Raw genomic sequence first — 57671 nt, 5'->3', positions numbered from 1 at the left:
ATATAAGCGAAGAATGACCTTCGCTTAGTCTAGCTTTTTTAAACATTATAGGGTTTTTCGATGGCTGATTTAGAAAGACGTGCACAATATGGGCAGGCAACTGCTGCTAACGCTGATATTGATCAGGGTCTGCGTTCATACATGCTTTCTGTCTATAACTACATGGCTCTTGGCCTTGCGCTGACAGGTCTTGCGGCTTATTTCGTGTTCAATTTCGCGACAACGGGCGATGCAACACAAGGTGTGGCTCAGGTTCGTGAAGGTCTCTACCTTACACAATTTGGTGCAACAGTTTGGTCAGGTCCACTAAAATGGGTCTTTATGCTGGCGCCTCTCGGACTGGTCTTCTTCCTGTCCTTCCGCATTAATAAAATGAGTGTAAGTGCTGCACAGATCACTTTCTGGATTTACGCAACACTCGTTGGTGTATCGATTTCAACAGTCTTGTTGATCTACACATCTGAAAGCGTTGTTCGTACATTCTTCATTACGTCTGCTGCTTTCGCATCATTGAGCTTGTACGGTTACACAACCAAACGCAGCTTGTCTGGCATGGGTTCATTCCTAATGATGGGCCTCTTCGGCATCATCATCGCAATGGTCGTGAACATCTTCCTTCAATCATCTGCGCTACAGTTTGCAATCTCAGGCCTCGGCGTTTTGATCTTTGCTGGCCTCACAGCCTATGACACACAGCAAATCAAAGAGATGTATTACGAAGGTGACGATTCAACCACTCAAGGCCGCAAAGCCGTAATGGGTGCGCTGCGTCTCTACCTCGACTTCATCAACATGTTTATGTTCTTGCTTCAGTTCTTGGGTAACCGCGAATAGTTGAGCAATTGAACAGAATCTGAGCATTAAGGCGGCTTTCGAGCCGCCTTTTTCTTTGCTAGCATTTGATTATGACAGTAACGATCCGCGATACCTCATTAGATGATCTAGCGGCCATCGCCGCAATCTATGCAGACCATGTTAAACACGGTCTCGCCTCCTTCGAGTACGACCCTCCTAGTGAAGCCGAAATGACACGCCGCTTTCAAGCGCTTGCAGATGGCGGACATCCCTATCTTGTTGCAGAGAAAGACGGGGAAGCCGTTGGGTATGCCTATGCTGGCCCCTTCCACACCCGAAAAGCTTATGAATTGACAGTTGAAAACTCCGTCTATCTAGCACCCAAAGCCCAAGGGCAAGGGATTGGCACCCAATTGCTTGAACGGCTCATTTTGGAATGTCGTAGACGGGAATATCGCCAGATGATTGCCGTCATCACCAAACTTAATCCAGCATGGTCTGTAAGGCTGCATGAAAAAGCTGGCTTTGAATATGTCGGCACATTGAAAGAAGTTGGCTTCAAAAAAGATCAATGGCTGGACGTCATTTATATGCAGCTTGCGCTTTAACGGCTTAGTCCACCACCCGTAAGTGCTTGCGTGGTTCCAGCACTTTCAGTACTTGGCGCAATTCATGACCACGTTTTAAAATCATACCCGCCGCATTGATCACACTATAGGCCCCTTGCTTACGGGCAAGCTTTGGATTTTTCTCAACCTGATAGATCGGCATTTCGCTCGTGCGTTTGAAGATGGAGAAAACCGCGCGTTCCTTTTGGAAATCTAACGCATAATCACGCCATTCCCCCTCAGCAACACGGTAGCCATAAACTCGTAGAATCTCAGATAATTCACGGCGGTCAAACGCGATCTGCGTGGGTTGTTTTTGATGAGGCTTATGAACGGTTGTGGTATTTGATAACGTGACAATGTTTGAATCACGCTTGCTTTCACCCCGTTCAGGAAATTCGCTATTATCCAAGAACAACTCCTCCGCTAACCTTATGATCGACCGCTGAGACAAAAAGATCAAGCTGTGAATTTAGTGAGCTTTGTTGATAAACTTGCGTAAACGAATGAAATGATAACTATTTTCAAGTTATTTTTCATCAAAATTTCTCTTTTTAGCCGCAATTCAGTCAAATAACTGACACGAATGGTGTTCATCTTGTCATCACTACCCAAGGTGGCCTGGCTTTAACTGTACTGGTTTTTCAGCCCCCCAGCCCCCCAGGCAGATTTCGCCAGGCCTCTTTCTTGTGTAGCGAATACTCCTAGAGTAACTAACCAACTAAATTTCCTAAGTCAGCTTACGCTGACTTTTTTTTGCAAATTTTTCTCATTCAGCTTTGAATTTTTCTCTCAAAACTCCTATCTGTCGCACAACGACAATTTAGGATTGAGCAATGAGCACAGAAGATACATCCAACAAAGCAGAACACGCCTTTGAAGCGGAAGTCGCGCAGCTTTTGAAAATGATGGTTCACTCCGTCTATTCAAACAAAGACATCTTCTTGCGCGAACTCATTTCAAACGCGGCTGATGCCTGCGAAAAAATTCGCTTTCTTGCGATCGACAATCCTGATCTGACCAAGGATGACCCTGACTTCAAAATCATGTTGAACTTTGATGAGAAAGACAACGTGTTGATGATTGCAGACAATGGCGTCGGCATGAATAAAGACGAATTGATCGGCAACCTTGGAACAATCGCACGTTCTGGCACAAAAGCTTTCCTTGATGGTTTGTCTGAAAAATCTGATGGGAATGCGCTGATTGGTCAATTCGGTGTTGGTTTTTATTCAGCCTTCATGGTTGCGGACAAAGTGGATGTGATTTCGCGCAAAGCAGGCGAAGAACAAGCCCATATCTGGTCTTCAGATGGCGAAGGCACCTTTTCAGTAGAAGAGATCGATATCCCAGCTGATAAGCGCGGGACAATGGTGAAGCTTTATCTCTCAGAAGACGGCAAAGACTACGCCAGCAACGCGAAGATCGAAGAGATTGTTCGCTCCTATTCATCCCACGTGCCTGTGCCGATTCATATCTTCGGCACTGAGAGCGTTAATGGTGATGATGACAGCGAGACGATTGAGCCTTTTGATCGCATCATAAGCGATGGCAGTGCACTTTGGACCAAGTCTAAATTGGATATTTCTGATGAGGAATATAACGAGTTTTATAATCTGGTTTCAGGCAATTTTGATGAACCAGCGAAGACCCTCCACTACCGCGTAGAAGGCCGTCAAGAATACACCGTCCTTGCCTATTTGCCGAGCATGAAGCCGTTTGACCTGTTCAACCCAGATCGCAAAGGCCGCATGAAGCTTTATGTGCGCCGCGTGTTTATTTCCGATGAAGTAGAAATGCTGCCAGCATGGCTTCGTTTTGTTCGTGGTGTGATTGATTCTGAAGATCTTCCACTCAATATTTCGCGCGAACTTTTACAAGATAATCCGCTTTTGGAATCGATCAAAACGGGTGTCACCAAACGCATCTTGTCTGAGCTTTCAAAAATGTCTGAGAAAGACAGCGAAACTTTTGAAAAGGTCTGGGAGGCATTCGGTCCCGTCATCAAAGAAGGCCTTTATGAAGACATGGCCCGCCGTGATGACATCTACGGTTTTGCGCGGTTTAAAACCAGCACATCAGATGGCAAATGGCGCAGCCTTGCAAGCTACCTTGAAGACATGAAGGAAAACCAGACAACCATCTATTACGCGCTAGGCGATAGTGATGATGCGATAAAAGCAAGCCCGCACCTTGAAGGATACCGGGCACGCGGTGTGGAAGTTCTGTATCTTTCGGATCCAGTGGATGCCTTTTGGGTTCGCACAGCTCTCGGCTTCCAAGGCAAACCCTTTAAGTCGGTCACACAAGGATCTGATGATCTGGATAACTTGAAGTCTGCTGATGACGAGACCAAAGAAGATGAAAAAGAAAACAAGGCGGAACTCGCCAACCTCTATACCTTCTTGAAAGAGACACTGGGCGATGACGTCTCTGACGTGCGCGCATCCTCTCGCCTTGCTGAAAGTCCGGTATGTCTGGTGGCCTCTGACGGTGCAATGGATATGCAATTGCAAAAAATTTTGAAAGATCAACCAGATGCAGGTTTTAATCCGGCGCCTGTTTTAGAAATCAACGCATCGCACGCCATCATTGAAAAATTGGCCGCTCACCTAGATAGCGGGAAAGACAAAGCGCTTGCCGAGCAAATGGCAACGATACTTCATGGTCAGGCGAAAATTATGGATGGGGAACAGCCCAATGATCCAGCAAAATTTGCGTCAGCCCTTGGGGTGTTTATGGCAAAGGCGATAGATTAATCGCACCAAAAATAATAAGCGCCTTCACTGTCCGATAGGGATTGTGACGGCGCTTAAATTTAACTGGATTCATTCATCCAAGTAGCAGCGCCTAGAATTTTGGACGAGATTTTTCCCTGCTTCGTCTGAAGGATAATGGCAAGACCATTAATGTCACCCGTCATCAAGTCAGGTTTGGCGAATTTCATTGTCATTGCTTCGCCTTTCCACTCGCCCAGTGGGCGCATCTCTTTTACGATATTTGTATAGGTAATTTCCGTATTCCGGTTTTCACCACGTCCAATCGCAACAGTCCCGCTTCTTTGAAGCAGTGCCATCCAAACGGTGCCTGTGCTGATTGGCGATTTGCCTTCAACATCAATTTTAATGTCAACGCCGGCCTGTTCAATATTAATGTCGACCGGAAGCGATCCACGTGTAACAAGCTTGTTGATTCCATTAGGATCACTGCCCACTGCATGGTTTGACCCATTCACAACGACCTGCGGTGTATAAACAGATTGATCGCCGCGCAACGCCGCATAACCATATTGGCGATGTGTAAATTCTTTTTTCGCGAAGGTATCTTTCCAGCCAAGATAATCCCAGTAAGTCACCGGCAAAGTCAGCACAACTAAATCTGGATCTTTCGCATATTCCGCCGCCAATTCATCAGCTGGCGGGCATGAGGAACACCCTTGGCTCGTGAAGAGCTCAATAACGCCTTTTGTACCAGCCTGGGCATTATCGGCCCATGATACAAGACTGAACAAACCAGCCGCAAATATGCTGGCTGATAAAACAAGTTGCTTTTTAATCGAACGATTCATAATTTTCCAAAAAGATAGTCGTAGGGTTTGTGCGCACCTAAGCACGCATTAATTGTAACTAATATAAGCAAAACAACTTAATCAAGCGAGTAACGACTCCTTGAGGTTGTTCAACATACCGTTAGAACGCTGTGCCAGGTGTGTTAATGAAGGTTTTCTCTTCTGGTGAGGATACTCGATCAATGGCTTTATTTCTATGAGGAAAGCGGCCATATTTTTTGACAACATCGTGATGCTTATTGGCATAAGCAATGTTTGATGTGATCCCAAGCGCTGTGAATAGTGCAACAGATTGCTCTTGGTCTTCCAACGTTTCTGCATGCATGAACGGCATATAGACAAAGATGCGGTGATTATCTGGCATGGTTTTATCTGCGCCCGATGTAATGAGATCTTTCGCAATTAAAAGCGCTAACGGGTCCGTATCAAAAGCTTGGCCCGAACCGCGAAACATATTTCTGGAGAATTGATCGAACACCAAAATTGCAGCAAGAGCGCCTTTGGGCGTGCTGGTGAAGCTTGATGCATCTTTTTTCAAGCTTGCATGAAGCGGCCCAAAACGTCGTTTGATTTCGGCGTCAAATTGCTCATCTTTGACGAATTGCTGCTTTGGGCTGATTTCTTCAAACCAGAATGAAAGAACATCTTGTGCGCTTGGGGTATTCACTTGGCTAATTTCCTGCCGGATACATGCTTTGGTGCGTTATCTATTTTAAAGCATAGCGCAGTCATTTTCTGAAACAAAATTTAACTTGAGTATTTGACACAAGAAATAATTCATGCTTTTTAACATGAGTAATAATATCAAGTTAAATCAATAAACGCAAACAAGTTGAGGTTCAGCATGTCTATCAATGCGGCAGAAAGATACGTGAATAGGCCAGCAGAAATGCTCATCCTTCAAGGCTACAGACGTTGGACGCTTGGTTTTGCAACGAAGAATGTGCGGCTTTGGGATGAGGCATGGAACCTCTTCTGCCTTGAGCTCGGCGCAAAGAACGCGCGTGATTGCATGAGCCGTTTGATTACATTCGTCAAAACCCTTGGCACATGCGCCAACTGCCCTTTAAGAACGCTCCCGCTGGAAGATGATGCGCTATGCCGTGATGAATGTTTGGTGATGGGACTAATCGCTGCCATGCAACACGGTGATGACGCTGCCGCAGAAATATGTTTGCAGGCCCTAAGCTGCACCAAACGCTGCGATGAGGTAGCCTTTGCCGCACGCGACTTAGCTTTCGCCCTTCAACGCGCGCAGTCCGTTTTAAGCCCTGTGCCTGCCAACGTCTTAATGGATATCGCCCACCAAGATATGCCAAGCCGAGAAGTGCATTAGGCAAGCTAATCGCGATTCTCCATAAGCAATCAGCCATTCCTTTACTAACCGAGGTCTGCGCCCGCAAAACAATCCAAAGCTGGATAGTTCGGGATTTTGTTCTATAAATAGTTTTATGGAGACGGAAAATTTCACCAAACAAGTGCCTGATGGCGATACGCATGAGCGTGATGTTTGCACGACCTGCGGCTTTATTGATTATGTGAACCCGAAAATTGTGGTCGGTTCCGTGGTCCGCCATGAGGGCAAGATTTTGCTTTGCAAACGCGCGATTGAGCCGCGATCTGGCTATTGGACCCTGCCTGCTGGATATTTGGAGTTAAATGAGACGCCAGAAAATGGTGCAATACGTGAAGCGCAAGAAGAAGCCTGCGCCGACCTCATTATAGACAGTCTGCTTGCTGTTTATGCCGTCCCGCATATCTCGCAAGTGCAATTAATGTATCGCGCACGCTTGCAGACGCCCCATTTTGCAGCAGGGCCAGAAAGTCTCGATGTGCAACTGTTTGATTGGGACGACATACCGTGGGAAGACCTTGCTTTTCCATCCGTCCATTGGGCATTAAAACAAGATTTGATGGTGGAAATGGGCGAGGCTATCGGGCCATTTAAAAACCCAGAATAAGGCGCTTATTCCGCGCCCTCATCCTCTTCTTCCGGCAGGGCATAACGGGTGACAACCGTCATTTGAAACATAGCAAAAACCATCGTGATTGGCATGGTGCCCCACACCTTAAATGATACCCAAAAATCCGTTGAAGAATTACGCCAAACCACTTCGTTTAAGACCGCAAGAAAGATAAAAAACAGGCCCCAACGCAGGGTTAATATACGCCACCCTTCTTCTGTAATTTTAAAAGCAGATTCAAATACATAAGCAAGAAATGATTTGCCAAAATAAAGCCCAATCAACAAAACAGAAGCAAAGAGCATGTTCACAATAGTCGGCTTCATCTTGATGAACGTGTCATCCTGCAAATAAAGCGTCAAACCGCCAAATACCAAAACCACAGCGAGGGTCACGAGCGGCATCATGGGCACGGTGCGGGTTAGCAACAGTGAAAGACCGAGCGAAATCACCATCGCAATCATAAATAATCCGGTTGCGATAAAGATCGGTCCACCAAAGGAGGCGAGGATCGGAAATTGCTCCGCCAATTGCTCACCTTTGGAATTTGCAAAGAAGAAAACCAGCAGCGGTCCTAACTCAAGTGCAAACTTCAAAATTGGGTTGATCTCGTTTTTTTTAGCAACTGTGATTTGTCTATCCACGGCAAAATCCTAAATTACAATGATGTGATCTGGATATGGGCCTATCTAGTGCTATTGTCCAGAGCATTGACGTTTGATGCGTTGTAAACACGTATCGGTTTTGAATAGTGATAAGTTGTTAACCTTTTACCGTTCTACTTTAGGAAGTGTAAAGTACGAGTACAGGGAGGATAACGGCAAACTTGTGAGGTTCACATGGCTAATCTTCTATGGACTACCAAGACCAAACGTCGCATTCCCGTCTTCCTATCGCTTTTTCTGGGTGCCGCTCTTCTAAGCTTCAGCCCACTTTCCCAAACACCTGCCCATGCCTGCCAGTTCATCATTCCTGATGCAAATGGCAATGAAGCGCGTGGTCCTTCTTTTGAAATGATGTCGACTGGCTTCTTACAAGGGGCGATTGAATGCGGTGACGAAATTCACCAGCTTCATGTCATGACCATTGATGTCGATGCCAAGCAGGCTCATTTGGGCGTGCGCGATGATCCACTTTTCACGCAAGATGTGACGGGTGAATTAAAACCAATTTCTGCGGTACCCGTGTCATCAAACACCAATGTTCACATTATGGGTCGGGTCAATCAATTCCCGCGCATTGGCGTGCGCCGTGGGTTTGTCCGCTTTGCAACGCTGTGTGATGCAGATGATGCATTGGCGCCGTTAGACTGTTCATGGCGCGCCGCGCGCATTAAATTTCGCACGACCATCATTGATACCAATGCAGATGAAGAAGTCGATCGCTCTTACCATGAGATGAGCATTTATGACGGCAAAGGCCGTTTGCATATGGTGACCTTCTGGACGCCGCATCGTCCGCAATTAAACACAACTGCGAACGATTGGATTAGTGCGCTAAAGGCCTTCGGCCTGGATTTCGCGCAAGCAGGCTAAGGCTTGTACCTAGATGAACCCGACGGCTAAGCTGTCGGGATTTCACCCATAACTTTCGGCACATGATAGCCCTTTTGAACGGCAGGCCGCTCTAAAAGACGATTGTACCACGCCTGTACATTCGGAAATTTGGTAATATCCACTTTGTGCCATTCATAGCGTGATGCCCACGGCCAGCAAGCCATATCAGCAATGCTGTACTCACCACAGATATAGTCTTGTCCTTCAAGCTGCTTATCTAGCACCCCATAAAGACGGTTGGCTTCAGTGCGGAACCGGTCAGCGGCATATTCTGATTTTCCAGGGTTGAAATGCGAGAAGTGGTGACCTTGACCAAGCATTGGGCCGAAGCCTGCTTTTTGCCACATCAACCATTCAATCACCCGCCACCGTGCTTCGCCCTCTTTAGGAAGAAACTGACCGTATTTATCAGCCAGATACATCATGATCGCGCCTGATTCCATAAGCTTCATGCCGTTATCTTGGTCGACAATTGCCGGAATTTTATTGTTTGGGCTGATTTCAAGAAATTCAGGTTTGAACTGATCATCTTCACCAATGTTAATTGGATGAGCTGTATAAGGCACGCCCAACTCTTCAAGCAGAATAGAGACCTTACGGCCATTCGGTGTCGTCCAAGTGTATAGATCAATCATAGTAAGCTCCGGATTATTCAGTTCGCCAACTTGTAACCCACCTTGGCTTTTTTTCATAGGACAACAAAGGCCTTCTCATTGCTAAACCGATAGCCCAAACGGAATGCCTTTATAAGCCAGTTCATCCGCCGTCATATTCGACAATTGCTCGTTGAGCTGCGCGACACCTGCCTCGCCCTCCGGTTTTTGTCGAAGCGCGCTCACGCGGTCTAAGTAAATGCGGACGGTAAAAAGGATATCGCCAGAGCGAGGCATCTTGCGCAATGTCTGCCGCTCAACTCGCACATAGGGGTCGTGGGTTAGATTACGGTTTTCAAACTTTTCAGGCCGCATCATGGAAGCAGAAGGGTGATAAAGCGCATCATCTTCATGCAGGCTCCAGTTTTGTCGCCAAACGGGAAGTTCCACCTGCAACTTATCGAAAATACGATCAATCATCATGGCATTGCGCGTGTTCGGCCCAAAGGCTGGCACGGGCGCGTGGATTTGATCCATCGGTTTGCCAAACTTCTCAACCAAAGACCACGAAGACGGAAATGACAAAGACGCCGCCACCAAGCGCCATCCTTCTGGACCATGACGCATTAAAATCAAATCATCTTGGCAAATACGGGCAGCCGTTAAAAGCGGTGGTTGGTCATCTAATGAAACCTGACGCTTGCCAATACTCATAACATCACCCTGCTTTTGATAAAGCGACGGGTATTGAGCAATCAGACATTCGATAATCGACTGCAAAATTTCGTCTTGTGAAGTCTGCGTCCCCTCTTCTGCCTGAAAAACCAAATCAGGGTGCGCGTCATAAAGCCGATCTTTTTCTTCCAGATAGAATTCCAACTGGCCGTCCACATCCAACCATTCACTAAGGTTAAGTGGCAAAAGCCCGATTGCAAAAGGTTTGTGAAAGACCGTCATGAAACGCCTGAAATAAGAGGTTACAGCGGCAAACCTAGCAGCGACTTTCCAGCTCTCCAAGTCTTTCGCTTGACTCTTTTTAAACAGTTTGGAATCTATAAGAACAAAATAAGAACATTGAGAATCGATGACCCAGATACGCAGCGACCTTTTGCGTCGCCTAAAAACACAAATCGCAAGTCTTGAGAACCAACTGGCACCGGATAAAACCCTGCCAGATGCACAGCTTATGGAGAATTCTATCAAGCACGATCAATTTTGTTTCGGAATCGAATCGATTGATCAAACTTTCACCCACAAGGCCATGCCGCTTTTTTGCTTGAATGAGATTAGCACGTCAAACCGTGAGGCAGGTGCTGGTTCTGGGTTTTTGCTTGGTGTGTTGTCACAATTGTCCGCACAGCGCCAAGGGCCGCTTATCTGGATTGCGACCCATAAAGCTCTTATCGAAACTGGTTTTCTTTATGGACCGGGCCTTCATGGCTTTGGCCTGCCCCCTGATCGATTGCTGATTGTACAAACGGCAAGGGAAAAAGACGCGTTATGGGCTGCCGAAGAAGCGCTCAGTTTGGGGGGCGCTCTAAGCGTGGTCTTGAACCTGCAAAGCAGCACTAAAGGCCTTAGCCTTGCCGCAACCCGCCGTCTTCATTTGCGGGCAGAAACCAACCACACGCCTTGCTTTATACTGCTTGCAGGAAGCGACCCACCAGCCCCTTCCATTGCGCTCACCCGCTGGCAAATTGAGACGGCAAGTGCTGGCACCTTAAGCGGTTTTCAAGACGGCATTGGCCATCCCGCTTTCATCGCAAATCTCACCAGAAACAGGCAAGGCCAAACCGGCACTTTCACGCTTCAATGGAACACCCATCATGCAAAATTTGAAACAGCCAATAAGAGAACCATCGCCCGCACCGGCACCTCTCAAGAAAGCAGCAAGACGGTATCTGGCGCTGTGGCTTCCTTATCTCGCCACCGACCGACTGGCACGGCTTGAAAAGGGTAAACACTGGCGCAAAAAAGGCGACGACGATCAGCCCCTCATCTTAATTGCCTCGATTAAGTCAGCCCAACGCATTGTCGCCGTCAATCATGCCGCGGAAGCACTCTCTTTACGGGTAGGGCAAACGCTGGCTGATGCTCGCGCTCAATATCCAAATTTGGATGTGGCAGAAGACGACCCACGCGCAAACGCGGCCCTTTTAGAAACCATTGCCGATTGGGCCAATCGCTACACACCACTGGTCGCGCTCGATCGTGAAGCAAGCACCTTTGATAAATCCCCCCTTTCCTCCAGTCTTTTTAAATATGGTTTGCTCTTTGACATTACAGGCTGCGCCCATCTTTTCACGTCTCTATCTAATCCTACCCAAGACGCTGAAACCATCATGGTGGCGGACATCAAAGAGAAGCTCAACGCACAAGGCTTCATGGTGCAAACCGGGCTTGCAAGCACCGTTGGCACCGCATGGGCTGTTAGTCGGTTTTCAAATGGAAAAATCATAAAAGCAGGACAAGAAAAACCCACCCTCAACGCCATGCCCATCGCCGCCCTTCGCTTAGACCCAGCCATTGAAGAGACCATGATCCGCGTCGGTCTAAAACGAATTGAGCAAATCATCGACCTCCCCCGTGCCCCTCTCGCCAATCGGTTCGGGCTTCACCTCATCCGCAATATCAATCGGGCGTTGGGCGATGAAGAAGAAAGCATTTCGCCCCGCCTTCCTGTTCCTGCTCTCATGGTTGAACGGCGTTTTCATGAACCTATAAGCCATTCAACTGACATAGACACCATTCTGCGCAAACTGGCTGAAACTCTTGTCGTGACGTTGGAGACAAGAGGCGAAGGCGCGCGGGTCGTGGAGGCTCACTTGTTTCAAAGTGACGGCGGCATGACACAAGCACAAATTTCGACAGCAAAGAGCCTCACCAATGCAGATGCCATCGTCACTTTGTTTCGCGACCGATTAGACGAAAGCCTCGAGCGCTTTTCTGCCCGCCGCCAAACAGAAGCGGATGGTTTTGATGTGATCCGATTATCAATCCTTTTAAGCGAGCCACACAAAGCAGAACAAACAAGCTTTCACCAAGATGAAACCAACACATTAAATGCCGATCTTGCCCATTTGATTGACAAGCTTGGGGTTCGCCTTGGCGTTGAAAACATCATTCGCCTTTCATCGGGTGACAGCCACCAACCGGAAGAAGCTATCATTCGCCAACGCGCCGTTGATGGCGCACCCAACACCCAAGCGTGGCCTTCGCCCCACAAAGATCAGCCCATCACACGACCCATTCGCCTGTTTGACCAGCCAGAAGAAATTGAGACAATTGCCGCCGTCCCAGAAGGCCCACCACGCAGCTTTCGTTGGCGGCACCTGCTTTATACAGTGAGCCGCGTAGAAGGCCCTGAACGCATCAGCGCGCCTTGGTGGCGTGACAAAGGCATCAAGCCCCGCTTCACCCGTGATTACTACCGCATTGAAGATGAAGAAGGGCGCCGCTTCTGGCTCTATCGTGACGGTCTTTATGAAGAAGAACGCACCAACCCGAAATGGTATGTGCACGGGCTGTTTGCTTGATGGCCCCAGACTTACCCACAAACCTACCTTTTGCAGAGCTCGGCATCACTAGCAATTTCACCTTCTTAAAAGGTGCATCCCACCCCGAAGAAGTTGCAGCGCAATCAACTATGTTGGGCCTTGCTGGTTTTTCAATCTGCGACGAAAACACGCTGGCCGGATCAGTGCGCGGCCATATCGCTGCCAAAGAAGCGGGCATTGAATACCGTGTTGGGTGTCGTCTTGTTTTTGCCGATGGTACGCCCGACCTTTTAATCTGGCCAGAAGACCGCGCCGCCTATGCCCGCCTTTGTCGCCTGCTTTCAACTGGCAGACTTCGCGCACCACAATCAAATGATGAAACACGCAAGAATTGCCATCTCATTTTAACTGACTGTCTTGAGTGGGCAGAGGGCTCAATCATTGCAGTGGTGCCAGAGGGTCATTCTATTGAGGTACTGACTGAGACAATCAATGCTCTTTCTTGTCTTAGTGAACCCATCCGCCTGATTTTATCCATGCCCTATGGGGCATCAGATAAGAGGAGGCTTTTTGAGCTGATAAAGCTTGCCCGCCAAACCAAAGCCAGAATGATGGCGAGCAACCTACCGCTTTATCACACGAAAGAACGGCGACCATTGCAAGACACCATCACCGCCATTCGTGAACATGTACCGCTCACAAAAGCTGGTTGCCTTCTTTCTCAAAACGCTGAGCGCCATTTAAAAACCACATACGATATGCCCTTCCTTGCCCGTGAAGTGCCTGAAGCTTTTCATGAGACAATAAAGGTGATGGAGGCGATCAACTTCACCCTTGATGAGTTGAGCTATAACTACCCGCAGGAAAGTTCTGGCAAAAGTGCTACCCCACAAGAAGAGCTTGAACGCCTTGCTTATAAAGGAGCAGAGGCGCGTTATCCTGATGGCGTACCCGACAAAGTGGAACGTGGATTAAAACACGAGCTCTCGCTCATTCATCGCCTTCGCTACGCCCCCTATTTTCTCACCGTCTACGACATTGTTCGCTTCGCTCGCTCCCAGAAAATTCTTTGCCAAGGGCGTGGGTCTGCCGCCAACTCTGTCACCTGTTATTGCATCGGCATTACAGAGGTGAACCCTGATAAAATCGATGTGCTGTTTGAACGCTTCATCTCAGAAGAACGCAAAGAGCCACCAGATATCGATGTTGATTTTGAACATGAGCGGCGCGAAGAAGTTATCCAATATATCTACCAAAAATATGGTCGGCACCGCGCAGGGCTTGCCGCCACCGTCACCACCTATCGCGCCCGCTCCGCTATTAGGGAAGTTGGCAAAGCCTTTGGTCTTTCTGAAGATTGCGTCGGCAGTTTAAGTGCCACTATATGGGGGCAGTCCTCTTCCACCATCAGCAAAGAAGAAGCCGCCCGCATTGGCTATAATCCTAATGACCCGATGATTAAAAAAGTTATCGAAATCACGGAGGAACTCATCGGTTTTCCTCGCCACCTTTCCCAGCACGTGGGCGGGTTCGTCATTACAGATGATCGACTTGATGAAGTGATCCCCCTTCAAAACGCCACCATGCAAGATCGTACCATTGTAGAATGGGATAAAGACGATCTCAATCACCTCAACATTTTGAAAATTGACGTGCTGGCGCTTGGGATGCTTTCGTGCTTACGCAAAGCTTTCAGCCTGCTGCATCAGCATTACGGCCTCGCCTATACATTGGCGACCCAGCCCAGCGAAGATCCGCGCGTTTACAATATGATTTCGCGCGCAGACACTTTGGGCGTTTTTCAAATTGAAAGCCGCGCCCAAATGTCCATGCTGCCGCGCCTCAAGCCGCGAGAGTTTTATGACTTGGTAATTGAAGTCGCCATCGTTCGCCCCGGCCCAATACAGGGCGATATGGTGCATCCCTATCTAAGACGGCGGCAGGGGTTGGAGAAAGTTATCTATCCCTCAAAAGAGCTAGAAGATGTTTTGGCCAAAACCCTCGGCGTACCGCTTTTTCAAGAGCAGGCCATGAAAATTGCAATTGTTGGCGCGGGCTTTTCACCGGGTGAGGCTGATCGTCTACGCCGCGCCATGGCCACCTTTCGTCGTGTGGGCACCATTGGTTCCTTCCAACAAAAAATGGTCAATGGCATGGTGGCAAAAGGATATGAAGCCGCTTTTGCCGAACGCTGTTTCAAACAGATTGAAGGCTTCGGCGAATATGGCTTTCCAGAAAGCCACGCGGCCAGTTTCGCGCTACTGGTTTATGCCTCTTGCTGGTTTAAATGCTTCTATCCCGATGTGTTCGCGGCCGCTCTTTTAAACTCACAACCCATGGGCTTTTATGCACCTGCCCAAATTGTACGCGATGCCCGCGAACATGGTGTGGAGGTTCGTCCCGTCGATGTGAATTATTCAACCTTTGATAATCAACTAGAGGCCATGTCAAAGGACTGGCAGATTAGCCATCATCTACACACAAAAAATCAAGCCATGAAAGATGACATTCAAACCCGTTACGCCATGCGCCTTGGCTTTCGCCAAATTAAAGGTTTGAGCGCGGCGATTGCTGACCAGCTGGTTGCAGCGCGAGGGGATGGTTATCGCAGCCTTCGTGATTTATGGCTGAGAGGCGGGCTTAGCCGCGCCATTATTGAGCGGCTTGCGGATGCGGATGCGTTTCGTTCAATCGGGCTGGACCGTCGCCGTGCTTTGTGGGATGCCCGCCATTTAGATAGCAGCCCTAAGCGCAAAGATGGCACCCAACACCTGCCGCTGTTTGATCGTGCGGACATGCCCGCCTTACAAAACGAGCCAGAGATTGACCTGCCGAAAATGCCATTGAGTGAACATGTCATCAACGACTACCGCTATTTAAGCCTATCCTTAAAAGCTCATCCAGTTTCCTTTGTGCGCGAACAACTCAACGAAGCAAGAGCACGGCCAACCGCTGACCTTGAGGTGATGCATAACAATCAATTTGTAAGCGTGGCAGGCTTAGTGCTGGTACGCCAACGCCCTGGGTCGGCCAAAGGCGTAATCTTCGCCACCATTGAAGATGAGACAGGTATTGCCAATATTATTGTCTGGCCCAAAACCTTCAAGAAATATCGGCCCATCGTGATGGGTGCTCGCTTCATCAAAGTATCCGGCAAACTGCAAAAAGCAGATGGGGTGACCCACGTCATTGCCAATCACATAGAAGACTGGACAGACCATTTAGCCCTTCTATCTGAGGACATCTATCAAGTTGATATTCTAGACCGCGCGGATGAGGTCAAGCGACCCGTCGATGACATCGGCACAAAAATCACAAGCCGCACTATACGAGGCCGTCGCAGTGTTACCGCACCTGTCACCAAAAATGATATTGAGGCCTATATCAACGCGCGGGTAGAAGGGTTGGCCGCTACGAGCGAAGAAAGTATTGAAGCCACGAAGAGAGTGATGCCAAAAGGGCGTAATTTTCACTGATTCAAAAGCCCAATAAAAAAGGGCCATAAGGCCCTTTTAAAGTCGTGATTTTACGCGAACTAGATCGCGAGATATTCGTGACGAAGTTCTTCGTTATCGAGAACCTCTTTCGCCGTACCCTCAAACACGATGTGACCCGTATCAAGAATAAGCGCACGGTCAGCGAGTTTAAGCGCTGCCACAGCATTTTGCTCAACGATGATTGTTGTGATGCCAAGCTCACGCACACCTTGAAGGATGCGTTCGATCTCTTGAACAATCACAGGCGCCAAACCTTCGTAAGGCTCATCGAGAAGAAGAAGCTTCAAGTCCCGCGACAAAGCACGTGCAACGGCAAGCATCTGCTGTTCACCACCTGACATGGTGATTGCTTCTTGGCTACGACGTTCTGCAAGACGTGGGAAGTGCTCATAAACTTTTTCAATTTCCCAGCCAATGTTGCCATCAACCTGAGATAGAATAAGATTTTCTTCAACTGTCAAACCGCCAATGATACGACGATCTTCTGGCACCAATTGAATACCTGCTTGCGACGCTTGATAAGACTTCATCTCATGGACAGCTTGTCCGTTGAGATAAATTTCACCTTTACGAAGCGCTGGGTCATCAAGGCGCGAAATTGTGCGAAGCGTAGATGTTTTGCCTGCACCGTTACGGCCAAGAAGGGCTAGAATTTCGCCCTCTTTAACGTCAAAGGAAACGCCTTGCACAATGTAGCTCTCACCGTAGTAAGAGTGCACATCACGCACGGAGAAGTAAGGCATATCGCTTGCAGAAGCGACTTCTTCTTTTGTTGGTTCTGCGTTCATTAGTGCGCCCCTCCAAGATATGCTTCTTGCACTTTAGGATTGCCGCGCACTTCTTCAGGCGTGCCTTCAGCAATAATTTGACCCTGTGCTAGTACCGAAATTTTATCGGCTAGTGAGAAAACAACGTGCATATCATGCTCGATGATTACCTTCGTCATGCCGCGCGCTTTTAGCTTTTGCAAAAGATCAATTGTGCGGTTTGTATCGTGACGCGCCATACCAGCGGTTGGCTCATCAAGAAGTAGAAGGCGTGGTTGTTGGATCAAACCCATCGCAAGTTCCAAGCGACGCTTGTTACCGCGCGATAGACTTGCTGCTTCATTGTTGCGTTCTTCAAACAGGTTCACGTCTTCAAGGATGTGTTCTGCTTGTTCGCGCAATTCAACTTCCTTGTCGAGGTTCTTCCACGCACTGAAGTTAAACGCACCATCGCGTTTTGCCATTGCTGGAATAATCACATTTTCCAGAAGGTTTAGTTCTGGGAAAATTTCCGGCGTTTGAAAAACACGCGCAACACCAAGCTGGTTGATCTCATGTGGCTGGTGATTATCGAGAATTTCTCCATCAAAAATCACGTGGCCAACATCCGGCTTAATCCGACCCACACACACATTAAGCAGCGTGGACTTACCAGCACCATTCGGGCCGATAATCGCGTGAACTGTGCCTTCTTCGATTTGTAGATCAACATCCTTCAAAGCATGTAGACCACCAAAACGCTTACTAACATCAGCAACGTTCAATACAATATTATCAGTCGACATAATACTTACTCCGCCGGTTGGACTTCGCCGGCAGACGGCTCGTCATTTGTTTGTTTTTTGCGGAACAAGGCGCCAATACGACGGAACCCTTCCATAATACCACCAGGCAAGAAGATCACGATCAACATGAACATCAAACCAAGTGTCAATTCCCAACCGCCGCCGAAGAAGAGGCTAGAGATTTCCACCATAATGTGTTGCAGCGTTTCTGGTAAGAATGACCAAAATGCTTCCAATGTCGGCACGTTCACGGATGAGAATATCTGTTCAAGATATTTAATCACACCAGCACCGATCAATGGGCCAACCAATGTACCAACACCACCAAGAATGGTCATCAAGACAACCTCACCTGACGCTGTCCACTGCATCCGCTCGGCACCAGCCAGCGGGTCAGTGATGGCAAGCATTGTGCCTGCAAGACCAGCATACATTGCAGAGATAACAAAAGCTGCAAGTGTGTATGGGCGTGTGTTCAAGCCAGTGTAGCTCATACGGTTCTGGTTCGATTTAACCGCACGCAACATCAAGCCAAACGGCGAACGGAAGATGCGAACAGAGATGTAGAACATAATGATCAAGATCACCGCACAAATGTAGAAGCCTTCCCAGCCACTCACTTTCATGCCGAACAGATTGGTCACCGGTGCACCAAATTCTTGCACACCGAACAATTGGTCAATGTAACGCACATCCGCATCAAGCAAGCTTGTGGTTTCACCTTCTTTCAAGAGTGCCCGAATTTGCAGTCCTGTCTCACCATTCGTGATCGGTGTCAAAACCGAATAGGCGAGATTGAAAGACATTTGCGCAAAAGCGAGTGTCAAGATTGAGAAGTAAATACCCGAGCGACGCAACGAGACGTAACCGATGATCAGTCCGAAGATACCCGCGATGATAACACCGAGGATAATGGCCGGTACAATGTTCATTGTGAACAGTTTGAATGACCATACGGCTGCATAAGAACCTATACCGAGAAAGGCTGCATGACCAAAGGATAGGTAACCAGTCAATCCGAATAGAATATTGAAACCAATCGCGAAGACGCCAAAGATTGCAAATTTTTGAAGCAAATCTGGATAACCAGCGCCGAGAGGGGCCATCCACCAAGGCATTGCAAGGATCGCAATGGCAAAGATGATGATGAGAGAAAGATCGTTTGATTTTTTCATAACTAGTCCTCCATCACGCCCTTGCGACCAAACAGACCACGAGGTCGTGTCAAAATCACAATAACAGCGATGAGATAAATGATGATCTGGTCAATACCAGGCAGGATTGATTTGACTTCGTTCATCGAGGCGAAAGATTGCAAAATGCCGAGTAGGAAGCCAGCCGCAACCGCGCCGCCAAGAGAACCCATACCACCAACAACAACAACGACGAAGGAAAGAACAAGGAAGTCCATACCCATTCGGTAATCAGGCGGAAGGATCGGCGTATACATAACACCAGCAAGACCTGCCACCACAGCAGCGATGCCGAAGACAACGGTGAAACGACGGTCAATATCAATACCCAAGATACCAACGGTTTCACGATCGTTCATGCCGGCACGAACCACCATTCCGTAGGTTGTAAATTGGAGGAAGGAGAAGACCGCTAAAATAATCGTTCCCGCGAAGCCGAAATAGATCAGCCTCCAATAGGGATAGATCACACCTTCAAGGCCAAAGATCGCCCCAACATTCAAACTGCCATTCACAATAGCAGGAGCGTTTTGTGGGATCGGGTTAGCGCCATAATAGTGTTTAACGATTTCTTGCAAGCAAATCGCAAGACCAAATGTCACGAGGATCTGCTCAGCATGGGGGCGCTTATAAAACATGGAGATCAATCCACGTTCCATAATCACACCAACAAGGAGCATGAAGGGTATGGCAACAATAATGGAGAACGGAACGGAGTAGTCGATCAGGAATGTACCAAAATCGCCAAAATAAAGCTCAGCGTAGGAGGTTCTAATCTCAGCAGGCGTGCCCCATGGTGTGAGGCTCGTCTCATCGAGAACCACCTTTTCCCAAGACAAAAGCTTATTGAAAGTTACCGCGCAAAAGGCGCCAAGCATAAACAATACACCATGCGCGAAGTTCACCACGCCGAGTGTACCGAAAACGAGCGTCAGCCCTAGCGCAATCAACGCATAAGCCCCGCCCTTATCTAACCCGTTTAAGAGTTGGAGAAGGATCACATCCATCTTATCATATACCTTAGTTGTTAAATGCCGGAATTACATTTTCTGTGTGCCGGAAATGAACCGCCGCGTAGAAACGCGGCGGTCCAATTTGTTAAATGTCAACCAAACGTTGCTTATGCACCGTCGTTGTATGGACCAAGTTCGCCACCAAGAAGGTCTGCAGCGTACTCAACATTTGCACGTGGAGTAACTTCAACAACTTCAAGAAGGTCGAATTTAGATGCTGGGTTAGCTTTACCCTGCACAACAAGAACGTCTTTAAAGCACTGGTGATCTTCAGCACGGTATTCAGTCGCGCCATTACCCATACCATCGAACTTGAAGCCTTCAAGTTGAGCACCAACTGCTGATGGTTTGAATGAACCAGCGCGCTGACATGCATCAGCGTAAAGAACAGTCTGTGAGTAGCATGTGTGTGCAGCCTGTGATGGCGGGAAGCCATACTTAGCACCAAACGCTTTAACGAATGCTTGTGAGCCTTCGTCCTGCAATGACCAGTTCCAGTTTGTTGAACCGTAGATACCTTTGATGTTGTCACCAGCACCTTGAGCCATCAAGCGAGAGAACAACGGAACAACGATTTGGAAATCTTTGCCGTTAACTTGCTTGTCACGAAGACCAAACTGAACAGCTTGTGTCAGTGAGTTCACCATGTCTTTGCCGTAGTGGTTCAACACGAGAACGTCAGCACCAGAATTTAGAACTGGAGTGATGTACTGTGAGAAGTCACCCGCACCTAGTGGTGTGCGAACAGCTGCAGTTGTATTCCAACCTAGGCCTTCAGTGTACTTCTGGATTGAACCTTCTTGAGACCAACCCCAAGTGTAGTCAGCTGTAAGGTGGTAAGCATTACGCTCAGAACCGAAAGCATTTTTAAGCACTGGAGCAAGAGCAGCACCTGTCATTTCTGTATTGAAGAAGTGACGGAAACCGTTTGCACGTTTGTCTTTACCAGTTGTGTCATTTGAGTGTGTCAAACCAGCCATAAAGATAACGCCAGCTTCTTGGCAGAGACCTTGAACAGCAATCGCAACACCTGAAGAAGAACCGCCTGTGATCATCACAGCGCCTTCTTTTTCGATCATGCGCTTCGCAGAAGCACGTGCCGCATCAGATTTTGTTTGTGTGTCACCAGTAACGAAAGCAACTTTCTTACCGTTAACGCCACCTGTCAGCGCTTTTGAGCTGAATGTGTCGAGCATACCGCCGCCACCAGCGTTGATGTGTTCAACAGCTAGTTGGTAAGCGCGAAGTTCATCCGCACCTTCATCAGCATATGCACCAGTTTGTGGTACGTTAAAGCCAAGCGTTACAGTGTCGCCTTTTGGCTCGTTTGTATAGGCATTTGCCGTGTTTGAGAAAAACATTGGTGTTGCAAGTGCTGTACCAGCAGCTGCACCTGTCTTCAAAACCGAACGACGGCTTACAGTAGAGCGATTTTCACTCATAGGGTATCCTCCCGAATACGTGGCGTTCCTCATGAACCCCACTAACGACCCGTAAAGAGAATTCAAGAGCGCATAAACAGCATTCCCATTGCCGTAAATGCACGCAATTCTCCCACGATTGCCATACGGTAGAATCCAAAACAGCTCACGGACAATACGACTTTTTGTGAATGTGCACTGCACCATAAAAATTACGCAATTAAAACAACACGTTAAATATTAAAAGAAGTAATAAAGATTCTTTGCACTGGGCAACAATCGAATAGCTCATGAAAAATTCAACCAATTTGCTATGTTTTTAACCGTGATAGTCTGTCAAAACAGCCTCATTATTATTTTTGTAATTTTCCGTTCCTACACGAATGAATATTTGCAAAACCCATTAAAAATCAAAGGATTCCTATATGTACAACGCAACCTTCCTTTATTCATTTCTTGCAATCTTGGCAGGGGTCGCGGTTCCTATCTTAGCCTCAATTAATTCAGCCTATGGCCAAACAATTGGAAACGTACATTGGGCATCCCTCACTCTTTGTGTGGTGGCTTTCATCACTATTTTGATTGTTACGATCGCAAGTGGTGTCTCCATGCCAAGTCTTGCCACTTTTCAGCAAGCAAGTTGGTGGCACCTATTGGGCGGCGGCTTTTTCGCGGTTTATGTCGTGCTGATCACTTTTGTCGCGCCCAAAATTGGTCTTGGCAATGCAATTATTTTTGTGGTGGTTGCCCAGATGTTTACTGCCATCACCATTGACCATTTTGGCCTGTTGGGAGCGGCTGTCCAACAACTCGATTGGAAACGCACACTCGGCATCGCCTTTTTAATAGCAGGTGTCGCTCTCGCGCGTTCTGTCCCATCAAGTGCTGGCAATTAACCCGTAATGTCAGGTCGTTTTCTATCCCAATCAAAAATTGATTGTAACGCAGGCCGTTTTGACCCATATAGCCACCAGCCTATTCTTTGATATGTGGGAGAGATTGGTAGCATTCACATGCTCACCAACGCCGAAGGAGCAACGCCCCGGAAACTCTCAGGCAAAAGGACCGCATATCGCATCAGGCATCTGGAGAGAGGTGAGTGAAATTCACTCCCCCACCGAAGGCGAAAGCGATTTGGCTGTGAAGCATACAGCTTAATACGAAACGCTCAGGTCCCGAGACAGAGGGGTTCGCTGGTCAGCACATGTTGGCCATACGGATCAACTATGTGAGGAAGGACCTAAAATGCCTCAAAAAATGCAAAAAATTGCCGTTATTGGCGCCGGAATTACGGGTATCACCACGGCTTACTCTCTTCTAAATCGCGGTTTTGATGTCACCGTTTTTGACAAGAACCGATATGCTGCCATGGAAACAAGCTTTGCCAATGGTGGTCAGCTGTCTGCTTCCAATGCAGAAGTTTGGACCAAATGGTCAACCATTCTCAAAGGCATGAAATGGATCTTTGAACCGGGTGCCCCTTTGTTGGTGAACCCAAAGCCAAGCTTTCACAAATATTCATGGATGGCCGAATTTATGGCCGCTATTCCGCAGTATGAAAAAAACACCATCGAAACCGTTCGCCTTGCGATTGCAGCACGCGAACATCTAATAAGCCATGCAGAACGCGAAGGTTTTGACTTTAACTGCGAAGATCGCGGCATCTTGCACGTCTATACAGACAAGAAAGAATTCAAAGCAGCTGAGAAGGTCAATGCACTTTTAAACGCCGGCGGCCTTGAGCGCCATTCTGTTTCGCCGTCTGAAATTCGCGATATTGAACCGACGATCAAAACTGATCTTCACGCGGGAATGTATACGAAAAGCGATTTCACGGGCGACATCCACCTCTACACCCGTGGTCTCTCCAAAGCTTGTGAAAAACGCGGCGTAGTCTTCCACTACAATGCAGAAGTAACCAACACGAAACCACAAAATCACGGCTTATCGATTGATTGGAAAAACGACGAGGGCGAAAGCCAATCTGAAGCGTTTGATGGTGTGGTGGTTTGTGCAGGCGTGCAAAGCCGTTCCATCGCCACTATGCTGGGTGACCGCGTCAATATTTATCCGGTTAAAGGCTATTCAATCACCGTCAATCTCAATGACAAGAAAAGCCAAGACGCTGCCCCTTGGGTGAGCTTGCTTGATGATGAAGCAAAGCTGGTTTTAAGCCGTCTTGGGGATGACCGTCTCAGAATTGCAGGCACGGCAGAGTTTAACGGCTATAATTACGACATTCGCGATGACCGCATCAAACCCATCACCAAGTGGTGCGAACGTTTCTTCCCAGATGTCTCAACAGAATATGCCGTGCCTTGGGCGGGCCTTCGACCGATGATGCCAACCATGATGCCAAAGGTTGAGCCGGGCAAACATAAGGGCGTGTTTTATAATACAGGCCATGGCCATCTTGGTTGGACACTATCTGCTGCAACCTCAGAACTAATTGCCGAACAAGTTTTGACAACGGCACGGTCAAACAACCCAAACGTAAGCTAAGTGTTGTTTGGAAAATGTAACGAAGCACAAAGGCTCAGCTAAATTGCTGGGCCTTTATCTTTGGTATTTTATAAAGGGTGTGAGTGTCGCCACGCGGTCATATAGATGCCGGGCTGTTTGGTTGAAATCTTGCGTCATCCAATAAACTGAAGGCGTGCCATTTTCATCCGCTGCTTTATAAACCGCTTCAATCAACGCACGCCCAGCACCCGTTCCACGAACAGTTGGATCGGTATAGAGGTCTTGCAAATAACAAACATCTTCCAGCCGCCAATTATGCGCGTGATAGATGTAATGAACCAACCCAATCGCTTTGCCATCCTTTACGGCAAGCAATCCTTGTTGGGTTTTATGATCAGGGTCGATCAACCGTGAAAAAGTTGTTTGATACACCTCTTCAGGCACACTCGTTTCGTAATATTCAAGATAACCGCGCCATAAAGAGCGCCAATCTTTTTCATCACCTTGAATGACTGGCCGAATTTCTAAACTCATCACAAGCAACCTTCAGATAAGGGGCGATGCCTTTAGGTCTTACCAACGGGGTATAAAAAAGCACCTTGATCATCTGGTGTATCATCAAAAACGCCATCTGAGAATTGGAACGAGGAGCTGAAGCAACAAAAGAAAATACCACTAGGAACTTGAGCACCCTATCCCCACCGCAGCTCCCATTTAATGCGAAAATGAAGACTTTCAATTTAGACGCAAATACTTACACTGATGATCGTCGAGCGCATTTCGCCATGCCCCTTTGACGCCAATTAGACGATCAAGAGCAGTATTTAGAGAAAATCATGAAAAATAATTCCATTCGCGTCGGCGTCGATATTGGCGGCACCTTTACAGATGTTGCCTTGGAACACGAAGGTGGATTATCGACCTGCAAAGTACTGACTGAATACAGCCAGCCAGAACGTGCAATCCTCAACGGTATCAAAATTTCTGCCGAACAAGCAGATGTAAAGTTAGAAGATATTGATCAAGTCATTCACGGCACCACTTTGGTAACCAATGCTCTGATTCAACGGCGTGGGGCAAAGCTTGCTTTCATCACGACCGAGGGATTTCGGGACGTTATTGAAATGCGTTCAGAAAACCGTTTTGAGCAGTATGATTTGAACTTGCAATTGCCCAAGCCATTGGTGCCGAGAAAACATCGCTTCACAGTGAATGAGCGTGTGGGACCAAACGGCGAAGTACTGCTTGCGCTTGATCAGGCCGAAGTTGAAAGCTTGGTGCGAGAAATTGCTGACGGTGAATTCGAAGCCGTCGCAATTGGCTTTATGCATTCTTACGCCAATGGCGCACATGAACGCCAGATGGCTGATGCGCTTCGCGAACGCCTGCCTGATTTATCAATTTCGCTATCATCCGTCATTGCGCCACAAATGCGCGAATTGCCGCGCTTTAATACAGTAATTGCAAACGCCTATGTGCAGCCTCAAGTGGCTGATTATTTGGGTCGTTTGTTAGACCAATTAAAACAAGTGGGCATTACAGCGCCTGTCTTCATGCTGCACTCAGGCGGGGGTCTAATCTCAACAGATACCGCCATTCAGCAACCTGTTAGATTGTTAGAATCTGGGCCAGCAGGCGGGGCAATTTTTGCAGCCGATTATGCAAGAAGCCACGCCTTTGAAAAAGTACTCTCATTCGATATGGGCGGAACCACAGCAAAAATCTGCCTTATCGAAAATGGCGCACCCAAAACAGCGAACATCTTCGAAGTTGCTCGCTCATATCGCTTCAAAAAAGGCTCAGGAATGATGATCTCAACACCCGTTGTTGAGATGGTTGAGATTGGCGCGGGCGGTGGATCAATCGCCTCAATTGATACGATGGGCCGCATTCAAGTCGGACCGCATTCAGCAGGGTCAGAACCTGGGCCTGCTTGCTATCAACAAGGCGGTGACAAGCCAACGGTGACCGACGCAAACTTACTTCTTGGGCGCCTTGACCCTGATAACTTTGCAGGCGGCAAAATTCCATTGTCACCCGACGCCGCATTAAGCGCTGTATCAAATGCTTTGACAACAAGCAGCGACTTTCAAAGTGAAGATGCAGCATTCGGCGTCACAGAAATGGTGGACGAGAACATGGCAAATGCCGCCCGTGTTCACACGGTAGAAAATGGGCGAGACATTGAGCACTTCACCATGATCGCCTTTGGTGGCGGCGCTCCTCTTCATGCCAGCCGGTTGTGCGAAAAATTGAAAATTACAGCGCTTCTCATTCCACCAGGTGCGGGTGTTGGGTCAGCAATCGGGTTTTTGAAAGCGCCCTTTAGTTATGAGGCCAATCGCAGTCTTTTCCAGCGCCTTTCTGATTTCGATATCAGCGCCGTTAATACAACACTTGAAGCCATGCGCGAGGAAGCAATGGCCTTCGTGATACAAGGCGCATCCGATAAAGATACGACGACCAAAATCACTGCGTTTATGCGTTATTCGGGGCAAGGTTGGGAAATTTCCGTCATCTTGGAAGATCGACCACTGACGGGCGATGATATAGAAAGCCTTCACGCAAAGTTTGAAGCTGCATACACAGAACTGTTTGGACGCGCGATTGATGGTCCTGGTATTGAAATCACAAATTGGGCCCTCAATATCTCGACGCAATTACCCGATGCAAAGCTTGTCGAGAAGCATATGACAGGTACTGAGATTACAGACGCCAAACCTCGAAATTTCTATGACGCCGCTTTACGCAAAACAGTGAGTGCTAAGGAAATTCATCGAACAACAATGACGGCAGGGGCTATTATTGAAGGCCCAGCAGTGATCGTTGAAGATGAAACATCGACAATCATTACCTCGTCGTTCCGTGCGATTGGGCAAGGGGATGGCAGCTTACTGCTTCTATCAAAGGAGGCACAATCATGAAGCTAACTTCGATTGATCTACAAATCATGTGGAACCGTTTGATTGCGGTTGTTGAAGAACAAGCAACAACCCTCATTCGAACAGCCTTTTCAACGTCAGTTCGTGAAGCAGGCGATCTTTCAGCAGGCTTATTTGATCGACAGGGGCGAATGATTGCTCAAGCTGTCACAGGTACGCCAGGTCACGTTAATGCGATGGCAGAGAGTGTTACGCATTTTGCCCGCGAGATCGGATTGCAAAACATATTCGAAGGCGATGTTTTCATCACCAATGATCCTTGGATGGGAACGGGCCACCTGCACGATATAACAATGGTAACCCCTGTCTTTCGAAAAGGAAGCCATATCGGTTATTTTGCCTGCACGGCGCACGTGGTGGACGTTGGTGGGCGTGGGTTTGGGCCAGATGCTAATGAGGTTTACGAAGAAGGCCTGTTGATCCCAATTACAAAATTTGCAGAACGGGGAACCGTCTCCGAGCTCTTGGTGCAAATGGTGAAAGCCAATGTTCGCACACCAGACCAAACCGTGGGCGACATGTATTCCCTTGCCGCATGCAATGAAGCAGGCGAACGCCGTCTTCAGTCTATGTTGGATGAATTCGACGTTGACGATATAGATGCCCTTTCTGACTTCATAATCGAAGCAAGCCGCAAGGCAACACATGCAGCGATTGCAGCAGTACCTGATGGGTCTTTCGAGCATGACATGCTGGTAGATGGATATGATATTCCCGTCCATATGAAGGTAAAACTGGATATTGCTGGAGACCGCCTCAAGGCCGATTTTGATGGAACATCTGGAATGAGCAATTTTGGCGTCAATGTTCCAGTGGTCTATACACGCGCCTATGCTTGTTATGGGTTGAAATGCGCAATTGCGCCTGATGTCCCAAACAATACCGGCTCCCTAGAACCGTTTGAAATTACCGCACCAGAAGGCTGTATTTTGGCAGCAAAACGCCCTGCACCCGTAAGTGTCCGCCATGTGTTAGGGCATTTGGTGCCCGATGTTGTTCTAGGTGCATTACACAAAGCTTTACCCAATACGGTTCCGGCAGAAGGCTCGAGTGCTTTGTGGAACATTCAAATTTCCACCCGCCCAATCGACAAGCAAAGTGACTTGCCAACCCATGAAGTTCTTATGTTCAATTCAGGTGGCACAGGCGCGCGACCAACTGTTGACGGACTGTCTGCAACGGCTTTCCCATCAGGTGTTTCAACCATGAGCGTTGAAGCAACAGAACATGTCGGCGCGATCACTGTATGGCGTAAAGATTTCAGAAAAGGATCCGGCGGCGCAGGTGCATTACGCGGTGGCTTGGGTCAAATCATCGAGATTGAACCGCGCGAAGGATATGATTTTTACTTCAATGCCATGTTTGACCGAGTAGATAATCCAGCACGTGGGCGCAATGGTGGTGCAAAGGGTGCTGCTGGCCGTGTGGAACTTGCTGATGGAACCACTTTGAAAAGCAAAGGCCGACAATTGGTCAAAAATGGTCAACGGCTCAAACTGAGCCTTCCTGGTGGCGGAGGCTATGGCAATCCAAATAACAGAGAACCTGAGCAAATTCTGGATGATGTAGCAGACGATATGATCAGTTTGGAACAAGCAAAAAATGATTACGGATACAACAAGTAGCCGGGACTAATAACATCATAAGCATTGCAACCCATCGCTGTTGGTGCAACACGGTTGATCCAACAGGCGTCATGGCCGGCACCTCAAACAATATCTTTGTGGGAATAGCCAAGATTTTGAGCGGCATTGCGTAAGGCGCCCACACATCCTGCATCGAAGGTAGCTAGATCAAATCCACCAACGCTTTTAAGGGATATATCCAAGCCCATTTCATCGCATATCTGTTTTGCATCTTCTTGCAGCTTGGCTTCCATCGCCCTTAGCACGGCTTCATCAGGACAACGAAAATCGACAGTGAAAACGGCCTGACCCAGAATGACATTGCGCGTGGGTGACAATACCAAAGTCTTTTTGCTCTGCTTCTAAAATTGGATCTTGCTCAATGTGCAATTCAAAGAAGGCCTGCATCTTGCGTGCGCCAACTTCTTCATCCCCGCACCAACCAACAAAGCATTAGGCAAACAATCGCGCATCATCTCCAATAGCCCGAGGTAACTTTGCTCTCTAATCGATAAAGACTTCGTTCCGTCTCGAGCGGCATTGGCACGCTTTGCACCTGATTTTTCATGCTTGTTATCGATTGCCTGATTGAGGCTTTGCGTTGTGTCTTTGGCATCGGCAACAAGCTTATCGGTCGCAAGAATGTTGCTAGCTCAGCGGGCTTATTGCAACCCAGTTGAATTACCATCAAATATCTCAAGGCATTGCTTCTGCGATAAGCTTGATTGTTCAGTGATCCAAGCCTCGAAGCTTCGAATTTTTTGTAAATCTTTGTGTGAAGATGGATAGACAATGTACCAGCCGCAACCAGATTTGAGGTCAACGCTATAAGGCGCTATCAGCCGTTTTGATGCGATATCGTCCATCATGTATGTGCGATTGGCAATTGCGAAACCCAGACCTGCGCAAGCTGCTTCATATGATAGTAAGCAACTACTAAAATAAGTACTCTGCGCAGTCTTCAAAACATCATGAGCACGCGTATGCTCAAGCCAATATTGCCAATTCATTGTGCAAGTGTCGGAATGCAATAGGGTGAAATTGGCAAGCTGATCAGGTTGAAATTCATCAATGTTCTTGACGTGATTTTTTTCCAATAAACTTGGGGCACATACGGGAGTTAATTCTTCGGAGAAGAGCAGTTTACTCTCATAGCCTGGGAAGTGACCATTCCCGTATAAGATGGCCAGATCAAAATCTTCCTTCGCAAAATTTGGCGGATTATAGGAATTTGCTAGGTTCAAACGGATATCAGGCTCGCGTTCTTCAAAACTACTCAATCGACGTAAGAGCCACCGCACAGTAAAAGTTGGCAACGCGCAGATTTTTAGCACAGATTTTCGATTCATCGACTTTGCTTCTAGCCCAGCGTGTAAAATAGTATCAAGCGCGTCGCGCACATGGGCAACGAAAGCGTCTCCCTCTGTTGTCAGAATGACTGAGTTATTTCTTCTATTGAAGATTTTAAATCGAAGCTGATCTTCTAAGTTTTTAACCCGCTGGGAAATGGCCGAAGGCGTTAGCATTTGCTCTTCTGCAGCGCGCACAAAACTACCGGTTCGAGCAGCACTTTCAACAATTCGAAGTGAATTTAAGTTAACGTCTCTCAAATTTCGCATCTGCTTAAATTTTCCTTACGCAAGCACTAGGATTTCTAATTTTACTTAAAGTGAGAGCTTTGCCAATTATAAATTTAACAAATCCAGTAAACTTAACAAATATGATCAAAATTCGCGCTTAGGAGGCAGTAATGCTAGCAAATAATCCATTGAAAGTACGTCAATCGATTACACGTGAGGCAATTATTGGCCACGATACATCGTGGAAAATATCAGACCTGGGCGCTGTGCAGTTCCAACACAATTATGATCAAGACCTTTTAAACGAGATCAAAAAGAAAGCTCTAGAGCTGAAAGACGAGCGGGCAGATCAAAAACATCTCGATCTCACCTTTATTACAGGTGCCGATCGCTACATCCCCGAGATCAATGAGCTCATTCACGATAAACGTCGATTAGAAAGATTAAGCGACTTTGCTGGGACACGGCTTGAGCCATACCCGCTATCAGTTGTTGGTTCGACCGTTACCTACATGGGACCTCAAGACGCAGACGGAACTGTTGATTGGCATTGTGATGGAGTGCCTGCAACTGAGCTCATTCCGCTTGATATTAGTGATCCAATAATCGGTGGTGAACTTGAAATTTATATGGGTAATTGTGAAGTTGGAAAATCACAAACTGATGCTGGTATATTGCCAGACCAGAAAGACATCCTCACAATTCCACACAAAATGGGTTACAGCACCTTAGGCCATTTCCTCGGTGTTCTGCATCGCACTGCACCCATTCAATTCGGACATCGCCTAACCCTTGTTTTAAATCTACGCTCTGTTGAGAAGCCATTTGTTGATGACAACCGCATGTTCTATTTGGCGGCTGATAGTGAGCAAAACGATAAATGGGTAAAAGAAATTGCTGATGATGTACGAAACCATCAATTGCCAGCTTATCGTCGCAGTGAAGCAATGCGGACTGGGCAATTAGAAACAGTTTTGGATTCTAATCCACCCGCAAAATCTGCATAAAATTTATGGTCTATTTGTTCGCAATTGGCGCTGTGGCACTTTGGTCGACTAACGCTTTAGTCGCCAGTTTAGTCCTCACAGCACTACCTGTTGAACAAATACAATTCTTACAATTCTTCGGTGCTTTTATTGTTTTTGCGGCAATTAGATATAGCGGCAAATCAAAAAGACGAGCTCAGAAAATTTCAAGAGCTTCGTGGGTGCTTGGCATCACTGGCCTTACCGGTACGATGATATTCCAATATATCGCTTTCTCCATTGGTCCCATCACCGAGGTCAACGTAATCGCTTATGCATGGCCACTTATAACCGCGCTTTTGATTGTAAAAACGGGTGCCACATCATATCCGCGATTATTGATTTTCCTTTCTTTCATTGGGTTTTTGGGTGCAGCCATGGTGATTGGAGGCAATATGCTTTTCAATTTGTCCGTTGAACTGAATGTTTATGGATTTTTATTCGCGAGCTTATCTGCACTATGCATGGCTTTTTACAGTTTCGGGATTGGCAGAGTTAAAGCTGATGCAAATAGTGTGCTTTTCACAGGCGCTTTCGTAGGCGTCATTATCACGGCAATTTGGAGTTTTTTCGGGGACCTTAATTGGACTTTACCCTGGGCAATAACCGCAGGTTTATACCTAGGCGTTGGGCCAATGGGGATCGGCTACCTTCTGTGGTCGTTTGCCATGCAACGAGACACAAGTGGCAACGCAGCGTTATTGGGTTTTTTAACGCCGATTACGTCAACTTTATTACTCGTATTCAACGGCAATGGAATGGATGTGACCAGTATATTCGGCGCGTTTTTAGTCATTTTAAGCTGTCTTGTCATCGGTTTACGGTCACAACAGCAAGCCCAGTTGTAAATAAATGAGCATCAGTCAAACTTTAACGCCCATGCAAATGGCAAATAAACTACGATGTCTATACCAATCTAAAGCTTTAAATCAGGCTGCCGTCGAAGCTCATGGGGCCGTGGAGAACAATGATATTCAGGATTGCCTTTATTGGCGCCAAGTCATTAAAATCCTAGAATATAAGGCATTGTAGGTATTTTTTAAAAAGCCGTGCATTAGATTTTCTAATCGCCCATCATTGACGTAGAATTTTTAACTCGAATATTTACAATAAATCAGCAAAATAAATCCACCAAAATCAAGATTTCAAAATGAATTGGTGTGCTTTTTATTTCCATGTTGGTTACTTACAATTTCACAAGTAATCAACTTCATCCATATCATATTGATGGATGTGGAAGAACGGGGTCCACCGTTGTAATATGTTGGACCAATACTTATGAATAATGACGCAAGCAAAACTAACACTGAGCAAAATAGAGCGCAAATTACAGCTCAACTATCAGCAGAGATCATCTGCGCTTATGTGTCAAACAACACCTTACCAGCATCAGAGTTGCCTGTTTTATTGACGAATATCAACACCGCGATGACAAATTTGGTGACGCAGGTGGGTGCTGAAAATGAAGTAGAAACAGAGCAAACACGAACACCTGCTGTTCCGATCAAAAAGTCTATCAAACCCGATATGCTTACATGCCTTGAGTGTGGTCTCGAATTTAAATCTCTGAAAAAACACTTACGTGCAAGTCATGACCTGTCACCCGAAGAGTATCGAAAAAGGTGGGGGTTGCCGTCTGATTATCCGATGGTGGCATCAGCCTACGCCGAACGACGTTCGGAGCTAGCAAAAAGAATAGGTCTAGGGCGTAAATCATAAAATTTACATTCCTATGTCGGCTTAAAATAAACCGATGCACCAATGGCAAGCGAATTCCTAGTTGCAATAACTAGAAATCATCCGAAATGAATTTGAAAAAGTCCCAAGGCAATGCGCTCAGTGGTGATACACGCTTGGAAATGCATCACGGACTCAGAAAATCTGAGCGCCTAATCATTGGCCCAGATTATTGCAATTTTATTGGAAAGCGTAACATCTGAAATAACTTAAATAGATCAGATGTTTAGTATGGAGCGGGCGATGAGATTCGAACTCACGACCTAAACCTTGGCAAGGTTTCGCTCTACCCCTGAGCTACGCCCGCGTCCATGTAGAAGCCGGCTGGGTATAACGCGACTTCTGAGACGCTTATATGACGAAAGAAGTTTGTAATTGCAACAGGTTTTTTCAAAATCTTGCTCCTGATTTTTTTTCGTCCTAAAAAGCGCTGGAGATATTTTAAAATTTGATCAGAAAAGAGCAGAGCCAGTGATTACCACACGCGACGCAATATTAGCCAAGTTAGACGAGCTTGGGATTGTCACCACGACCTATGATCACGAAGCTGTCTTCACCGTTGAAGAAAGTGAGAAGCTGCATGATCAAATCCCAGGTGGTCATACGAAGAACCTTTTTGTGAAAGACAAAAAGGGTAAATTGTTTCTGCTGGTTGTGGGCGCCCATGCTACCATCGACATGAAAACGCTTCATAAAAAACTAGAGTGCGCACGCCTCAGCTTTGGCAAACCAGACCTATTGCAGGAGAAACTCGGTATTACTCCAGGTTCGGTCAATGCTTTTTGCATCATCAATGATGAGAACGATGAAGTTTCGATCCTTTTTGATAAAACCTTAATGACCTACGACCAAATTGCTTGCCATCCCATGACAAACACGGCCACAACGGTTATTGGACGGGAGGATTTAGAGAGATTTGTAAAATCAACCAATCACGAAGTGACCATCATGGCGCTTGCAGAACCGGCTGGAGAATAAGATGAGCGATATGATGTCTACTGGAACAAGCTATTCAACTGGCGGCTCAAGTGGCAAAGCCAGCCAAGGTGAATTGATCAAGGACACCACCACGCAAGCTTTCCCAATCGATGTGATTGAGGAATCAAACAAACAACCAGTGCTTATCGACTTTTGGGCGCCTTGGTGCGGGCCTTGCAAACAATTGACCCCTGTTATCGAAAAAGCCGTCAATGATGCTGGTGGTGCTGTAAAACTTGTCAAAATGAATATTGATGAGCACCCAGAGATTTCCGGCCAGATGGGCGTTAAATCCATTCCTGCGGTTGTGGCTTTCAGCAATGGTAGACCCGTTGACGGATTTATGGGCATGCAAGGTGAAAAAGAAATCAAAGAATTCATCGCTCGGATTGCCGGCCCCGTTGCTCCAAACAATGAAGAAATGCTTGTTGAAGAAGCAGAGAAATTATTGGAAGCAGAAGATTTCCAAGGAGCAGCCGGATATTTCAGCGCAGCCCTACAAGCAGATCAAACCAACTTGGTAGCCATCGCTGGCCTCGCAAAATGTGCCATCGGTCTTGGCGACGCGGCGCAGGCTGCTGACATCTTAAAAATGACGCCAGAAGACAAATTAGAAGACCCAATCATCAAAGGTGTCGCTGCACAACTCGCGCTTTTGGAAAAAGCTGCTGATATGGGTGATCTTGAACCGCTTATGGCAAGAATTGAAGCCGATGAGAACGACCATCAAGCCCGCTTTGATTTAGCAATTGCACTTAATGCGGTTGGAAAAAGACAAGATGCAGCCAGTTCACTATTGGAAATAATTGCGCGCGACCGTGAATGGAATGACGATGGAGCTCGCAAAGAGCTTTTGACGTTTTTTGAAGCATGGGGGCCAACTGATGATGCCACCAAGTTTGCACGCAGAAAATTATCGTCTATCTTATTTTCTTAACCGCTCTCATTTTGAGACCTAAGAATCAGATTTTGGGGAGTTGAGTATTGGAATCTAATAATACCAAATACGAGACGGTTGATGATCTTCCAAAGTCATTACCTGTTTTCCCACTGACAGCCGCTCTTCTGCTACCCGGTGGCAACTTACCGCTCAATATTTTCGAACCCCGCTATCTCGCGATGATTGACGCAGCACTGGCGGGCGATCGGATGATTGGTATGGTTCAACCTGCAATCACTGGACAGTCATCAACTGAAAATGGCCTTTGCCAAATTGGATGTGCGGGGCGTCTTGTGTCGTTTAGCGAAACATCTGATGGTCGTTATGTAATTGGCCTGGTGGGTATTTCACGATTTTCAATTCATTCCGAACTGGAAACGACAACACCCTTCAGACAAGCAGTAACTGACTGGTCTGCCTTCGAAAATGATTTGAAACCTGATCTCAGCAATAGCCAGATTGATCGAGAATTATTGCTTGAAACATTCCGCGCTTATCTGGATCAAAACGATATGGAAGTTGATTGGGAAGGCATCGAAGAGGCGGATACTGGTGTATTGGTCAATGCACTTTCTATGATGAGCCCTTACGGGGCTGCAGAAAAACAAGCCTTTCTGGAAGCAAAAGATTTAAAACAACGGGCAGATACCCTGGTTGCGATCACAGAAATATTTCTTGCAAAACAAGCTTCAGATAGCGGCGTGACACTTCAGTAGTGCTTTGCTCGCAATAAAGGTCGACAATGCCAGACGATAATCCAGAACAAAATTCTCAACATGCCGCAGCAAGTTTAGACCGCAAACTGTTGGAGGTCCTCGTTTGTCCTCTAACGAAAGGCGTTCTGTCTTACGATAGTGCCGCGCAGGAATTAATCAGCAAAACGGCGAAACTTGCTTACCCTATTCGCGGCGGAATACCGATAATGCTGCCTGAAGAAGCGCGTGAATTAGATCTTTAAAACGCAGAATTTCACCCAAAAGTCTCGAACTCACTCAATTTCACATAATTGTGTATGGGAGTTTATTGCTGCAAGAAATAAACAGTATGGGAGTTATGATTTGCGTTTTGGATGGTCCCATTGCCTAGAAAGTCTAATAAGCGGGAAAAACTACTAGATGCGGCGGCGGAAGCCTTCTGGGTCAATGGCTATGGTTCAACGAGCCTTGCAGATATTGCAACGAGTTCAGACGTGCCTTTGGGTAACATCTATTATTACTTCAAAACCAAAGCAGCCATCGCTGAAGGTGTTAGCGAAATCTTTGTTGCTGAAACACGGCAATCACTAGAAGAAATCAATCAAAAACATAAAAGCCCAGTTGATCGGCTTATCGCTTTTATTGATCTTTTGCGTGAAAGCGCTGAAAGCCGCGCTAAACTTGGATGCCCGCTGGCTAGCGGAATTCGTGATTTCTCTGATTGTGTGCCAACAGCTCTTTCGCGAACCAATGAAGTTTTTGATACGTTGGTCGGTTGGTTGAGCCAAGTCCTTGAAGACGCACAAGACAAAAAAGCCAAACAACACGCCCGCGCAATTATTACCCGTTGGCAGGGATCGATTGTTCTGTCCCATGGATCAGGCAGCGAGCAATTTTTGACGGAAGCGCTCGATGATTTAGAACAAGACATCATCGCTTGGACAGAACAACGAGCTAACGCTTAAACGACCCGTTGTCTCGATTGCTAAAGTGGCTCTCCTACCAATAAACGTGGTTGATTGTTAGCAACGGTTCCAGCTGCTTGACCAATGAAGAACTGCTTTAATTGCGGAATACGATCCACCACGCCCAGCCCGACACTACGCGCTAATCTCAATGCATCACTGCGGTTAGAAAACAGCCGGTTTAAGACGTCCGTGGTAAAGCCCATCAACCACGTATCAAAGCGTCGCCATTGCTGGTAGCGCTCCAAGACATCCAGTGTTCCAAAATCTTGGCCCAAGCGATCTGCTTCAACAATCACTTCACTTAAGGCTGCAACATCGCGAAACCCAAGATTAAGCCCCTGCCCTGCAATGGGATGAATACCGTGGGCAGCATCTCCTACCAAAGCAAAGCGGTTTGAAACAAACTCTTTGGCAAGAGTGAGGCTGATTGGATAGGCCCGCTTTGAACCGACAACTTCAAGTTCGCCTAATTGATGGCCAAACCGACGCTCCAACTCTAGGTCAAAGACAAAATCATCACCTTGGACCAGTTTTTCCGCATCGCGGGTCTTCTCAGTCCAAACCAGTGACGAGCGGTTGTCTGTTAAAGGCAAAATTGCGAATGGACCTGACGGCAAGAAGTGCTCCACCGCGCGCCCATCATGTGCTTTTTCATGAGCAACGGTGGTGACAATGCCAGACTGACCGTAATCCCAATGAATGGTTTTGATGCCTGCAATTGAACGCAAACCAGATTTCACGCCGTCAGCTGCAACAAGTAGGCCAGCCTCAACTTCGCTGCCTGACTTTAAAGATATAGCCATGGATGCGGGCTGCTCTTCAAAATCAATCACACTTTCACTGTAACGAATATCAACACCTAAAGCCTGCGCCCGCTCTTCTATAGCGGCAACCATCGCCCCATTGGGCACCATATGCGCAAACGGCTGGCCGTCTTCGACCTTTTGATCAAATGTTAAATAGACCGGACGAACCGCATCACCCGTTTTTGAATCAGTGACAATCATGTCGTTGATCGGTTGGGCTTGCTCTTTCAATTTGTCCCAGACCCCGAGCTGATCGAGCATTTTTTGCGCGGCAAGTGCAATCGCCGATGCCCGTAAATCGCGAACCTTGCGCTCACTTAAAGGCGGGGCCGGATCAACAAGTAAGATGGAAAGATGGGGTGCTGCCAGTTTAATCGACAAAGCCGTCGACATACCGACATATCCGCCGCCTGCAATGAGGATATCGAATTTTTCCATCGCTTAAGTTCCAAATTGAATGATTTCCTGACCCTTTATATAGGTCTGTTATTCTCCTGCCAATCATCACATTTTATCGTGACGTGATTTTGAAATTTATTACGGTCTGTCTTGACGCAAACGTAAGAATACGGTTTGGCTAGGTTAGTTCAGGGCTTGAGCCATAAGAAGCAGGAGCAGATGCATGTCATACGGCGTTGAAGATCTTCTTGAAATTTTGAACTTGGAACAGCTTGAACACAATCTATTCCGAGGAAAGAGCCCGAATGTGGGTTGGCAACGCGTTTTCGGCGGGCAAGTCATTGGGCAAGCTTTGGTTGCGGCCTCTCGCACCGTGGAAGATAGAAACGCTCATTCGCTGCATTGCTATTTTATGCGGCCAGGCGATCCCAATATCCCGATTATCTATGACGTTGATAAAATTCGCGACGGCAAAAGTTTCACGACACGCCGTGTGGTGGCCATTCAACACGGCAAACCGATTTTCTCACTATCAGCCTCGTTTCAAATAGAAGAAGAAGGCTTCGATCACCAAATAGACATGCCAGATGTGCCTCAGCCTGAAGAGCTGTTAAGTGAAAAAGAGATGATCGAAACCTATATGGATCTCGCGCCCCAAAATGTAAAAGATTACTGGAGCAGGCCAAGGCCAATCGAAGTTCGGTTTACATCCTTGAAGCATTATATATCCAAAGAAAAACTAGAACCGAAACAGCATGTCTGGATTAAAGCAACCGCCCCTGTTCCAGAAGATCACCTGCGCTCATCATCTGTATTGGCTTATCTGTCAGATATGACACTGCTTGATACATCGTTATTCGCGCACGGGACCAGCATCTTCAATCGCAATCTACAAGTCGCAAGTCTTGACCACGCCATGTGGTTCCATCGCAAAGCTGATTTTTCCGATTGGATTTTGTACACCCAAGATAGCCCAAGTGCCACAGGTGGCAGAGGCTTCACACGCGGTTCCCTTTATACCCGTAATGGCACCTTAATAGCATCGGTCGCCCAAGAAGGGCTTATCCGCCAACGATAGAATAATTGTCGGGCTATAAGATCGTAACATCAATTTTTAGCCAAGATGATTATTTTTTAATCACAGCAAATATAGCTGCCTATTTTCTATACAGAAACTATCCTAAATTTCTTGAATATGTCAGAATGTTTAAATTTATTTAATATTTTCAAACACTTAAAAATTTTCTGAAAACTGGCACAATCCTTGTAATGCATATCCTAGCTCGGGATGAACCTGAGTATGTATCTACTCTCAAGCAAGGGGGTCGCAAAGGAAGTCTTATCTTCCGCGTTTGCGATTAAAGCAGGATAGGCAAATGAAAATTATCATGGCCATTGTCAAACCGTTTAAGCTGGATAGCGTGCGCGAAGCGCTCACTGATATCGGCGTTCAAGGGCTGACAGTAAGTGAAGTTAAAGGTTACGGCCGCCAAAAAGGGCACACTGAAATTTATCGGGGCACCGAATACGCTGTAAGTTTCCTACCAAAAATCAAGGTTGAAATTGCAGTAAACGACGAGCTTGCAGACCAAGTTGTCGAAACAATCTCAGCCGCTGCTCAAACTGGTCAAATCGGCGACGGAAAAATCTTCGTCTACGACCTAGAAGCAGCCGTTCGCATTCGTACCGGTGAAACCGGCGGCGACGCTCTTTAATCCAAACAAGTATCTCGTAAATCACGGTTAAACACCAAGGTAATTACAATGACATTTAAATCTCTCAGCGCAAGGTCTCTACCAATCGCGCTTGTTTTGTCGGCTTTATCAAGCCCAGTGCTTGCACAAGACGCAGCACCTGCAGTGACACCTGAAGTCGCTTATATCTTCAACACACTTCTCTTCTTGATTGGTGGCTTTCTTGTCATGTTTATGGCGGCAGGCTTTGCCATGCTTGAAGCGGGCCTCGTTCGTTCAAAGAACGTTTCCATGCAGTGTCTGAAAAACATTGGCCTTTATTCGATCGCTGGCATTATGTTCTGGCTGATCGGTTATGAGCTCCTCTATACAGACGTTGCAAAAACAGGCGGCTTCCTCGGTATTCCATCCTTCACCGGTTACAGCATTGATGCTGTTGGTGGTAATGATCTTGGAACCGGCTATTCAAAAGCATCTGATTGGTTCTTCCAAATGGTGTTTGTTGCAGCCACAGCCTCTATCGTTTCTGGTGCAGTTGCAGAACGCGTTAAAATTTGGCCGTTCCTAATCTTTACAGCAGTCCTTACAGGTATCCTCTACCCAATCACCGGCTCATGGCAGTGGGGCGGCGGCTGGTTGTCTGAAATGGGCTTCTCAGATTTTGCTGGTTCAACAATCGTTCACTCAGTCGGTGGCTGGGCAGCTCTTGCTGGTGTTCTCGTCATCGGGCCACGCCTTGGCAAATACGGCAAAGATGGTTCTGTTGGTGTAATGCCAGGTTCAAACATCCCACTTGCTACATTGGGTACATTCATCCTTTGGCTCGGCTGGTTCGGCTTTAACGGTGCATCACAATTGGCAATGGGTTCACTTGGCGATGTTTCTGATGTGTCACGCATCTTCGTCAACACAAACCTTGCTGCTGCTGGTGGTGTTGTCGCTGCGATGATCCTCACACAAGTTATGTTTGGTAAGATGGATGTCACAATGGCTCTTAACGGTGCACTTGCTGGTCTCGTATCAATTACAGCTGAACCACTCGCACCATCGCCAATTCTTGCGATTATCATTGGTGCCGTTGGCGGTGCAATTGTCGTATTTGCTGTACCATTCCTCGACAAACTCAAACTCGACGATGTTGTCGGCGCGATCCCAGTTCACCTACTTGCTGGTATCTGGGGCACTTTGATCGTTCCATTGTCAAACTCAGACGCAAGCTACGGTACACAAATCATTGGTATCGTTGCATATGGCGTGTTCACCTTTGTTGCTTCCTACATTATTTGGATGATTTTGAAAGTTGCGATCGGCGTTCGCGCTTCTGACGAAGATCAAATGATGGGTCTTGATAAAGCAGAAGTTGGTGTTGAAGCTTATCCAGAGTTCAACTCAGCTACATAAGTCCCTGCGCAGTAAATTGGGCACAAGTTCCTAATTTACTGCTCAACCTGAGTAACTTAAACCCGGTTTACGAACCGGGTTTTTTTTGTCTTGAATTCTGCGTGGTTAATGCGGGCTTAACCTGCTCGTTATAAACTGATTCTCTATAAGACGCGTTTAGTAGAGACATGAGCATGACAGACACGGCGGATTTTCACGGGATTGATGACGAAGATCGTGGTGAGGGACCTTTCTTAAACCGGACAAAAAATCGGTTAGTTGGACTTGGTATTATCGTAGCAAGCCTTGCTGCTTGCTTGGCGCTTGCAACATGGAATGTTGAAGATCCAAGTCTTACCAATGCGACAGACCGTGCCGTTTCAAACTGGCTTGGTTTCCCCGGAGCTGCGATTTCAGATCTCTTGGTGCAATTCTTCGGCTTCACCGCATCCATTCTTGTTCTGTTACCCGCAATTTGGGGATGGAAGATTTTCCGTTTTAAAACTGACTATGTAGGCGCTGCTCAAATCCTAGGGTTCCTCGGCATCGTCATTCTTTCTTGCGCCATCGCCGCTTGTATGCCGGTCCCATCGAGTTGGCCTCTTCCAACCGGTCTAGGCGGCCTTATAGGAAATGGCATCATCGCTTTTCCTATCTTTATATTGGGTGATAGCTTCGGCGGTGTTTTTGCGTTCTTGGTCGCACTCCTACTTGCAGCACCATTGCCATTTTTGGCGAAATTCGTTTTTGCGAATAATACAGCAGATATTGAAGATGAGATGTCTGCATCTGCGACCCGTCGTCCCCTTATTGGTGGAGAGGCAAAGCAAGACTCAGAAGAAGAAGCCCGCGAAGGTTGGTTATTGCCAACAGCGTTAGGCGCGGCGGCTCATTTGGGATATTCAACCAAAGCCAAGCTTAAAAACCTCACCTCTTCAAAGCGCGTCCAAATTTTGCGCGAACCAGTTCCACAGCATGATTTGACGATGGAAGGTGCTGTCGGTCGAAAAACAGGCTTTGCAAGTGCAGTGCAAACGCTGATCAACTTTAAAAAGAAGTTGATTGACGAGCCCACAGAAAATGATGGACTAGGGGAATATTTACAGCCAGAACCAGACCCTAGCATGTTGGAACAACACCCAGAACCCGTTGTTTCATTGCAGCCAGAACCTGCGCCTCAATTGGCGCCTCAGCAGGTACCGCAGCCACCCGCACAACCGACGCCTGAGTTTGTTGAAGCAGAGCAATATCCAACGGATATAACCGCGCCTCGCGCAACTGTTGAACGCCAACCAACACCAACAGTAGCGCCAGCTGCACCAACTAGTCTAAGGGTCGCACAACCAACACCTCCGGCAAAACCAAGCCGTCGTGCGATGACCGAAGCACAGCAGCCATTGCCGACATTCAAAGATCCGTCAGAATTTGAATTGCCGCCACTTCATCTCCTATCAGAAGCACCTGCTAACCGCGGCGAACACGCACTTTCAAATGATGCCTTGGCTGAAAATGCACAATTGCTCGAAGGTGTGCTCGAAGACTTCGGCATTAAAGGTGAAATTGTTCACGTTCGCCCAGGCCCTGTTGTAACTCTTTACGAACTAGAACCAGCACCAGGCATCAAATCTTCCCGTGTGATCGGCCTTGCGGATGATATTGCCCGTTCAATGAGTGCCATCGCCGCGCGGGTTGCAGTGATCCCAGGTAAAAACGCGATTGGTATCGAACTACCAAATGCCAAACGTGAAACCATTTATCTGCGTGAAAGCATTGCCTCTAAGACCTTTGAAACGAACAAGGGTAAACTTCCCATTTGCCTTGGTAAAACCATTGGCGGTGAAGGCGTAATCGCTGACCTTGCTAAAATGCCTCACTTACTTGTTGCTGGTACCACCGGTTCAGGTAAATCCGTCGCCATTAATACCATGATCCTCTCGCTCTTGTTCCGGATGACACCGGAACAATGCAAAATGATCATGATCGATCCAAAAATGCTGGAGCTATCCGTTTATGACGGCATCCCGCATCTTCTGACACCCGTGGTGACAGATCCGAAAAAAGCCGTGGTTGCCCTTAAATGGACCGTGCGGGAGATGGAAGATCGTTATCGCAAGATGTCTAAAGTTGGCGTTCGAAATATTGATGGTTTCAACACCCGCGTAAAACAAGCAGCCGAGAAAAACGAACCGATCGTTCGTACAATTCAAACAGGCTATGACCAAGAAACTGGTGAGGCAATTTATGAGCGCGAAGAGCTCGATCTTGCGCCATTACCATTCATCGTGGTGATTATCGATGAGATGGCTGACCTTATGATGGTTGCCGGTAAAGATATTGAAGGCGCCATCCAGCGCTTGGCCCAAATGGCACGTGCTGCTGGCATTCATGTTATCATGGCAACCCAGCGTCCATCTGTTGATGTGATCACAGGTACAATCAAAGCCAACTTCCCAACGCGGATTTCATTCCAAGTTACATCGAAAATTGACAGCCGTACGATTCTCGGCGAACAAGGCGCGGAACAACTGCTTGGCATGGGTGACATGCTCTACATGGCAGCCGGCGGACGCACACAGCGTGTGCATGGACCGTTTGTGGATGATTCAGAAGTTGAAGATGTTGTTATGCATCTTAAAGATCAAGGCATTCCGCAATATGTGGGTGCTGTAACAGAAGAAGTCGATGAAGAAGAAGGCGATGCGAGTGCTGGTGGAGAAACTGGCGGCAACGTTGACAGCGATGACCCTTACGATAAAGCGGTTGCTGTTGTTCTTCGAGACAAGAAAGCATCAACCAGTTACATCCAACGCCGTCTCGGTATCGGGTATAACCGGGCTGCCTCAATTATTGAGCGCATGGAAGAAGAAGGTGTGGTAGGCCCAGCCAATCACGCCGGTAAACGCGAGATTTTAGTCGGTAGTGATCCCGATGAAGACTTCGCTTTTAGAGAATAAAGCAAAGAATTTGCTCTTTTGTATATGAGTAACTGCTGTCGCAATGGCACGAATCTGTCATTCATACCGCAGTCAGACTGAGTGGTTTAAGAGAAAAGCGTCCGTTCAACAGACTTTCGCCTCTTTTTACCACTTTATTTGCAGCATCTACGAATGTGGGAAATTCTATTAATGATACACAACCATAACCACCATAAAGAACAGCACCAAGCACGCGCGATCGCGAAAGCTGAGACCCGCAACTCTGCTTTTGTTGTTGGCGTCGTTCTTTTCCTTTCCGTGCTCATCTTTTCGTTCATCTTTGCTGCAAGCGCTCATGCTGCGCTGACCAAAGATCAGAAAAATGTTCTTAAAAGCATTAGCAAACAGATGAACGGCTATAAAACGATGGCCGGTAAATTTGTACAAACCGGCCCTAATGGAAATGCTGTCGAAGGTAATTTCTTCATGCATCGCCCAGGCTTGATGCGCTTTAAATATAACAAGCCCGCTACAATCGACATTATTGCCGATGGTCGCAGTGTCGCCGTCATCAATACTAAGCTTGAAACACAAGATTTGCTGCCGCTAAAGAAAACGCCACTTCGTTACCTGCTTCGTCGCAAATTGAATCTTAATAAGGTCAAAGGCATCAAGAATGTTGGCCTGCTTGGAAATTCAATTGTCGTGATTATCGAAGACCCAGAAGCTTTCAATGAAAGCCAATTGCGGCTCTTCTTCACCAAAGACACCTATGAATTAGAACAATGGATCGTCACAGATGCCCAAGGCCTCGATACCTCGGTGCAAATTTTTGACACCAAAAAAGGGACGAAGCTGAAATCCAGCCTCTTTAAAATCAAATACCCAGGCGAATAAAGCCTCTTCTAATTGATGTATTAAAGCCGGTGCCTCGCATCGGCTTTTTTGTTTGGGATACACGGTACAGCACATCGTCTTTGGCCAATCATTGCGCTATGCTCGATCAAACTATGATCGGAACCAAACCTCTATGTCAGTCTTCAAAATTATCAGCTGGAATATCAATTCTGTTCGCCTTCGCATCAACCTCGTGGAGAAACTGCTAGAGGCCGAAAATCCAGATGTGTTGTGCTTGCAAGAAACCAAATGCCACAACAACCAATTTCCAGAGACTGCATTTAAGAAAATGGGATATCCCTATATCGCGAAACACGGTCAAAAAGGGTATCACGGCGTGGCAACCGTTTCTCGCATCCCATTCACAGAAAGCTTCTCCCGTGATTTTTGCGAAATGGGTGACGCGCGCCACATAGCAACCGATTATAAAATTGGCCCTGGCATTCGGGTTCATAACTTCTATGTTCCTGCCGGTGGGGATGAAGCAGACATTGAGAAAAATCCAAAATTCGACCACAAAATGAAATTCGTTTCGGAAATGAATCAGTGGATTGGTGGCGAAGAATCTGAACGCCCTGCCATTTTGGTTGGCGACCTCAATATCGCGCCCTACGAAAGCGATGTTTGGGATCACAAGAAGCTTTTGAAAGTTGTAAGCCACACGCCTGTGGAGACAGAAGCCCTTGAAGCTATTCGTCAAAAAGGCAATTGGATAGATACACAACGGCTTTTAGTTCCGGAACCGGAAGAATTATTCACGTGGTGGAGTTACCGCTCGAAAGATTGGGAAAACGCCAACAAAGGCCGTAGGCTCGATCACATCTGGGCAACACAAGCCCTCGATGGAACGATTGCTTCAACTAAAGTGATAAAACATGCCCGCGGTTGGGAACGTCCATCTGACCACGCACCAATTGTGACAGAGTTCAAATTCTAAAAAGCCAGAGTTTTTAGTGGGTTTTTACTGAATGAAATCCAACCGTGCAGCCACACCATTAAGTGTGCTCACGGTGCGATTGATTTCTTCACGTAGATAGTCTTGCAAGCGCTCTGCATGGCCTGGGTAGTTTTCTAATACTTTTCGAAAAACCGAACGGTCCAATAATTGATATTTAACATCCCCCACCGCTTTAGCAGTAACGGGGCGCTTGCCACTGGTAACCAAAGCATAGGGATCAACCACGGCACCAGCCTGCAACTTCACCCGTTCAACCATTTCACCTTTTGAACGAGCCAAAAGGCTCAACTCGCCACTTTCCAAAAAAATAGCGCCACTGGCCGCATCGCCCTCTACAAAAAGGCTTGTCCCATCTGACGCCGTCAAATTATGGCTATTGAAAACGATATGATGAAGCGCAATATCATCCAAGACCGCAAAAAGCGGCACAGATTTTAATCGTTCGATTTTTTCGTCCAACATTGCCCCGCCCCAAAACTTATGATGGCTAACCTCATTTAGTCAGCCATCATAAAATGATTCTATGGGTTTAGTTTATAACCACCACTCTCGGTCACAAGCAATTCCGCATTGGACGGATCACGCTCGATTTTTTGCCGTAAGCGATAAATGTGTGTCTCCAACGTGTGTGTCGTAACACCTGAGTTGTAACCCCAAACCTCTTCCAACAAGATATCACGCGTAACCGGCTTATCACCGACACGATAGAGATATTTCAAAATTGAAGTCTCTTTTTCCGTCAAACGAACTTTCGCACCCGTTTCATCAGAAAGAACTTTCGCACTTGGACGGAAGACATAGGGCCCAATTGTGAAGGTTGCATCTTCACTTTGCTCATGCTGACGAAGTTGCGCACGGATACGTGCGAGAAGAACAGCAAATCGGAATGGCTTGGTGACATAATCATTGGCGCCAGCTTCAAGGCCTAAAATCGTGTCTGAATCTGTATCGTGACCCGTCAACATGATAATCGGTGCTTTAAAACCACCCTTGCGGAGAATTTTAACAGCTTCACGGCCATCCATGTCTGGTAAGCCAACATCCATAATAAGCAAATCACAGTGGCCATCACGGGCTGCTTTTATGCCTTTGGTAGCATTTTCTTGATGCTCTATATCAAACTCTTCATACAGACTTAGCTGTTCAACTAAGGCTTCACAAAGATCCGCATCATCGTCGACAATTATAATTTTCCGCGCAGTCATAAAAGTACCCTTTTTTTGCCAAGCATTTCGGTTTTCAGTTTCAATTTCGAATCCAGCAAGATAGCGTTAGTATGGCTATTTTGAGCATTCAGTAAACTAGGTCCATCACAGATATATGAGGTTCTGATATGAACATTGTGTTTGTTCGGAGAAACTGGAAATCACTTTCCCGTGGCAATTTCGTGATGGGGGGTGGAAATAGTCAAATCATTGCGCCTTGTGCTCTTGGACGTTCTGGTATGACAAGCCGCAAAATGGAAGGTGATGGTGGAACGCCTATCGGTCGTTTCGGTGTGCTCAATGTGTACTATCGACCAGACCGTGTAGCGCGACCGATCACAGCGCTTCCCATTCATGCAATTTCACCTGATATGGGGTGGAGTGATGGTAAAACTGATAGAAATTACAATCAGTTAGTCAAATTACCCTATCCAACATCGCATGAAATTCTGACCCGAAATGATCATCTTTACGATTATATGGTGGTGTTGGACTATAATATTTCCACCCGCAAACGCGGCGGCGGGAGTGCTATCTTTTTTCATTTAGCCCATCCAGATTTCAGACCGACGGAAGGATGTGTTGCTGTTGAAAAATCTGTGATGGAGCAGTTCTTAAAAAGGGCAAATACAGAGACGAAGTTCGTCATCCAGCAGTAAAAAAGAGACACGATTTGCCTATCATCGCGCGCCAAATATAGCACTTCCGACCCGAACATGGGTCGCACCGTGCGTTAAAGCCACCTCAAAATCAGAAGACATGCCCATAGATAGGTGAGGGAGCGAATGTCTTTCCGCCAACTTCCGCAACTGAGTAAAATGGGGCACCGGATCCTCATTGAAAGGCGGAATACACATAAGGCCAATCACGTCCAAGCCTATTTCTTGAACACAGTTTGCAATGAAACTATCAGCGTCTGCTGGTAACACCCCCGCCTTTTGCGGCTCTGAACCCGTATTCACCTGAATGAAGACCGGCAAACGGCGCGCTTGTTTTTTCATTTCAGCAGCCAGCGCCTTCGCGATTTTTTCACGGTCGATCGTATGAATAACATCAAACAACGCTACAGCATCTGCAGCCTTATTGGATTGTAGTGGACCAATAAGATGGAGTTCTGTGTCTGGATAGGTTTCTTTTAAAGTCGGCCACTTCCCCTGACTTTCTTGAACACGGTTTTCACCAAACACCCGATGGCCCGCCTCAAGGACTGGAAGAATATGCTCCGCATCAAAAGTTTTTGAGACGGCGATTAACACGGAACCATCCGAACTTGATCCTGCGTTTGCAACCACATCCTTAATCGTTTTCAATCTTGTCGCGATGCTTTCCATCTCACCTATTCCTTTGGCCTTCAATTTCAACATCATAAACCAACCAGACTGAGGCTTAACAAGCCCTTCAAGGTTGACCAAAGCGGTTAATTCTGGTGTTTGTCACATCAACAAATAAATCACCTTTTTCAAGAGCACGTCGTATTAAAATGGCAACTGAACGATACAATCCCCGCGAAACTGAACCACGTTGGCAATCATATTGGTCTGAGAACAAAATTTTCGAGACCGACAACGAAGATCCGCGTGAAAAATATTATGTGCTGGAAATGTTTCCCTATCCATCAGGCCGCATCCATATGGGTCATGTGCGCAATTATACGATGGGTGATGTGGTTGCTCGGTTTAAGCGCGCAAAAGGGTTCAATGTTTTGCACCCAATGGGCTGGGACGCCTTTGGCATGCCCGCAGAAAATGCAGCGATGCAAAACAACACGCATCCAAAAGCGTGGACCTATGAAAACATCGCGACCATGCGCGACCAGCTCAAAAGCATGGGTCTATCGCTTGATTGGTCCCGCGAATTTGCCACATGCGATGTAGACTATTATCACCGCCAGCAAATGCTGTTCCTCGATTTCCTTGATAAAGACCTCGTCTATCGCAAGGAGAGCAAAGTCAATTGGGATCCAGTAGATCAAACCGTTCTAGCAAACGAGCAAGTTATCGACGGTTGCGGCTGGCGCTCAGGCGCACCTGTTGAACAACGCAATCTTACGCAGTGGTTCTTCAAGATTACAGACTTCAGCCAAGACCTGCTCGATGAACTGGACAATCTTGATGGTTGGCCTGAAAAAGTTCGCCTTATGCAACGAAACTGGATTGGCCGTTCTGAAGGGTTACGCATTCATTTTGAATTTGCAGGTGCAGCACCAAGTGAAGACAAAACGCTAGAAGTATTCACGACGCGCCCTGATACATTGTTCGGCGCAAGCTTTATGGCTGTTGCTGCCGAACATCCGCTTGCACTTAAAGCAGCTGAAACCAATCCAGAACTAGCGGCATTCATCGATGAATGCCGTAAATTAGGAACAAGTGTTGCAGCGTTAGAGACGGCTGAGAAAAAAGGGATCGCGACAGGCTTTAAGGTCAAGCACCCCCTCGTTGAAGGCGAAGAGCTACCGATTTATGTCGCGAATTTCATCTTGATGGATTACGGCACTGGTGCAATCTTTGGATGTCCTGCCCACGATCAACGAGATTTAGATTTTGCCCGCACCTATGGCTTGCCCGTTAAGCCAGTTGTTTTGCCAAAAGGTGAAGACGCTGCTTCATTCGAAATTGATAAAGTCGCCAACACCGATGATGGCGTCTTGTTTAATTCTGAATTCCTAGATGGCTTGGGTATAGAAGAAGCTAAAGACACAGTTGCTGAAAAATTAGAAAACATCAAAATAGGCGATGTCGAGCAGGGCTTGCGTCAGGTCAATTTCCGATTGCGTGACTGGGGCATTTCTCGTCAGCGCTATTGGGGTTGCCCAATTCCGGTGGTTCATTGTGATGATTGTGGTGTCGTGCCTGTAAAAGCAGCTGACCTTCCGATTGAACTTCCAGAAGACATCAACTTCGACAAACCTGGCAACCCACTAGACCGCCACCCAACATGGCGCGATGTAGCCTGCCCATCATGCGGTAAACCTGCAAAACGCGAAACTGACACGATGGATACATTTGTCGATTCGTCATGGTATTTCGCCCGCTTCACAGATCCGAAGGCAGACACACCAACCACGCCAAAAGTGGCAAGTGATTGGCTTCCAGTTGATCAATATATTGGTGGCATTGAGCACGCGATTTTGCATTTGCTCTATTCACGATTCTTTGCCCGCGCCATGGGTGTTGCCGGTCACTTGAATGCGAATGAACCGTTCAAAGGTTTGTTCACCCAAGGCATGGTGACTCACGAAACGTATAAATCTAGCGACGGTAAATGGATAAGCCCTGCAGAACTTCGATTTGAAGAAGATGGGGGTTCGCGCAAAGCCTTCCTTTTGGACGGTGGTAGTGAGGTTAAAATTGGCGGCATTGAGAAAATGTCAAAATCAAAGCGCAACACTGTCGACCCGACTGACATTTTAGAGACATACGGCGCCGATACCGCCCGTTGGTTCATGTTGTCTGACACGCCACCAGAACGGGATCTCGAATGGACTGCAGCGGGCGCCGATGGGGCATTCCGGTTTGTGCAGCGTATTTACCGCCTGTTTGCGGAATTCAAATCTCTAGGCTTCGATGCAAACGCAGATATACCTTCAACGATCGAAGGACAGGCACTCGAATTACGGAAGCTAACCCACAAGACAGTTTCCTTGATCGAACAAGACATCGAGAAACTCGGGTTCAACCGTGCGGTTGCTCGCGTTTATGAACTTGTAAATTTCATGGCCAAGGTCAAACTCAACGATAAAACCGATGACAGCGTCAAAGCTGTTTTCGCTGAAGCTTTAGCTTACCTCGCGATTTTGATTAATCCGATGATCCCACATTTGGCCGAAGAGTGTTGGATAATGCTTGGCAACGAAACCAGCCTTTCCGACACTGACTGGCCTGTTTTCGATCCCGCGCTCTTGGTTGAGAATGAAATTCTTATGCCGGTACAAATCAACGGTAAAAAACGAGCGGAATTGACGATTGCTGCTGACGCGGATCAAAAAACAATCGAAGAGGCGTTAATGAAACTTGAAGCTGTACAAAATGCTTTGAATGGTGGAACACCTAAGAAATTGATTATTGTACCAAAACGCATTATCAATGTTGTTGTGTAGCTAAGGAACTAGAGGTCAAGTCTTTGATTAATAAGAAGATTTTAAGAATATCTGGCTTTGCTATATGTGCATTGTGGTTGGCTAGTTGCCAAGTTCAACCACTACACTCTACGGCTGCCCTGTCTGATGGTTCCTCAATAAGTGAGGCATTGGCATCAATTGAAATTGCTGACCCAAATTCAAGATTGGATCAACTGGTACGCAATGAGTTGCAATTCTCTTTAAGCGGCGGAACGAGTTCAACGGGTAACTTACCGTACGAATTGAAATTGAATACAAATAAGGAAGTTCGCTCAGTCGGCATTAGTGATGTCGATTTTGGTCCAAGAGCTTTCTTTGTCGATATTTCAGCGAAATATATTTTGATTGATCGACGCAAAGCAGCGCCAATTGCACAAGGAACCGAAGAGGCAACAGCTTCTTATGATCGTGCAGACCAAGAATTTGCCAATGTCCGATCTGAACGTGATGCTGAGATCCGGGCTGCAAAAGCCGCGGCATTGAGACTGCGTCAGGCACTTGCAATTGCTCTTAAAAAAGCCCGATAAGATGGTTTTGACCCGTGCAGCTTAAAGCCAACGAAGTTGAACGATACATCAAAAACAAAGCGGGTTTTCACCCAGTCATTTTGATATATGGGCCTGACCAGGGGTTGGTCTCTGAGCGAACTGATGCGATTAGTCGCTTGGCACTTGAGGGCAATGATGATCCCCTTTCAAAACTGACCTTAGAATCTGATGATATTGCTAATGATCCTGGGCGTTTGATTGACGAAGCAAATGCTGTTGCTTTATTCGGCGGCGATAAAGTCATTAGAGTTCGCTTAAATGGCACGCGACAGATCACCAAATCCATTACAGCTGTATTAGAAGAAGGAAGTGGGCAGTCACTGGTTTTGATTGAAGGCGGTGATCTCAAGAAATCAAATCCGGTACGCTCACTGATCGAAAAATCAAAGACCGCGATCGCCATCCCCTGCTACGCAGATGACAGCCGCAGCCTCAATATGCTCCTTCAAGAAGAGCTGCAAACAAATAATGTGCGCATTTCACAAGACGCTCAAGCGTTACTCCTATCTCTGATTGGCCAAAACCGACAAACCAGCCGCAACGAAATCCAGAAACTCTGCCTCTATGCCCACGATAAAGGTGAGATTACTGTCGATGACGTTGAACTGTTGATTGGTGACGCGTCTGCTTCACTGGTCGATGACACGATTGACTGGGTTTTATTGGGTCAGCTTCAGCTCGGATTGAAAAATTTTGAGAATAGCCTCGTCATGGGGCACAATTCTTTCCAAACAATCATCGTCCTTCAGCGACATCTCACAAGATTACAGCTTTTCAGCGCCGACATCGCAAATGGCGCATCGGTCCGTGATGTGGTTGACCGCGCCCGCCCGCCTATTCATTTCAAACGGAAGCAGGCAGTCTCTAAACAAGTAACGATTTGGCGGGGGGAAATGGTGAAAAAAGCGCTGGGTTATGTGCAAGACGCGATTGCAGAAAGTCGGAAGAAATCAGCTCTATCAGATACAATCTTCCGCGCCCTGCTTTTAAAGCTGGGTGACGCCGCAAAAAAACGGGCTAATCGCTAGCCCGTCACATTATTGATTAGTTTTTTAATAGAGCAATCAAACCGTCGAGCTGTTCAAGCGTCTTAAAGCGGATACGCATATCCCCCTTTTCGCCATCACCCTTCATATCGACTGAGACAATAAGACCAAGATGATCTGTCAAAGCTTTCTCAAGGGCCAATGTATCTGGATTTTTTGGTTGTTTAGCGCTGTTTGATGGCGTGCGGCCTGAGGATTTTGCGGTTAAAGCCTCAGCATTTCGCACAGTCAAACCATCTTCAACAATCTGCTTGGCCAAAAGTTCTGGATTGTCGGCCGTAATTAATGTCCGCGCATGGCCAGCGGTGAGCTTTCCTTCAGCGATATATGTTTTCACACTTTCAGGGAGCTTCAACAAACGAGTCATATTCGCCACGTGAGAACGACTTTTGCCGATGACATCAGCAAGTTCCGTCTGACTATAGTCATAGTCTCTCGCCAACTGGTCATAACCCAACGCTTCTTCAATGGCATTAAGGTCTGCGCGCTGAACATTCTCAATGATCGCGATCTCTAGTGCTTCTTTGTCTGAAACTTTGTGGATAAGTACGGGGATTTCATGAAGACCTGCCATCTGCGCCGCACGCCAACGACGCTCACCAGCAATGATTTCAAACCGATCTTCATCACCCACAGGATCTGGACGAACAATAACAGGCTGAAAAATTCCACGCTCTCTTATAGAGGTCGCAAGATCTTTCAGCTCTTCAGGAGCAAACATTTTGCGCGGATTGTTTTTGCTAGGCGCTAGAAATTCAATAGGGACTCGCCGTTGATTGCGCGCGGCCTCTATTGTTGCATTTTCCTCGCCACCCATTTCACCAATAAGGGCTGCCAATCCACGACCTAATCGTTTCTGACCCGAATCTTTTTTCTGTGATGAATCCGCCATCTCATTTCTTTCTTATAAATCAATTAGTTAACGCTTTTAAACGCTTACGCCGCACGCAATTTTCTCTCACGCTGAATAACTTCAGATGCTAATTTTAGATATGCCTGACTGCCAGAACATTTAAAATCATACAACAATGCCGGCTTGCCATAGGACGGCGCCTCAGAAACTCGAACATTGCGAGGGATCACTGTTTTATAGACTGTATCGCCCATATAATTACGAACATCCGCCATAACTTGCCCTGAAAGATTATTACGAGCGTCATACATTGTGAGAACGATACCATGGATAGTGAGATCCGGATTTACCGTCTGCTTCACCTGCTCTACGGTTTGCAACAATTGGCTCAAACCTTCGAGTGCGAAAAACTCACATTGCAGCGGTACCAAAATTGATTGCGAGGCGGCAAGGGCGTTGATTGTCAACAAATTCAACGATGGAGGGCAATCGATGAGAAGGTAGTCAAAAGGGACGCCTTCCTTATCAATAACACCACTTTCTACACTTTGACGAATACGGAATGCGCGATCCTCGGCACTCGCTATTTCCATCTCAACACCCAATAGATCAAGCGTTGAGGGCGCAACAGATAAACGCGGAACATCCGTCTCAACAACCACTTCAGAAAGACTATGGTTTCCAACCAAGACATCGTAAGTGGAGCGATCACGTTTTGAGCGATCCAAACCCACGCCGGTACTAGCATTTCCCTGCGGATCCATGTCAACAATCAGAACACGCTCACCGATCGCAGCAAGAGCAGTACCTAAATTTATTGCAGTTGTCGTCTTACCAACACCGCCTTTTTGATTAGCAACGGTAATAACCCGTGGCTTTTTATTATGGGTGGAAGACATGCATCGATCCTTTACAACTCACACTTAAGAGGTCTTGCGCCTTATGGCCCTAATCTCCGCAATCACACCGTCATTTTGGTGGTGATTAGGAAGGGCCTGAGTATGTTTTACCAAATCAAAATCAAATGTGTTAGCTGCTTCTGCGATCTCCCCATTGATATCCCGACCTTTATGGAAAAAACACACAGAACCCTTTGACACGTAATTTTCGCTGTAGGCCAAAAGATTTTGCAGGGCAGTAACCGCTCTGGCAGATATAAAGTCCGGGTTGAGGTCAGACTTTTCAATAAAATCTTCAATTCGCAATGGATGCACAACGGCATTCACACCTGTTTCTCGAATAACAGTTCGAAGAAATGCCACCTTACGCTTATTGCTTTCAACCAAGTGAACCACTGAAGAGGCATCATCTGCGCTCAATTGTTTTTGCAAAATAGCAGTAACAAGTCCCGGAAATCCAGCGCCACTGCCATAATCCAACCATACACCCTTAGGTCCAGCGATTTTGATTAGTCCCGAGCTATCGCAGATATGTCGGACCCAAAAATGCGCGAGTGTTTCACGTGAAACAAGGTTTTGCGCTGGCTGCCATTTTATTACCAACGAATGATAATGATTGAGCCTATCAATCGTTTCGTTATCGACTCGAAATTGATCGATTAAAAACCGATGGCCTGTAGTAACATCATTATTCATGGCTAAGCCGCAGTCCGTCTCTTAATAAACGCTAACAACAAAGATACCGCCGCTGGTGTAACACCATCAATACGGGCCGCTTGCGCGATAGTCCCTGGTTGTACGGCTTTAAGTTTCTGCACGACCTCATTAGAAAGCCCCGAAATTTCATCAAACGCCACGCCACTCGGCAGTTTCATCGCTTCGTCGCGTTTCAAAGCAACAACATCTGCTTTTTGGCGTTCTATATAAACCGCGTACTTAGCATCAATTTCCAATTGTTCCTGGAGTTCACTGTCATAATCGCTAAACTCTGGCCAATGCTGCTTAATCGTATCAATCGTAACATCTGGAAACGACAGTATGTCATATAAGCGTCGACGCACACCGTCTTGATTGATCTTAAAGCCTTTTGCCAAGGCTTCATTCGGCGTCAAGGTTATTTCTTTCGCTCGGTCTATAATCGACCCAAGTCCAAACTTCTTATTCAAATACAACTCAGAGCGCTCAGACGATACGCAACCGAATCGATTTCCAATTTCCGTCAACCTTTGATCAGCGTTATCAGCGCGAATAGATAACCGATATTCGGCACGCGATGTGAACATACGATACGGCTCACTAACACCTTTAGTAACCAGATCATCGATTAATACGCCAATATATGCATCAGATCGATCGAGAACCAAGGCATCCATTGAACTACAGCTACGGGCGGCGTTTAATCCGGCCATCAATCCTTGCGCACCAGCCTCCTCATACCCCGTCGTTCCGTTGATTTGCCCAGCGAAATAGAGATGAGACACCCGCTTCGTTTCCAAAGACGACTTTAGCTCCCGAGGATCAATGTAATCATATTCAATCGCGTAACCAGGTTGTAAAATAGTAACATTCTCTAAACCTGGGATAGTCGCAATAAATTTGGCCTGCACATCCTCGGGAAGTGAGGTAGAAATTCCATTCGGATAAACTGTTGGATCATCCAATCCTTCTGGCTCGAGGAAGATTTGATGGCGGTCTCGGTCTTTAAAACGCACAATCTTATCTTCAACAGACGGACAATAACGCGGCCCTACACCGTCTATCTGGCCTGAATACATCGCAGATTTGCCAATATTGTCGGCAATAATTTGATGGGTCTTTTCATTTGTATAGGTAATGTGGCAATCAATCTGCAGCACATCAATTTGCTTATTCATGAACGAAAATGGTGTCGGAGGATTATCTGCTTGCTGAGCTTCGAGGCTTGAATAATTAATTGTTCGGCTATCCAGTCTCGCAGGCGTTCCAGTTTTTAGGCGTCCAACTGCAAAACCCGTATCGTATAGTGTTTTCGCCAGACCAATACTTGGCTTCTCGCCCATCCGACCCGCAGCAATTTTCTTATCACCGATATGGATTAAGCCGTTGAGAAATGTCCCTGTTGTTAAAACAACAGCGCCCGCGGTTAGAATCTTACCGTCCCCAAGAACAACAGCAGTTACTTCACCCTCTTCAATAACAAGGTCTTCAACACCGCCTTCAACCAATTCTAGATTATCAATATCTGCGAGTTCAGCCTGCATCGCTTCCCGATACAATTTTCGGTCAGCTTGTGAACGAGGTCCCCGTACCGCTGGCCCTTTCCGTCGGTTCAACATACGAAATTGAATACCGGACTTATCAATGACCCTTCCCATCAAACCATCGAGCGCATCAATTTCGCGAACAAGATGCCCTTTGCCCAAACCGCCAATTGCGGGATTGCAAGACATGACACCAATCTGGGATAATTTATGGGAAACTAATGCCGTACGCGCGCCAAATCGCGCTGAGGCAGCGGCGGCCTCACAACCAGCATGCCCACCACCAATGACAATTACATCGTAGTTTTTTTGCGCCATAACATATCCAATAAAATGATATTGTTGGTTTAGTTCATATTAGAGATTGCATCAATGATTCATTATGCGACATGTTTCACGTGAAACAATCATGGTTACTTGCCAATACAAAATTCTCTGAAAATCACATCCAAAAGATCATCAACATCAACCCGGCCGGTCACTTTCGCCAATACATCAGCCGCTTTACGCAATTCCTCAGCACGTAATTCCAACTCTGGCCTTTCGATCAAAGCGTTCTTCAAACAATCAACACATCCCTGTAAAGCGATGCGATGACGTTCTCGGATAGCAATCAATGATTCTCCATTCCCAGTAAGGGCTTTGGCTTTTCCCTGCAAAACGAGCAGTAAATTATCAATGCCCTCATGTGTTGTGCTCGAGATCATCATATCAAATCGGCTACGAATCGAATTGAGCTCGCCAGCGGGCACCTGATCTATCTTGGTGCCGATAGTCAACATATCTGACTGAGCGGCCTTAAGTTCCATAAATTCTTCACCATCAAGATCAGTTGGCTGCCGACAATCAACCAAATACAAAATCAGATCAGCCTCACTCAATCGAGTCCGCGCCCGTTGTACACCAATCTTTTCAACCTCGTCATCCGTCTCTCTCAATCCAGCAGTATCAGATAGCCTCACAGCAACACCAGAAAGATCAAGATTAACGTCTAGAATATCGCGGGTTGTTCCGGATTGAGCGCTAACAATGGCAACATCCCGTCTAGATAAAACATTCAGTAAGCTAGATTTTCCAGCGTTCGGTTTTCCGGCCAAGACGATATTGACACCATCTCTTATTCGTTCCCCGAATTGGGAACGACCAATTGCGCGCTCCATTTCTTCAGCCAATGCTTGAACACGCGACCAGACTTGCTCAGATACCGAACCAGGTACATCATCTTCATCTGGAAAATCGAATTCAGCTTCTAGATAAGAACGGAGGCGAATCAATTCAGCGCGCCAACTATCATAAGTATCAGCCAAACCCCCAGCAGTTTGATATAAAGCAAGCTGTCTTTGGCTCTCCGTCTCTGCATTAATCAGATCCGATAGGCCCTCTACAGCTACAAGATTGATGCGGTCTTCGTAAAAGGCACGCTTGGTAAATTCACCAGGCTCCGCCAACCGCAACCCATCTATTAAAGATAGCTCTCGAAGAATAACTTCAACAACCGCCCGAC

At 46.9% G+C, this 57671-nt stretch carries 53 protein-coding genes, 1 tRNA gene, 1 pseudogene and 1 riboswitch (1 of these 56 only partly in view); of the genes and pseudogenes, 31 read left to right on the top strand and 24 right to left on the bottom strand.

Features of this window, described 5'->3' with window-relative positions; all coding sequences use genetic code 11:
• The first annotated feature begins 60 nt into the window (after positions 1-60).
• Both ABJO30_04840 and ABJO30_04835 read left to right on the top strand, forming a co-directional pair.
• Complete coding sequence (locus ABJO30_04840) at positions 61-834, top strand: Bax inhibitor-1/YccA family protein (GenBank protein ID MEP3232133.1); 774 nt, start codon at positions 61-63, stop codon at positions 832-834.
• A gap of 71 nt (positions 835-905) precedes the next feature.
• Positions 906-1403: an N-acetyltransferase family protein gene (locus ABJO30_04835; GenBank protein MEP3232132.1), complete on the top strand. Its 498-nt coding sequence runs from the start codon at positions 906-908 to the stop codon at positions 1401-1403.
• Positions 1404-1407: 4 nt separating this feature from the next.
• Here ABJO30_04835 and ABJO30_04830 read toward each other — a convergent pair whose 3' ends face one another.
• Positions 1408-1764 carry a DUF2794 domain-containing protein gene (locus tag ABJO30_04830; GenBank protein ID MEP3232131.1) on the bottom strand — a complete coding sequence of 119 codons (357 nt, stop codon included), beginning with the start codon at positions 1762-1764 and terminating at the stop codon, positions 1408-1410.
• Positions 1765-2239: 475 nt separating this feature from the next.
• Between ABJO30_04830 and htpG the strand changes: the two genes are divergently transcribed.
• Complete coding sequence (gene htpG / locus ABJO30_04825; GenBank protein MEP3232130.1) at positions 2240-4162, top strand: molecular chaperone HtpG; 1923 nt, start codon at positions 2240-2242, stop codon at positions 4160-4162.
• A 59-nt stretch (positions 4163-4221) separates the two neighbouring features.
• On the opposite strand, the gene ABJO30_04820 is transcribed toward htpG, so the two are convergent.
• Positions 4222-4971 carry a DUF1223 domain-containing protein gene (locus ABJO30_04820; protein MEP3232129.1) on the bottom strand — a complete coding sequence of 250 codons (750 nt, stop codon included), beginning with the start codon at positions 4969-4971 and terminating at the stop codon, positions 4222-4224.
• 121 nt (positions 4972-5092) lie between these two features.
• Entirely contained in the window at positions 5093-5638 is a 546-nt protein-coding gene (locus ABJO30_04815) for a DUF924 family protein (protein ID MEP3232128.1), read from the bottom strand.
• A gap of 177 nt (positions 5639-5815) precedes the next feature.
• On the opposite strand from ABJO30_04815, the gene ABJO30_04810 reads away from it, so the two are divergent.
• Together ABJO30_04810 and ABJO30_04805 are read left to right on the top strand one after the other, a co-directional pair.
• Positions 5816-6307, top strand: coding sequence for a hypothetical protein (locus ABJO30_04810; protein ID MEP3232127.1), 492 nt, complete (start codon positions 5816-5818; stop codon positions 6305-6307).
• A gap of 115 nt (positions 6308-6422) precedes the next feature.
• Positions 6423-6932, top strand: coding sequence for an NUDIX hydrolase (locus ABJO30_04805; GenBank protein ID MEP3232126.1), 510 nt, complete (start codon positions 6423-6425; stop codon positions 6930-6932).
• Positions 6933-6937: 5 nt separating this feature from the next.
• Here ABJO30_04805 and ABJO30_04800 read toward each other — a convergent pair whose 3' ends face one another.
• Positions 6938-7579, bottom strand: a complete 642-nt coding sequence (locus tag ABJO30_04800) for a septation protein A (protein ID MEP3232125.1) — start codon at positions 7577-7579, stop codon at positions 6938-6940.
• A gap of 195 nt (positions 7580-7774) precedes the next feature.
• Between ABJO30_04800 and ABJO30_04795 the strand changes: the two genes are divergently transcribed.
• Positions 7775-8470 carry a hypothetical protein gene (locus ABJO30_04795; GenBank protein MEP3232124.1) on the top strand — a complete coding sequence of 232 codons (696 nt, stop codon included), beginning with the start codon at positions 7775-7777 and terminating at the stop codon, positions 8468-8470.
• A gap of 26 nt (positions 8471-8496) precedes the next feature.
• On the opposite strand, the gene ABJO30_04790 is transcribed toward ABJO30_04795, so the two are convergent.
• Complete coding sequence (locus ABJO30_04790) at positions 8497-9126, bottom strand: glutathione S-transferase N-terminal domain-containing protein (protein ID MEP3232123.1); 630 nt, start codon at positions 9124-9126, stop codon at positions 8497-8499.
• 81 nt (positions 9127-9207) lie between these two features.
• Complete coding sequence (locus ABJO30_04785; GenBank protein MEP3232122.1) at positions 9208-10041, bottom strand: DUF3445 domain-containing protein; 834 nt, start codon at positions 10039-10041, stop codon at positions 9208-9210.
• 127 nt (positions 10042-10168) lie between these two features.
• Here ABJO30_04785 and ABJO30_04780 point away from each other — a divergent pair, with 127 nt between their 5' ends.
• Genes ABJO30_04780 through ABJO30_04770 form a run of 3 tightly spaced genes read left to right on the top strand, consistent with a single transcriptional unit; the run spans position 10169 to position 16057 of the window.
• On the top strand, positions 10169-11035 hold the full coding sequence (locus ABJO30_04780) for a hypothetical protein (protein MEP3232121.1): 867 nt from the start codon (positions 10169-10171) through the stop codon (positions 11033-11035).
• Positions 10920-12620, top strand: a complete 1701-nt coding sequence (locus tag ABJO30_04775; protein MEP3232120.1) for a DUF6504 family protein — start codon at positions 10920-10922, stop codon at positions 12618-12620. Before ABJO30_04780 ends, ABJO30_04775 begins: the two co-directional genes overlap by 116 nt.
• Positions 12620-16057: an error-prone DNA polymerase gene (locus ABJO30_04770; GenBank protein MEP3232119.1), complete on the top strand. Its 3438-nt coding sequence runs from the start codon at positions 12620-12622 to the stop codon at positions 16055-16057. The genes ABJO30_04775 and ABJO30_04770 overlap by 1 nt, the downstream gene beginning before the upstream one ends.
• 59 nt (positions 16058-16116) lie before the next feature.
• On the opposite strand, the gene ABJO30_04765 is transcribed toward ABJO30_04770, so the two are convergent.
• From ABJO30_04765 to ABJO30_04745, 5 genes are all read right to left on the bottom strand, one after another.
• On the bottom strand, positions 16117-16866 hold the full coding sequence (locus tag ABJO30_04765; protein MEP3232118.1) for an ABC transporter ATP-binding protein: 750 nt from the start codon (positions 16864-16866) through the stop codon (positions 16117-16119).
• On the bottom strand, positions 16866-17630 hold the full coding sequence (locus ABJO30_04760; GenBank protein MEP3232117.1) for an ABC transporter ATP-binding protein: 765 nt from the start codon (positions 17628-17630) through the stop codon (positions 16866-16868). Before ABJO30_04760 ends, ABJO30_04765 begins: the two co-directional genes overlap by 1 nt.
• 5 nt (positions 17631-17635) lie before the next feature.
• Positions 17636-18805 carry a branched-chain amino acid ABC transporter permease gene (locus ABJO30_04755; GenBank protein ID MEP3232116.1) on the bottom strand — a complete coding sequence of 390 codons (1170 nt, stop codon included), beginning with the start codon at positions 18803-18805 and terminating at the stop codon, positions 17636-17638.
• A gap of 2 nt (positions 18806-18807) precedes the next feature.
• Complete coding sequence (locus tag ABJO30_04750) at positions 18808-19830, bottom strand: branched-chain amino acid ABC transporter permease (protein ID MEP3232115.1); 1023 nt, start codon at positions 19828-19830, stop codon at positions 18808-18810.
• 113 nt (positions 19831-19943) lie between these two features.
• A complete protein-coding gene (locus ABJO30_04745) occupies positions 19944-21278 on the bottom strand; it encodes a substrate-binding protein (protein ID MEP3232114.1) in 1335 nt (444 codons plus the stop codon).
• A gap of 404 nt (positions 21279-21682) precedes the next feature.
• Between ABJO30_04745 and ABJO30_04740 the strand changes: the two genes are divergently transcribed.
• Together ABJO30_04740 and ABJO30_04735 are read left to right on the top strand one after the other, a co-directional pair.
• Positions 21683-22153, top strand: coding sequence for a DMT family transporter (locus tag ABJO30_04740; GenBank protein MEP3232113.1), 471 nt, complete (start codon positions 21683-21685; stop codon positions 22151-22153).
• 84 nt (positions 22154-22237) lie between these two features.
• A riboswitch (glycine riboswitch) is annotated at positions 22238-22335 on the top strand.
• Positions 22336-22514: 179 nt separating this feature from the next.
• Positions 22515-23759, top strand: coding sequence for a D-amino acid dehydrogenase (locus ABJO30_04735; GenBank protein ID MEP3232112.1), 1245 nt, complete (start codon positions 22515-22517; stop codon positions 23757-23759).
• Between the two features lie 54 nt (positions 23760-23813).
• On the opposite strand, the gene ABJO30_04730 is transcribed toward ABJO30_04735, so the two are convergent.
• Positions 23814-24254, bottom strand: a complete 441-nt coding sequence (locus tag ABJO30_04730; protein ID MEP3232111.1) for a GNAT family N-acetyltransferase — start codon at positions 24252-24254, stop codon at positions 23814-23816.
• Between the two features lie 302 nt (positions 24255-24556).
• Here ABJO30_04730 and ABJO30_04725 point away from each other — a divergent pair, with 302 nt between their 5' ends.
• Both ABJO30_04725 and ABJO30_04720 read left to right on the top strand, forming a co-directional pair.
• The gene (locus ABJO30_04725) at positions 24557-26644 is read left to right on the top strand and encodes a hydantoinase/oxoprolinase family protein (protein MEP3232110.1); all 2088 of its coding nucleotides are present in this window, start codon (positions 24557-24559) and stop codon (positions 26642-26644) included.
• The gene (locus ABJO30_04720) at positions 26641-28287 is read left to right on the top strand and encodes a hydantoinase B/oxoprolinase family protein (GenBank protein MEP3232109.1); all 1647 of its coding nucleotides are present in this window, start codon (positions 26641-26643) and stop codon (positions 28285-28287) included. The genes ABJO30_04725 and ABJO30_04720 overlap by 4 nt, the downstream gene beginning before the upstream one ends.
• An 86-nt stretch (positions 28288-28373) precedes the next feature.
• On the opposite strand, the pseudogene ABJO30_04715 reads toward ABJO30_04720, so the two are convergent.
• A pseudogene (locus tag ABJO30_04715) lies at positions 28374-28734 on the bottom strand (Zn-dependent hydrolase).
• 215 nt (positions 28735-28949) lie between these two features.
• Positions 28950-29906 carry a LysR substrate-binding domain-containing protein gene (locus tag ABJO30_04710; GenBank protein ID MEP3232108.1) on the bottom strand — a complete coding sequence of 319 codons (957 nt, stop codon included), beginning with the start codon at positions 29904-29906 and terminating at the stop codon, positions 28950-28952.
• Between the two features lie 131 nt (positions 29907-30037).
• On the opposite strand from ABJO30_04710, the gene ABJO30_04705 reads away from it, so the two are divergent.
• The 3 genes from ABJO30_04705 (at position 30038) to ABJO30_04695 (ending at position 32611) form a co-directional block, all read left to right on the top strand.
• Positions 30038-30874 (top strand): hypothetical protein, encoded by an 837-nt coding sequence (locus ABJO30_04705; protein MEP3232107.1) that lies wholly within the window; start codon positions 30038-30040, stop codon positions 30872-30874.
• Positions 30875-30879: 5 nt separating this feature from the next.
• Positions 30880-31740, top strand: a complete 861-nt coding sequence (locus ABJO30_04700) for a DMT family transporter (GenBank protein MEP3232106.1) — start codon at positions 30880-30882, stop codon at positions 31738-31740.
• 430 nt (positions 31741-32170) lie between these two features.
• On the top strand, positions 32171-32611 hold the full coding sequence (locus tag ABJO30_04695) for a MucR family transcriptional regulator (protein ID MEP3232105.1): 441 nt from the start codon (positions 32171-32173) through the stop codon (positions 32609-32611).
• Positions 32612-32861: 250 nt separating this feature from the next.
• On the opposite strand, the gene ABJO30_04690 is transcribed toward ABJO30_04695, so the two are convergent.
• Positions 32862-32936: transfer RNA gene (locus ABJO30_04690), tRNA-Gly, on the bottom strand.
• A 164-nt stretch (positions 32937-33100) separates the two neighbouring features.
• Here ABJO30_04690 and ABJO30_04685 point away from each other — a divergent pair.
• From ABJO30_04685 to ABJO30_04665, 5 genes are all read left to right on the top strand, one after another.
• The gene (locus ABJO30_04685) at positions 33101-33607 is read left to right on the top strand and encodes a prolyl-tRNA synthetase associated domain-containing protein (protein MEP3232104.1); all 507 of its coding nucleotides are present in this window, start codon (positions 33101-33103) and stop codon (positions 33605-33607) included.
• A 1-nt stretch (position 33608) separates the two neighbouring features.
• Positions 33609-34544 (top strand): thioredoxin, encoded by a 936-nt coding sequence (gene trxA / locus ABJO30_04680; GenBank protein MEP3232103.1) that lies wholly within the window; start codon positions 33609-33611, stop codon positions 34542-34544.
• Positions 34545-34591: 47 nt separating this feature from the next.
• On the top strand, positions 34592-35263 hold the full coding sequence (locus ABJO30_04675; GenBank protein MEP3232102.1) for an LON peptidase substrate-binding domain-containing protein: 672 nt from the start codon (positions 34592-34594) through the stop codon (positions 35261-35263).
• 26 nt (positions 35264-35289) lie between these two features.
• On the top strand, positions 35290-35505 hold the full coding sequence (locus tag ABJO30_04670; GenBank protein ID MEP3232101.1) for a Trm112 family protein: 216 nt from the start codon (positions 35290-35292) through the stop codon (positions 35503-35505).
• 120 nt (positions 35506-35625) lie between these two features.
• On the top strand, positions 35626-36207 hold the full coding sequence (locus ABJO30_04665; GenBank protein MEP3232100.1) for a TetR/AcrR family transcriptional regulator: 582 nt from the start codon (positions 35626-35628) through the stop codon (positions 36205-36207).
• A gap of 20 nt (positions 36208-36227) precedes the next feature.
• Here ABJO30_04665 and ABJO30_04660 read toward each other — a convergent pair whose 3' ends face one another.
• Entirely contained in the window at positions 36228-37454 is a 1227-nt protein-coding gene (locus tag ABJO30_04660; protein ID MEP3232099.1) for a ubiquinone biosynthesis hydroxylase, read from the bottom strand.
• 184 nt (positions 37455-37638) lie between these two features.
• Between ABJO30_04660 and tesB the strand changes: the two genes are divergently transcribed.
• From tesB to xth, 6 genes are all read left to right on the top strand, one after another.
• Positions 37639-38493, top strand: a complete 855-nt coding sequence (tesB, locus tag ABJO30_04655) for an acyl-CoA thioesterase II (protein MEP3232098.1) — start codon at positions 37639-37641, stop codon at positions 38491-38493.
• Positions 38494-38791: 298 nt separating this feature from the next.
• Positions 38792-39130, top strand: a complete 339-nt coding sequence (locus tag ABJO30_04650; GenBank protein ID MEP3232097.1) for a P-II family nitrogen regulator — start codon at positions 38792-38794, stop codon at positions 39128-39130.
• Positions 39131-39178: 48 nt separating this feature from the next.
• Entirely contained in the window at positions 39179-40510 is a 1332-nt protein-coding gene (locus tag ABJO30_04645; GenBank protein MEP3232096.1) for an ammonium transporter, read from the top strand.
• Positions 40511-40710: 200 nt separating this feature from the next.
• Positions 40711-43443: a DNA translocase FtsK gene (locus tag ABJO30_04640; protein ID MEP3232095.1), complete on the top strand. Its 2733-nt coding sequence runs from the start codon at positions 40711-40713 to the stop codon at positions 43441-43443.
• A 171-nt stretch (positions 43444-43614) separates the two neighbouring features.
• Positions 43615-44301, top strand: coding sequence for an outer-membrane lipoprotein carrier protein LolA (locus tag ABJO30_04635; protein MEP3232094.1), 687 nt, complete (start codon positions 43615-43617; stop codon positions 44299-44301).
• Positions 44302-44434: 133 nt separating this feature from the next.
• Positions 44435-45238, top strand: a complete 804-nt coding sequence (gene xth, locus ABJO30_04630; GenBank protein MEP3232093.1) for an exodeoxyribonuclease III — start codon at positions 44435-44437, stop codon at positions 45236-45238.
• A 24-nt stretch (positions 45239-45262) separates the two neighbouring features.
• Here xth and ABJO30_04625 read toward each other — a convergent pair whose 3' ends face one another.
• Together ABJO30_04625 and ABJO30_04620 are read right to left on the bottom strand one after the other, a co-directional pair.
• Positions 45263-45721 carry a cyclic nucleotide-binding domain-containing protein gene (locus ABJO30_04625; protein ID MEP3232092.1) on the bottom strand — a complete coding sequence of 153 codons (459 nt, stop codon included), beginning with the start codon at positions 45719-45721 and terminating at the stop codon, positions 45263-45265.
• A 59-nt stretch (positions 45722-45780) separates the two neighbouring features.
• A complete protein-coding gene (locus tag ABJO30_04620; protein MEP3232091.1) occupies positions 45781-46464 on the bottom strand; it encodes a response regulator transcription factor in 684 nt (227 codons plus the stop codon).
• A 128-nt stretch (positions 46465-46592) separates the two neighbouring features.
• On the opposite strand from ABJO30_04620, the gene ABJO30_04615 reads away from it, so the two are divergent.
• Complete coding sequence (locus ABJO30_04615) at positions 46593-47123, top strand: L,D-transpeptidase family protein (GenBank protein MEP3232090.1); 531 nt, start codon at positions 46593-46595, stop codon at positions 47121-47123.
• Positions 47124-47144: 21 nt separating this feature from the next.
• Here the strand turns inward: ABJO30_04615 and ABJO30_04610 are convergent, their stop codons facing one another.
• A complete protein-coding gene (locus ABJO30_04610) occupies positions 47145-47795 on the bottom strand; it encodes a YggS family pyridoxal phosphate-dependent enzyme (GenBank protein ID MEP3232089.1) in 651 nt (216 codons plus the stop codon).
• A gap of 149 nt (positions 47796-47944) precedes the next feature.
• On the opposite strand from ABJO30_04610, the gene leuS reads away from it, so the two are divergent.
• Genes leuS through holA form a run of 3 tightly spaced genes read left to right on the top strand, consistent with a single transcriptional unit; the run spans position 47945 to position 52157 of the window.
• Positions 47945-50560: a leucine--tRNA ligase gene (leuS, locus tag ABJO30_04605; GenBank protein MEP3232088.1), complete on the top strand. Its 2616-nt coding sequence runs from the start codon at positions 47945-47947 to the stop codon at positions 50558-50560.
• Between the two features lie 23 nt (positions 50561-50583).
• Positions 50584-51108 (top strand): LPS assembly lipoprotein LptE, encoded by a 525-nt coding sequence (gene lptE, locus ABJO30_04600; GenBank protein MEP3232087.1) that lies wholly within the window; start codon positions 50584-50586, stop codon positions 51106-51108.
• A gap of 14 nt (positions 51109-51122) precedes the next feature.
• Positions 51123-52157 carry a DNA polymerase III subunit delta gene (gene holA / locus ABJO30_04595; protein MEP3232086.1) on the top strand — a complete coding sequence of 345 codons (1035 nt, stop codon included), beginning with the start codon at positions 51123-51125 and terminating at the stop codon, positions 52155-52157.
• A gap of 16 nt (positions 52158-52173) precedes the next feature.
• Here the strand turns inward: holA and ABJO30_04590 are convergent, their stop codons facing one another.
• From ABJO30_04590 to mnmE, 5 genes are all read right to left on the bottom strand, one after another.
• Positions 52174-53067 carry a ParB/RepB/Spo0J family partition protein gene (locus ABJO30_04590; protein ID MEP3232085.1) on the bottom strand — a complete coding sequence of 298 codons (894 nt, stop codon included), beginning with the start codon at positions 53065-53067 and terminating at the stop codon, positions 52174-52176.
• 44 nt (positions 53068-53111) lie between these two features.
• Positions 53112-53927, bottom strand: a complete 816-nt coding sequence (locus tag ABJO30_04585; GenBank protein MEP3232084.1) for a ParA family protein — start codon at positions 53925-53927, stop codon at positions 53112-53114.
• A gap of 24 nt (positions 53928-53951) precedes the next feature.
• On the bottom strand, positions 53952-54623 hold the full coding sequence (locus ABJO30_04580; protein ID MEP3232083.1) for a 16S rRNA (guanine(527)-N(7))-methyltransferase RsmG: 672 nt from the start codon (positions 54621-54623) through the stop codon (positions 53952-53954).
• A gap of 2 nt (positions 54624-54625) precedes the next feature.
• Positions 54626-56485, bottom strand: coding sequence for a tRNA uridine-5-carboxymethylaminomethyl(34) synthesis enzyme MnmG (gene mnmG / locus ABJO30_04575; protein ID MEP3232082.1), 1860 nt, complete (start codon positions 56483-56485; stop codon positions 54626-54628).
• A 95-nt stretch (positions 56486-56580) separates the two neighbouring features.
• On the bottom strand, positions 56581-57671 hold the 3' portion of the coding sequence (gene mnmE, locus ABJO30_04570; GenBank protein MEP3232081.1) for a tRNA uridine-5-carboxymethylaminomethyl(34) synthesis GTPase MnmE. The gene runs 268 nt beyond the window's last position; the window shows 1091 of its 1359 coding nt (coding positions 269-1359); its start codon lies beyond the right edge, outside the window; the stop codon is at positions 56581-56583.

Source organism: Hyphomicrobiales bacterium (genome assembly GCA_039973685.1).
In the GTDB taxonomy this organism is placed as follows: Bacteria; Pseudomonadota; Alphaproteobacteria; order Rhizobiales; family JACESI01; genus JACESI01.
The sequence above is the reverse complement of the archived record's forward strand: the minus strand, read 5'-3'. Positions and strand labels throughout refer to the sequence as shown.

What these genes read in the sequence shown, in the direction of transcription:
- ABJO30_04710 (MEP3232108.1), bottom strand. Translation starts at nt 29,906, where the DNA reads ATGCGAAATTTGAGAGACGTTAACTTAAATTCACTTCGAATTGTTGAA.
- ABJO30_04620 (MEP3232091.1), bottom strand. Translation starts at nt 46,464, where the DNA reads ATGACTGCGCGGAAAATTATAATTGTCGACGATGATGCGGATCTTTGT.
- ABJO30_04735 (MEP3232112.1), top strand. Translation starts at nt 22,515, where the DNA reads ATGCAAAAAATTGCCGTTATTGGCGCCGGAATTACGGGTATCACCACG.
- ABJO30_04730 (MEP3232111.1), bottom strand. Translation starts at nt 24,254, where the DNA reads ATGAGTTTAGAAATTCGGCCAGTCATTCAAGGTGATGAAAAAGATTGG.
- ABJO30_04695 (MEP3232105.1), top strand. Translation starts at nt 32,171, where the DNA reads ATGAATAATGACGCAAGCAAAACTAACACTGAGCAAAATAGAGCGCAA.
- ABJO30_04765 (MEP3232118.1), bottom strand. Translation starts at nt 16,866, where the DNA reads ATGAACGCAGAACCAACAAAAGAAGAAGTCGCTTCTGCAAGCGATATG.
- ABJO30_04625 (MEP3232092.1), bottom strand. Translation starts at nt 45,721, where the DNA reads ATGTTGGACGAAAAAATCGAACGATTAAAATCTGTGCCGCTTTTTGCG.
- htpG (MEP3232130.1), top strand. Translation starts at nt 2,240, where the DNA reads ATGAGCACAGAAGATACATCCAACAAAGCAGAACACGCCTTTGAAGCG.
- xth (MEP3232093.1), top strand. Translation starts at nt 44,435, where the DNA reads ATGTCAGTCTTCAAAATTATCAGCTGGAATATCAATTCTGTTCGCCTT.
- ABJO30_04725 (MEP3232110.1), top strand. Translation starts at nt 24,557, where the DNA reads ATGAAAAATAATTCCATTCGCGTCGGCGTCGATATTGGCGGCACCTTT.
- leuS (MEP3232088.1), top strand. Translation starts at nt 47,945, where the DNA reads ATGGCAACTGAACGATACAATCCCCGCGAAACTGAACCACGTTGGCAA.
- ABJO30_04780 (MEP3232121.1), top strand. Translation starts at nt 10,169, where the DNA reads ATGACCCAGATACGCAGCGACCTTTTGCGTCGCCTAAAAACACAAATC.
- ABJO30_04670 (MEP3232101.1), top strand. Translation starts at nt 35,290, where the DNA reads ATGCCAGACGATAATCCAGAACAAAATTCTCAACATGCCGCAGCAAGT.
- ABJO30_04610 (MEP3232089.1), bottom strand. Translation starts at nt 47,795, where the DNA reads ATGGAAAGCATCGCGACAAGATTGAAAACGATTAAGGATGTGGTTGCA.
- trxA (MEP3232103.1), top strand. Translation starts at nt 33,609, where the DNA reads ATGAGCGATATGATGTCTACTGGAACAAGCTATTCAACTGGCGGCTCA.
- ABJO30_04745 (MEP3232114.1), bottom strand. Translation starts at nt 21,278, where the DNA reads ATGAGTGAAAATCGCTCTACTGTAAGCCGTCGTTCGGTTTTGAAGACA.
- ABJO30_04810 (MEP3232127.1), top strand. Translation starts at nt 5,816, where the DNA reads ATGTCTATCAATGCGGCAGAAAGATACGTGAATAGGCCAGCAGAAATG.
- ABJO30_04770 (MEP3232119.1), top strand. Translation starts at nt 12,620, where the DNA reads ATGGCCCCAGACTTACCCACAAACCTACCTTTTGCAGAGCTCGGCATC.
- ABJO30_04820 (MEP3232129.1), bottom strand. Translation starts at nt 4,971, where the DNA reads ATGAATCGTTCGATTAAAAAGCAACTTGTTTTATCAGCCAGCATATTT.
- tesB (MEP3232098.1), top strand. Translation starts at nt 37,639, where the DNA reads ATGTCATACGGCGTTGAAGATCTTCTTGAAATTTTGAACTTGGAACAG.
- mnmG (MEP3232082.1), bottom strand. Translation starts at nt 56,485, where the DNA reads ATGGCGCAAAAAAACTACGATGTAATTGTCATTGGTGGTGGGCATGCT.
- ABJO30_04700 (MEP3232106.1), top strand. Translation starts at nt 30,880, where the DNA reads ATGGTCTATTTGTTCGCAATTGGCGCTGTGGCACTTTGGTCGACTAAC.
- ABJO30_04660 (MEP3232099.1), bottom strand. Translation starts at nt 37,454, where the DNA reads ATGGAAAAATTCGATATCCTCATTGCAGGCGGCGGATATGTCGGTATG.
- ABJO30_04650 (MEP3232097.1), top strand. Translation starts at nt 38,792, where the DNA reads ATGAAAATTATCATGGCCATTGTCAAACCGTTTAAGCTGGATAGCGTG.
- ABJO30_04635 (MEP3232094.1), top strand. Translation starts at nt 43,615, where the DNA reads ATGATACACAACCATAACCACCATAAAGAACAGCACCAAGCACGCGCG.
- ABJO30_04790 (MEP3232123.1), bottom strand. Translation starts at nt 9,126, where the DNA reads ATGATTGATCTATACACTTGGACGACACCGAATGGCCGTAAGGTCTCT.
- ABJO30_04795 (MEP3232124.1), top strand. Translation starts at nt 7,775, where the DNA reads ATGGCTAATCTTCTATGGACTACCAAGACCAAACGTCGCATTCCCGTC.
- ABJO30_04590 (MEP3232085.1), bottom strand. Translation starts at nt 53,067, where the DNA reads ATGGCGGATTCATCACAGAAAAAAGATTCGGGTCAGAAACGATTAGGT.
- ABJO30_04760 (MEP3232117.1), bottom strand. Translation starts at nt 17,630, where the DNA reads ATGTCGACTGATAATATTGTATTGAACGTTGCTGATGTTAGTAAGCGT.
- ABJO30_04835 (MEP3232132.1), top strand. Translation starts at nt 906, where the DNA reads ATGACAGTAACGATCCGCGATACCTCATTAGATGATCTAGCGGCCATC.
- ABJO30_04705 (MEP3232107.1), top strand. Translation starts at nt 30,038, where the DNA reads ATGCTAGCAAATAATCCATTGAAAGTACGTCAATCGATTACACGTGAG.
- ABJO30_04615 (MEP3232090.1), top strand. Translation starts at nt 46,593, where the DNA reads ATGAACATTGTGTTTGTTCGGAGAAACTGGAAATCACTTTCCCGTGGC.
- ABJO30_04720 (MEP3232109.1), top strand. Translation starts at nt 26,641, where the DNA reads ATGAAGCTAACTTCGATTGATCTACAAATCATGTGGAACCGTTTGATT.
- ABJO30_04740 (MEP3232113.1), top strand. Translation starts at nt 21,683, where the DNA reads ATGTACAACGCAACCTTCCTTTATTCATTTCTTGCAATCTTGGCAGGG.
- ABJO30_04840 (MEP3232133.1), top strand. Translation starts at nt 61, where the DNA reads ATGGCTGATTTAGAAAGACGTGCACAATATGGGCAGGCAACTGCTGCT.
- ABJO30_04750 (MEP3232115.1), bottom strand. Translation starts at nt 19,830, where the DNA reads ATGGATGTGATCCTTCTCCAACTCTTAAACGGGTTAGATAAGGGCGGG.
- ABJO30_04585 (MEP3232084.1), bottom strand. Translation starts at nt 53,927, where the DNA reads ATGTCTTCCACCCATAATAAAAAGCCACGGGTTATTACCGTTGCTAAT.
- ABJO30_04755 (MEP3232116.1), bottom strand. Translation starts at nt 18,805, where the DNA reads ATGAAAAAATCAAACGATCTTTCTCTCATCATCATCTTTGCCATTGCG.
- ABJO30_04785 (MEP3232122.1), bottom strand. Translation starts at nt 10,041, where the DNA reads ATGACGGTCTTTCACAAACCTTTTGCAATCGGGCTTTTGCCACTTAAC.
- ABJO30_04580 (MEP3232083.1), bottom strand. Translation starts at nt 54,623, where the DNA reads ATGAATAATGATGTTACTACAGGCCATCGGTTTTTAATCGATCAATTT.
- ABJO30_04805 (MEP3232126.1), top strand. Translation starts at nt 6,423, where the DNA reads ATGGAGACGGAAAATTTCACCAAACAAGTGCCTGATGGCGATACGCAT.
- ABJO30_04645 (MEP3232096.1), top strand. Translation starts at nt 39,179, where the DNA reads ATGACATTTAAATCTCTCAGCGCAAGGTCTCTACCAATCGCGCTTGTT.